Annotated in this window: 35 protein-coding genes and 1 pseudogene; 28 read left to right on the top strand and 8 right to left on the bottom strand. The window is 47.8% G+C overall.

Annotated elements, in window-relative coordinates; translation table 11 throughout:
• From D479_RS03475 to D479_RS03465, 3 genes are all read right to left on the bottom strand, one after another.
• Nucleotides 1-1281: DHA2 family efflux MFS transporter permease subunit (locus D479_RS03475; RefSeq protein ID WP_008633689.1), on the bottom strand; the 1281-nt coding region annotated here is incomplete at its 3' end.
• 386 nt (nt 1282-1667) lie between these two features.
• Nucleotides 1668-2888: a dicarboxylate/amino acid:cation symporter gene (locus D479_RS03470; RefSeq protein WP_008633687.1), complete on the bottom strand. Its 1221-nt coding sequence runs from the start codon at nt 2886-2888 to the stop codon at nt 1668-1670.
• A gap of 183 nt (nt 2889-3071) precedes the next feature.
• The gene (locus tag D479_RS03465; RefSeq protein WP_008633685.1) at nt 3072-4466 is read right to left on the bottom strand and encodes a sodium/glutamate symporter; all 1395 of its coding nucleotides are present in this window, start codon (nt 4464-4466) and stop codon (nt 3072-3074) included.
• A gap of 139 nt (nt 4467-4605) precedes the next feature.
• Between D479_RS03465 and D479_RS03460 the strand changes: the two genes are divergently transcribed.
• The 3 genes from D479_RS03460 (at nt 4606) to D479_RS03455 (ending at nt 7652) form a co-directional block, all read left to right on the top strand.
• The gene (locus tag D479_RS03460; protein ID WP_039870677.1) at nt 4606-6027 is read left to right on the top strand and encodes an NAD(P)H-binding protein; all 1422 of its coding nucleotides are present in this window, start codon (nt 4606-4608) and stop codon (nt 6025-6027) included.
• Between the two features lie 62 nt (nt 6028-6089).
• Entirely contained in the window at nt 6090-6239 is a 150-nt protein-coding gene (locus tag D479_RS20615) for a hypothetical protein (protein WP_008633681.1), read from the top strand.
• 132 nt (nt 6240-6371) lie between these two features.
• A complete protein-coding gene (locus tag D479_RS03455; protein WP_008633675.1) occupies nt 6372-7652 on the top strand; it encodes a globin-coupled sensor protein in 1281 nt (426 codons plus the stop codon).
• Between the two features lie 50 nt (nt 7653-7702).
• On the opposite strand, the gene D479_RS03450 is transcribed toward D479_RS03455, so the two are convergent.
• Genes D479_RS03450 through D479_RS03440 form a run of 3 tightly spaced genes read right to left on the bottom strand, consistent with a single transcriptional unit; the run spans nt 7703 to nt 9288 of the window.
• Entirely contained in the window at nt 7703-8413 is a 711-nt protein-coding gene (locus tag D479_RS03450; protein WP_008633673.1) for a hypothetical protein, read from the bottom strand.
• On the bottom strand, nt 8410-8859 hold the full coding sequence (locus D479_RS03445) for a DUF948 domain-containing protein (RefSeq protein ID WP_008633671.1): 450 nt from the start codon (nt 8857-8859) through the stop codon (nt 8410-8412). Before D479_RS03445 ends, D479_RS03450 begins: the two co-directional genes overlap by 4 nt.
• 15 nt (nt 8860-8874) lie before the next feature.
• On the bottom strand, nt 8875-9288 hold the full coding sequence (locus D479_RS03440) for a DUF948 domain-containing protein (RefSeq protein WP_008633669.1): 414 nt from the start codon (nt 9286-9288) through the stop codon (nt 8875-8877).
• 367 nt (nt 9289-9655) lie between these two features.
• Here D479_RS03440 and glgB point away from each other — a divergent pair, with 367 nt between their 5' ends.
• From glgB to D479_RS03395, 9 genes are all read left to right on the top strand, one after another.
• On the top strand, nt 9656-11575 hold the full coding sequence (gene glgB / locus D479_RS03435; protein WP_008633666.1) for a 1,4-alpha-glucan branching protein GlgB: 1920 nt from the start codon (nt 9656-9658) through the stop codon (nt 11573-11575).
• Nucleotides 11565-12725, top strand: a complete 1161-nt coding sequence (locus D479_RS03430) for a glucose-1-phosphate adenylyltransferase (RefSeq protein WP_008633664.1) — start codon at nt 11565-11567, stop codon at nt 12723-12725. The genes glgB and D479_RS03430 overlap by 11 nt, the downstream gene beginning before the upstream one ends.
• A 12-nt stretch (nt 12726-12737) precedes the next feature.
• Nucleotides 12738-13844: a glucose-1-phosphate adenylyltransferase subunit GlgD gene (gene glgD, locus D479_RS03425; RefSeq protein WP_008633662.1), complete on the top strand. Its 1107-nt coding sequence runs from the start codon at nt 12738-12740 to the stop codon at nt 13842-13844.
• A gap of 125 nt (nt 13845-13969) precedes the next feature.
• A complete protein-coding gene (gene glgA / locus D479_RS03420) occupies nt 13970-15400 on the top strand; it encodes a glycogen synthase GlgA (protein ID WP_008633660.1) in 1431 nt (476 codons plus the stop codon).
• A 30-nt stretch (nt 15401-15430) separates the two neighbouring features.
• Complete coding sequence (locus D479_RS03415; protein ID WP_026577725.1) at nt 15431-17869, top strand: glycogen/starch/alpha-glucan phosphorylase; 2439 nt, start codon at nt 15431-15433, stop codon at nt 17867-17869.
• 20 nt (nt 17870-17889) lie between these two features.
• On the top strand, nt 17890-19809 hold the full coding sequence (locus D479_RS03410) for a glycoside hydrolase family 13 protein (RefSeq protein ID WP_008633655.1): 1920 nt from the start codon (nt 17890-17892) through the stop codon (nt 19807-19809).
• 15 nt (nt 19810-19824) lie between these two features.
• Nucleotides 19825-20199, top strand: a complete 375-nt coding sequence (locus D479_RS03405; RefSeq protein WP_008633653.1) for a PH domain-containing protein — start codon at nt 19825-19827, stop codon at nt 20197-20199.
• Between the two features lie 178 nt (nt 20200-20377).
• Nucleotides 20378-21658: an RNA polymerase factor sigma-54 gene (rpoN, locus tag D479_RS03400; RefSeq protein ID WP_008633652.1), complete on the top strand. Its 1281-nt coding sequence runs from the start codon at nt 20378-20380 to the stop codon at nt 21656-21658.
• 90 nt (nt 21659-21748) lie between these two features.
• Nucleotides 21749-22573: a YihY/virulence factor BrkB family protein gene (locus tag D479_RS03395; RefSeq protein WP_008633649.1), complete on the top strand. Its 825-nt coding sequence runs from the start codon at nt 21749-21751 to the stop codon at nt 22571-22573.
• A gap of 235 nt (nt 22574-22808) precedes the next feature.
• Here the strand turns inward: D479_RS03395 and D479_RS03390 are convergent, their stop codons facing one another.
• A complete protein-coding gene (locus tag D479_RS03390; RefSeq protein WP_008633647.1) occupies nt 22809-23870 on the bottom strand; it encodes a P1 family peptidase in 1062 nt (353 codons plus the stop codon).
• Between the two features lie 309 nt (nt 23871-24179).
• Here D479_RS03390 and gltB point away from each other — a divergent pair, with 309 nt between their 5' ends.
• The 13 genes from gltB to D479_RS03330 all read left to right on the top strand — a co-directional run bounded on the left by gltB (nt 24180) and on the right by D479_RS03330 (nt 42004).
• A complete protein-coding gene (gene gltB / locus D479_RS03385) occupies nt 24180-28802 on the top strand; it encodes a glutamate synthase large subunit (RefSeq protein WP_008633646.1) in 4623 nt (1540 codons plus the stop codon).
• Nucleotides 28803-28821: 19 nt separating this feature from the next.
• Complete coding sequence (locus D479_RS03380; RefSeq protein WP_008633644.1) at nt 28822-30309, top strand: glutamate synthase subunit beta; 1488 nt, start codon at nt 28822-28824, stop codon at nt 30307-30309.
• 199 nt (nt 30310-30508) lie between these two features.
• Nucleotides 30509-32545 carry a catalase gene (locus tag D479_RS03375; RefSeq protein WP_008633642.1) on the top strand — a complete coding sequence of 679 codons (2037 nt, stop codon included), beginning with the start codon at nt 30509-30511 and terminating at the stop codon, nt 32543-32545.
• Between the two features lie 293 nt (nt 32546-32838).
• A complete protein-coding gene (locus D479_RS03370) occupies nt 32839-34188 on the top strand; it encodes a dipeptidase (protein WP_008633640.1) in 1350 nt (449 codons plus the stop codon).
• Between the two features lie 183 nt (nt 34189-34371).
• The gene (locus D479_RS03365) at nt 34372-35559 is read left to right on the top strand and encodes an ATP-grasp domain-containing protein (protein WP_008633639.1); all 1188 of its coding nucleotides are present in this window, start codon (nt 34372-34374) and stop codon (nt 35557-35559) included.
• Between the two features lie 106 nt (nt 35560-35665).
• Nucleotides 35666-37213, top strand: coding sequence for a UDP-N-acetylmuramyl-tripeptide synthetase (gene murE, locus D479_RS03360; protein WP_008633638.1), 1548 nt, complete (start codon nt 35666-35668; stop codon nt 37211-37213).
• Between the two features lie 39 nt (nt 37214-37252).
• Nucleotides 37253-37963: an amino acid racemase gene (locus tag D479_RS03355; protein ID WP_008633637.1), complete on the top strand. Its 711-nt coding sequence runs from the start codon at nt 37253-37255 to the stop codon at nt 37961-37963.
• Between the two features lie 57 nt (nt 37964-38020).
• Nucleotides 38021-38308, top strand: coding sequence for a hypothetical protein (locus tag D479_RS03350; protein ID WP_008633636.1), 288 nt, complete (start codon nt 38021-38023; stop codon nt 38306-38308).
• Nucleotides 38309-38679: 371 nt separating this feature from the next.
• Entirely contained in the window at nt 38680-39573 is an 894-nt protein-coding gene (gene ftsX / locus D479_RS03345; protein ID WP_008633634.1) for a permease-like cell division protein FtsX, read from the top strand.
• Nucleotides 39574-39631: 58 nt separating this feature from the next.
• Nucleotides 39632-39805: a hypothetical protein gene (locus tag D479_RS20990; protein ID WP_241210908.1), complete on the top strand. Its 174-nt coding sequence runs from the start codon at nt 39632-39634 to the stop codon at nt 39803-39805.
• The gene (locus D479_RS03340) at nt 39735-41048 is read left to right on the top strand and encodes a M23 family metallopeptidase (RefSeq protein WP_008633632.1); all 1314 of its coding nucleotides are present in this window, start codon (nt 39735-39737) and stop codon (nt 41046-41048) included. Before D479_RS20990 ends, D479_RS03340 begins: the two co-directional genes overlap by 71 nt.
• A 140-nt stretch (nt 41049-41188) precedes the next feature.
• Nucleotides 41189-41536, top strand: coding sequence for an S-Ena type endospore appendage (locus D479_RS03335; protein WP_008633630.1), 348 nt, complete (start codon nt 41189-41191; stop codon nt 41534-41536).
• Between the two features lie 21 nt (nt 41537-41557).
• Entirely contained in the window at nt 41558-42004 is a 447-nt protein-coding gene (locus D479_RS03330; RefSeq protein ID WP_008633628.1) for a hypothetical protein, read from the top strand.
• On the opposite strand, the gene D479_RS03325 is transcribed toward D479_RS03330, so the two are convergent.
• Nucleotides 41982-42836 (bottom strand): S-Ena type endospore appendage, encoded by an 855-nt coding sequence (locus D479_RS03325; RefSeq protein ID WP_008633625.1) that lies wholly within the window; start codon nt 42834-42836, stop codon nt 41982-41984. The two genes, D479_RS03330 and D479_RS03325, sit on opposite strands and share 23 nt — an antisense overlap.
• A 423-nt stretch (nt 42837-43259) precedes the next feature.
• Here D479_RS03325 and D479_RS03320 point away from each other — a divergent pair, with 423 nt between their 5' ends.
• The 3 genes and pseudogenes from D479_RS03320 to D479_RS03310 form a co-directional block, all read left to right on the top strand.
• Nucleotides 43260-44225, top strand: a complete 966-nt coding sequence (locus D479_RS03320) for a S8 family peptidase (protein WP_008633624.1) — start codon at nt 43260-43262, stop codon at nt 44223-44225.
• 631 nt (nt 44226-44856) lie between these two features.
• Nucleotides 44857-46044 carry a ParM/StbA family protein gene (locus D479_RS03315; RefSeq protein WP_008633622.1) on the top strand — a complete coding sequence of 396 codons (1188 nt, stop codon included), beginning with the start codon at nt 44857-44859 and terminating at the stop codon, nt 46042-46044.
• A 12-nt stretch (nt 46045-46056) separates the two neighbouring features.
• Nucleotides 46057-46250, top strand: a pseudogene (locus D479_RS03310) (hypothetical protein); the annotation flags it as partial.

Here is a 46250-nt window from a genome sequence, read left to right as displayed (position 1 = left end):
CAGACCTTCCGACGGTTCGGCCTGACTCGTCATGACAGATACGAGAAGTGCCGTACCGACGGCCCCGGCCACTTGGCGCATCGTGTTGTTCATCGCTGTACCGTGCGGCATCAAATGTTCCGGCAGCTGGTTGAGTCCTGCCGTTGTGACAGGCATCATGACCATGGCGATACCGAACATACGGAAACAGTTGACGATCGCCAGGTACGTGAACGTTGTTTGCGGCGTAAGATCGGTGAACAGGAACGTGGAGCCGGTAACGAGCACGAGTCCGATGATGGCGAGCCATTTGGCACCGAATTTATCAAAAAGACGTCCCGTGATCGGGTTCATGATCCCCATGAGTACCGCTCCAGGAAGCAGCATCAAACCGGATTCAAAGGCAGTGAATCCGAGCATGTTCTGCATCATGATTGGTAGAATGACGGCACCGCCGATCATGGCGATGAAGGCAATCATTCCGATAGCTGTCGTTAAGGTGAACATTTTGTATTTGAAAATCCGGAATTCCAGAATTGGTTTCTCCAATTTCAGCTGTCTCGTAATGAACAGGAACAGCGTAACCGCTCCGACACCGAGGGAAATCATTACTTCCCCGCTGAAGAAGCTGTTATTACCGGCGACACTGAATCCATACAGAATCCCGCCGAAACCGAAGGTAGATAGGATGATGGAGATCGGGTCCACTTTCGGAAAGGTCTGTTTGGTTACGTTCTTCAATATGAAGTAAGCGACAATAATATCTGCGATGGCGATCGGCAATATGATGAAGAACAGACTTCTCCAAGGGAATTGCTCGACGACCCATCCGGACAATGTCGGACCGATGGCCGGTGCAAAAGCGATGACGAGTCCGAACATTCCCATTGCTGCACCGCGTTTTTCTATAGGGAAAATCAGGAACAGGATGGTCTGCATCAACGGCAGGATGATCCCCGCCCCGGCAGCTTGAAGGACACGTCCGGCCATCAGTAAGGAGAAGTTCGGTGCGATCCCACAAACGAGCGTACCCGCAGCGAACAATCCGACGGCGGTCAGGAATAAACTTCTTGTCGTAAAACGTTCAATTAAAAAGGCGGTGATCGGAATCATAATTCCATTCACCAGCATAAATATCGACTGCAGCCATTGGGCTGTATTGGCGTCCAATTGAAGATCTTCCATGATCTTCGGCAAGGCCGTTGCAAGTAAGGTTTGGTTCAAAATCGCAACGAACGCCCCCGAGATGAGCACGATCATCAAGGGGACGCGATTAATGGACTTTCTTTCTTCGTCTGTCATCTTACCCCTTCTTTCTTTTGGTGCTTAGCTAAATACTTAGGTGACTAACGATTAATGATAGCATATATTCCATTGGAATTGCATTCTTAATGTTTTTTCCCACAAAAATTCCTTAGAATGCTAACCATTCGACTGCAAAAAGAAAAGAAAGCCGCGTAATACAGCTTTCTAATTGAAATTTTCATCGGGTAGAGGAGCGGGCTGCGGGAAATGGGGCGCTTTCCGCGGGGTGGCCGGTGAGCGTCCTCATCGCTGTTGCTCTTCCGGGGTCTCATCTGTGCCACACTTCCCGCAGGAGTCTGCCCTTTTTCCCTCCGCCCTTTACCATAATGATCGCTCTACCGGTTAGTGGCGTTTGCATAGAAAAGCGCTTTTGTTCTTCTATATTACCGGTTTGTTTTCTTCTCTGATTTATTGATAACGGTCGTTCCGACGAGGTCGCCGGTGACGTTAAGGGCGGTTGCCCCCATTCCGACAAAGACATCCACCGCTGTAAGCAGCGCGACAGCTTCCATAGGAAGTCCGACTTGCGAGAAGACGGTTGCGATCATGATGATTCCGGCTCCCGGAACTCCGGCTGTACCGACAGAAGCGAGGGTACCAACAAGGACGACCTGAAGCATATCCGTGAAGCTCAACGGATCATTGATGACGTTCGCTGCAAATACAGCAGATACAGCAATCCGGATGGCTGCTCCGTCCATATTGATCGTTGCCCCGAGCGGAAGGCTGAACCCGTACAGGCTTTTGTTTAAGCCGAGGTTTTTAGCTGCATTCAGTGTCAGCGGCAGCGTCCCGGAGCTTGACTGTGTGACGAAAGCGGTGATCATCGGTGTCCGTGCCTCCCGGAAGAAAGCGGACGGCTTCCGCTTGGTAATCAACAGGATACCGACATAGATCAGCAGCTGGACAAACAGGCCGACATAAAGGACAAGAATGAAATTTCCAAGCGACAGCAGCGTGTCTTTGCCTTCTGTTCCGACAATTTCAGCAACAATCGCGAAGATTCCGACGGGTACGTACTGCAATATTCCCTTCATGACCGTCAGCGTCGCTTCATTCAAGCCTTCAATCACTTGATACGTACTGTCACCGATTTTCTTATAATCGGCGGAGGAACGCAGGAATGCAATCGCGATTCCGAAGACGATGGCCGTAAAGATGATGCCGAGCAGGTTCATCTCCGTGAGGGCCGTCAAAATGTTTTCCGGTACGATATTTAATAGAACACTTGTGAGACCGGGATTATCCGGGACGTCAATGCTTTCGCTCCCATCCAGGCTCGTGCCCGTTCCCGGTTGGAACAAGCCTGCGACGATGATTCCGACGATAATCGCCAGGGCCGAGGTGCCGAGATAGTAGAGGAACACCTTCCCGCCCATTCGACCGAGGTCGTGCGTGTTGGTCTGATTGACACCGACAATTAATGTAAACAGAATTAATGGAACGATGATGAACTTGAGAAGACGGAGCAGTAAATCTCCAAGCGGAGCCAGGACAGATGCCCCATCGCCGAAGATCAGACCGACAAGAATCCCGAGTACAAGTGCGACGGTGATTTTCTTAATCAGAGATGTCTCCATATATCCCTTCCACAGTTTACTCATAAGTAACCTCCTTTATTTACCAATATTTATCATGAATTCTGATCGATTTACTTATGATTACGGACTATAACATATAGCATGCCTGCGCCGGGTGTCAATCGACTTGCTTAGTATGAAACAAAGAGACGCTCGTATGAAAAAAAAACGCCTGCCGGCATGGCAGACGCTGATCTAATAAATCGTTTATCTCATTTTCTGTTTGCCGAAATAGAACAGCCCGGAAATGATTCCGACAGCCATCATGGCTACAGATACGATGAGGGCAGTCCATGGGCCGAACTGCACAATGAATGGAACGGATAATGCTGTGATGAAACCGCCTCCTAAGAATGGTTCAAAGAACAGCTGCTTATATCCGAATGCTTCAAAGGATGGTGATTTGTTGTCGGGGTCGACGATACGCATAAGGAGAAGCCCTGTAGCGGTGACGCCCGTCGATTGTCCGAAGTCGCCTAATCCGCGCTCGAACCAATAATCAGGAATGAAACGTGGGGCAAAGTACAAGAAACAGAACAAGTTCCATATAATCCCCGCTGCAGCTAACAGCAAGAACGGAACCAGATACTCACCGATGACGTCGATGGAAACCGTAGCGATGGCAGTCAGGATGAGAACATCGAGAGACAGCCCTTGAATACGGTTGACCATACGGCGGTCGACTAAATTATATTTATCTTTTTTGCTGAAGAAGATCTGTAGAAGCACACCACCGACCATAGCCATAGGGAACAGTGGAATGAATTCCATGAAGCCTGATCCCAGTGTCACCGCTTCTAATTGAATGAGTAATTCTAAGATTCCCCAACCAATGAATATGGCAAGCATGACAATCGCCATGTGGAAGGATAAAGGTTCGATCGATTCCGGACGGAACGTAAGCTTTCCGTTCGGCTCCAGGTTCTGATATTCCATGAACCCGCGCTTCTGAAGATCGGAGAAATCGTTGATTCCATCAATTACCTTCGTCTTTTTCTTACGGATTCCCCAGTTGATGAGGATGATTCCGAAGATGACACCGGATAAGACGCCGATCGTCGCAAGCCCGATCGCCAAATCGAACGCTTCATCGAAGCCGAATTGTTCGAACGTACCGGCCATACCGGCAGCCGTTCCGTGTCCGCCTTCAAAGGCTACTTCGATCAGGGCTCCTGCCATCGGTGGAATATTGAATACGGGTGTCAGAACAAGCAGCACGAGAAGAAGTCCTACGACATACTGGCCCCAGCCGATCGTCCAGCCAAAAGCTAATTGAGGACCGGCATAATTCCAAATTTGACTCAATTTAGGAAGGGTTGCGCCAAGGAATAAGGCAGCAAACACGACGTTAATCATCAACCCAGGCAGATCCGCCCAGACTTCTGTCACGACCGGCGGCATGACGCCGTAAGAAAGCCAGGAGTCATCCGGCATGAATTTACCTAATACTTGGGGGCCTAACAATAATGCTACAAAACCTCCGATAATCGAAGATGGTAAGAACAAATTTTGTAAAAAAGTCACTTTCACACGGATGATCTTTCCTATCAATAGAAAAAGTCCGATGTAAAGGAGTGCAAAGCCGATTTCATTAGCTGTCAAATTTCATCTCTCCCTTTACGATGGAATATGTAGGTGTCACCTCGGGAATTTTACCATAAAACTCGAAATTCGGCGAATTTTGTCGAGTTATTAGCATATGGTATCCGGGTACATAGGAAATAAAGAAGGAAGTGAAGCCATGACAGAGCCGAGAAAAAAGGTCGTAGTCGCTGGTGCAAGCGGGTATATCGGCCGTAATTTGATGAAAAAATTGGTAAAAAATCATGACATTATCGCATTATCAAGAAATGGGGATGATAAGGAGGACGAGACCCATATTCATTGGAAGTCCTGTGACTTATATTCGTTGATTGATGCGGAAAGAGGACTGGAGGGTGCCGATATTGCTGTCTACCTCGTCCATTCGATGCTTCCCTCAGCGAAGTTGACCCAAGGGTCGTTTGAAGACATGGACGTCATTCTTGCCGATAACTTCGCACAGGCAGCTAAAAAGCAGGGCGTACAGCAAATCATTTACTTAAGCGGGATCGTTCCGGATGATGGGCGTCCTCTGTCCCCTCACTTAAGGAGCCGCCTGGAAGTAGAAGAAATTCTCGGAGCATACGGGACACCGGTCACGACGATCCGGGCAGGGCTTATCGTGGGTCCCTCCGGCTCCTCTTTTCCGATTTTGAAGAATTTGGTGAAGCGGCTGCCGTTTATGGTCTTACCAAGGTGGACGCGGACGAAGACGCAGCCGATTGCTCTCCCGGACGTACTCACTACGCTGGATAAGAGCATTGATAACAGAGAACTGGCAGGGAAGGCTGTCGACGTCGGCGGTCCGGAAGTGATGACTTATGAGGAGATGATGGCAAAACTCGCCGCCGTCATGAACCGCAGCCCGAAGATGATCGATGTTCCTTTTCTAACCATTCAATTGTCCAAGCTGTGGGTGCGTCTTGTGACAGGTTCGCCTAAAGAAATGGTTTACCCATTAATTGAAAGCCTTGTGCATCCGATGATTGTGCAGGAAGAGAACCGCGTGAAAGGACTGAGTGAAGGAAGCATAACGTTTGAAGAAGCGGCGAGGGCTGCTTTAGAGGAAGAAGCACCGAAGAAAAAGGGCCGTCTCAAGCCGAAGTTCTCTCCCATCCAGCAGGATGTGCGGTCTGTGCAGAGGATCCCGCTGCCAACGGGTCACTCTGCAGACTGGATTGCAAAATATTACGTGCGCTGGCTGGAGCGGGTACTCAATCCGTGGGTGAAGACGACGGTTTTTGATGCCAGCCATTGCCGGATCGGTGTCATCTTTAACCGGACGCCCCTGCTTGAACTTACGTATGCCGCTGATCGAAGTACGAGAGACCGGGCGCTTTATTATATTTCCGGCGGCGTTCTGGCCGATGTCGATAAGAATGAGCGGGGCCGGCTTGAATTTCGAAAAATTCCCGGTAAGAATGAAGCGATCGTAGCGATTCATGATTACATGCCGTCGATCCCTTGGTTCTTTTATAAATATACACAGGCCAAAGCCCATCTGCTTGTCATGCACTGCTTCCGCCGTCATTTGGAAAAATGGGATACAACCCCTCCTGTTTCCTTTCGGAGCCATGCATAAATCAGCCGGAATGGACGAAGAATAGGGGTGTAAGACATCATGTTTTACACGAGGTGAAAACCATGGGCAATAAAGAGAAGAAACACAATCGTCAGTTTAAAGAGACGAAGAGCAAAGGTGAGCATCGAAACGGCCGCCTTGCCCAATTCAAGAACCACAGTACGGAGTTCGGTCAAGAGCCGAATGAATATATCGATCGAGGCCGTTACTAATGGCACTTCGATACGGGTCCGCCTATATGGCGGGCCTTTTTGCGTCTTTTCCTTTTTTTATCAAATGGCTTAAAACCGTACTTTCTATGTCGATACATACGTATAGAAGCGTGAGTGAGGGAGGAAAAGGCATTGTTATTTAAGAAGAAGCAGACGCCAACATTACCAATAGAAGAAAAATTCAGTGGAGAGCTCCATCTCGTAGAAGGGACGGATGTGAAGAGGCAGTGTGACATGATCGGGTTGACAGAGCCCGATCTGGCCGTTCTCCAGTCGCTCCAACCTGTTGTTGCCGCTAATATCGGTGCAGTCGTCGATCAATTCTATGCCAACTTACAGAAGGAACCGTCCTTGACCGCCATCATTGAGGAAACCAGCTCCGTCGATCGGTTGAAGCAGACGCTCAGGAGACACATAGAAGAAATGTTTACAGGAATCATCGACGAAGCGTTTTTGGAGAAGAGGCGGACGATCGCTTCTGTTCATTTGAGAATCGGGCTGAAACCGAAGTGGTATATGTGCGCGTTCCAGGATCTCACCCATTCCTTCCTTGATATTTTCTCTCGGGAACTTGGAACCGGTCCTCAGTTTCTGGAAGCACTTCGTGCGGTGACAAAAATCTTGAATCTGGAGCAGCAGTTGGTTTTGGAAATGTTTGAAGAAGAGGCGGCAGGTCTGCGGGAAGTGGAAGTACATAAGCGCATGGAGGCCTATACGAGGATCGACCGGATGTCGGAGGAGGTCGCAGCTGTATCCCAGCAGGCCAGTGCCTCTACCGAACACCTGACAGACCAGACGAAGAACATCGTCGCAGCATCAAGAGAAGGGGTGCGTATTTCTCATGATGTAGAGCGACAATCTTTAGAAGGACAGAACCGCCTGCAGGTCCAGCAATCACAAATGGATGAAATGAAAGGGCAGATCGATTCGATTACAGCCGATATGAACCACCTCCAAGGGACAGCGGAACAGATCAGCAAAATTGTCACCATTGTATCGTCCATAGCCGAGCAGACGAATTTACTGTCCTTAAACGCGTCTATTGAAGCTGCACGGGCGGGGGAACATGGAGCAGGCTTCACAGTTGTTGCCAATGAAGTAAGGAAGCTCTCCGAACAGACGAAAGCATCTGTGGAAGAAGTAGCAGCGCTTATCACGATGACAAGCTCTCAAATCCACAAGGTGTCTGCAAGCGTGACGCAGATGGATGGGGCCGTCCGTCAGAGCACCGAAAGCATGCAGCACATCAACAAATTCTTCACCGGAATTGTTGAGGCAATGGGGGAGAACAAGGCTTTCAGTGACAGCGTAGAAGCAGAGCTTGCTGCGTTTGCGGAAGCAATCCAGGAAATAAATGCAGCGGTAACGGATGTCGCTGCTTCTTCCCAGCGTCTTACACAAGTCACGGAATAATAAAAAAGCGCCGGATCCTACTACGGATCCGGCGCTTTTCGTCTACCTCTTCATCGTTGAGCGTTTACTTCCACGACTTTTTCCTGTTGGACGGAAGGCTCTTCCTTCGACTCTGTCAGCTCTTCTTTCGCTTCCTTCGCCTTACCGCCTACCTCCTGCAGGTCCTCTCCGGCGTCTTTTGCCGTATGGATAATGGCTTCGGACTCTTCTTTAATATCTTTCACTTTTTCAGTAATTTCCTTGCCTTGGTTATTGAAGACTTCCTGAACGGTTGTAATGGCTTCGTTAGCGATGGTCACAACGTTCTGGATGCGGGTTAAGAGGTCATCCTTCTTCGCTTTCGGGTCCTCTTTCACCTCGGAGGCATAGCCTGTTACGGCATTTTTGGTGGATTTCGTTCCCTCCATGATACGCTTTCGTTCTTCGGGGTTTTTAATTAGAACAAATGCTCCCCCGATCACTGCTCCAGTCAGCATGGCCAACGGCAGCTTCCCTCGTTTTTTTGTTTGTGTTGCGTTTCCATTCGTTTGTGTCATCTTAATATCCCCTTTCTGTTTCGTATTTGCGGCAGCTGCCTGTTGCAGCTCCTTCTTTGATTCCTGAAGATACTGGTGTCCAGAAAGACCTGTTTCATATAGCTCTTTCTTCTTTCTGTACCATTTCATCTTCGTGATGGATGGATCTTTGCTTATCGACCGTGCCGTATATCCCGCGAGAACCCCTGAAGCTCCTCCGATTATCCAGTCGCTGTCCTTCTTCATACAGACGTACTCTTGATCTGGGCGGATTTCAGCGCTTTTCGCTTCTGGCTTAAATAATACGTCAAGGCGAGGGCCCCGTAAATGCCGCGCCAGCCTTCCTCGTTAATTTTCTGTTCTCCCTCGTGGGTGCTCGTCTTGATCGTGTGGGTCACATCAACGAGAGAAGAGGTCAATTTACGGGAAGATTCCCCAATGTCCCCCACGATATAGAAGAGTGGGCTGAGGGCACGGATCTTTTCATTCACATCTGCCAGCGTATCGTTGCTTTGATGGAGGACGCCGGTCGTTTCCTTCATGACAGAATCCAACTGCTCCGGCAGCTGATCCACCGTCTTTCTTACGCCTTTGAGGACATTGGCTAAATTATTCAGTGCTTTAATCAGGAAGATTGATACGATGGCAAAGGCGATGCCGATGATCAATACTCCAATTCCTAAGAAATCCATATGAGCTGCCTCCTTTTATTTTGCATTTTTCCGTTTCCATTTCAAATAAAGTTCGATGGCCGCATCGCCCCATTGGAGCGCCTTGACCACCTTTTCATCCTTTTGGTGGGAAGCATGGGCGACACTCTCACTCATGCCCTGCAGGGACTGGTTTACGTTACCGACAGTCGACCCTACATTATTAATGGTGTCGAAAAGTCCGTCTAAGGTTTGTGTTTTCGATTCGATATCGGAAGCGATCGTGTTCGTCTTCTTAAGGAGATGTTCTGATTCTGTGGTAATTCCCTGCATCTGTCCCTCCACTTTCTCTAATGTATGGGAGACGCTGGTCATGGTGCTGGCTGCCGCCTTCAGCGTTTTGACGACATAGATACTGATGAATGCGAATGCGATGGCGATGATTAGTAGGCTGATCCCTGCTAATGACATGACTGTTCACCTCGTTAATTTTGGTTTCTAAAGCTATACCACTATTTTTTTTGTCTGAAACGCATTTGAGAAAACTATACGATGTGTAAAAATATGTAATAAACCGTTTTCTTTTGTAATAAAAAGGGAATCGACATCATATGAAAGCGATTTCCGAAAATTGCGAACCTATTATAAGTGATTTTGGCATTAATTTGGGAAAATTCGACAATATCCGACAAAACTTTTCAGAATATTTTCATTAATTTTAATTGTAAAAGCGTTCGCCAAAATTTATGATGAATATAAGCATATTAAAACGTTCTCAACAGGCCGGTGTAAAACAACGGTATAAGGCTGGTGAAGAACATTCATGAGGAGTGATGATGTGGTTCAGGATACAACTTTAGAGCATGATATCTACTTGTTCCATCAAGGGAATCTCCGGTACAGTTACCGACTGCTCGGTGCTCATCCCGAAACGCGGAATGGAAAGCAGGGCATCCGCTTTGCCGTATGGGCCCCTAATGCTGTCCGTGTAAGCGTCGTCGGTATGTTCAACGACTGGGATGGACGGGAGAACCCGATGGAGAAAGTCAATGATAACGGGATATGGGTGGCGTTCATCCCGAATCTCGATTCAGGGACGATCTATAAATACGAAATCCTGACCGCACACGGACATTTGAGATTGAAGGCTGACCCTTACGCATTTTCCAGCGAACTGCGCCCCGATACCGCTTCCGTCGTCTATCCGCTGGATGGTTATGAGTGGAAAGATCATCAGTGGATGCAAGAACGGAAGGCGAAGAACCCGTATGAATCTCCGATGTCCATCTATGAGCTTCATTTAGGGTCATGGAAGAATATTGAACCGGAAGTCTTCTATAATTTTCGGGAGTATGCAGATATGGTCATTCCGTATGTTAAGGACCTCGGTTACACCCACATCGAATTACTACCTATGACGGAGCACCCGTTCGACCGCTCCTGGGGATATCAGGCGACAGGCTACTACTCCGTCACCTCCCGCTACGGCACCCCGGATGATTTCAAATATTTTGTCGACCGCTGTCACAATTCTGGAATCGGTGTCATATTGGACTGGGTCCCCGGTCACTTCTGCAAGGACGAGCACGGACTGAGACGCTTCGACGGAGAAGCGCTTTATGAGTATGCCGATCCTAAGAAGGCGGAGAAAACCCAATGGGGAACGCTTACGTTCGACTTTGCAAGGAACGAAGTGAAGAGCTTTCTCATTTCAAACGCTGTTTACTGGCTTAAGGAATACCATCTGGACGGGCTCCGTGTCGATGCCGTCGCCAGTATGCTCTACCTCGACTTCGGTAAGGAAGACGGGGAATGGGAGCTGAATGAATACGGCGGAAGAGAAAACCTGGAAGCTGTAACGTTCATCAAACAAATGAATGAATCCGTTTTCGAAGAAATTCCCGATACGCTTATGATGGCTGAGGAATCCACGTCCTGGCCGATGGTTAGCGCTCCGACTTATATCGGAGGCCTCGGGTTCAATTATAAATGGAACATGGGTTGGATGAATGACATGCTCAAGTACATGGAGATGGATCCGATTCATCGGAAGTACCATCACAACCTGATTACCTTCTCGATCCATTATGCATTTTCCGAAAACTTTGTATTACCGATTTCTCATGATGAGGTCGTTCATGGTAAGAAGTCGTTATTAAATAAAATGCCTGGGGACTACTGGCAGAAATTCGCCAATCTGCGTGCTTTTCTCGCCTTTATGTACGCCCATCCAGGGAAGAAACTTTTATTCATGGGAGGTGAATTCGGTCAATTCGATGAATGGAAGGACTTAGAGGACTTGGATTGGGAACTGCTCGATTACGAATCCCACGCCTCCATTTTGGAATACACGAAACAATTGCATCGTTTGTATAAGGACATGCCCGCCCTGTGGGAGTTCGATCACAAACCGGAAGGATTCACATGGATCGATCCCAACAACTACGAGCAGAGCATCGTATCGTTCGTACGCAACAGCCGTACGTCCAATGATCAGCTGGTAGTGGTATGTAACTTCACACCGGAAGTTTATCACGACTACAAAGTAGGGGTCCCGAAAAACGGCTCATACAAAGAAATTTTCTCGAGTGATGCGGAACACTTCGGAGGTTCTGGGCAGACGAACGGACTGCCGCTGGAAACAGTACCTTCTCCATGGCAAGGACAGGATCAACATATTACCATGACGATTCCCCCGCTCGGTGTGAGCTTCTTGAAGAGAACTTCAGTATCCAAGGAGGAAAATCATGAAAAATAAAGAATGCGTTGCGATGCTTTTGGCCGGCGGTCAAGGGACACGACTGAAATCATTAACCAAACAAATTGCGAAACCAGCCGTCTATTTCGGCGGAAAATACCGGATCATTGATTTTCCATTAAGTAACTGCACGAACTCCGGCATCGATACGGTCGGTGTTCTCACACAATACGAACCACTGATCCTGAACGATTATATCGGAATCGGGGACACGTGGGATTTGGACCGTAAATACGGAGGCGTTTCTGTACTCCCGCCTTTCATGCAGGCAGCAGGCGGAGGTTGGTATTCTGGGACAGCGAACGCCATCTACCGTAATTTGAAATTCCTTAACCAATATGATCCGGAACACGTACTGGTGCTTTCCGGTGACCATATCTATAAGATGGATTACAATGCGATGCTCGACCACCACAAGAAGACGGATGCAGATGCGACGATCTCTGTCATCGAAGTCCCTTGGGAAGAAGCGAGCCGCTTCGGGATCATGAATACCGATGATGATGGAAGAATTACCGAGTTTGATGAGAAACCTGAATTTCCGAAGAGCAACCTGGCGTCGATGGGTGTATATATCTTCAAATGGGAAGTATTGAAGCGTTATTTGATCGATGATGCGGAGAAAGAAGATTCCTCCCATGATTTCGGGAAAGATATCATCCCTGCTCTTCTTTATGATTATAAAAAGCTGATGGCATTCCAGTTCGAAGGATACTGGAAGGATGTCGGTACGGTCGATAGTCTGTGGGAAGCGAATATGGATCTGTTGAAGAAGAACCCTGAGCTCGACCTCAACGATCACAGATGGCGCATCTATTCGAAGAACCCGAACCAGCCGCCGCAGTACATTGCACCGAGAGGCTCCGTCCGGAATGCCCTCGTCAATGAAGGCTGCCGGATTTATGGAACGGTTGATACATCGATTATTTTTTACGGTGTGCATGTCGGCGAGTCTTCCGTCGTGAAAGATTCCGTCATCATGCCGGACGTGAAGATCGGCAAGAACGTGAAGATACACCGCGCGATCATCTCCAAAGGCAGCGTCATTGAAGACGGAGCCGTCATCGGCGACCCTTCACCAGACAGTGAAATCACGCTTGTAGCAGATGAAGGCAGCGTTCTTGCGACAAGCTACGCAACGAATAGTTAAAGGGAGGATATTATGGATCGTATTGCAGGAATCATAAACTTAGATCACGAACAAGACATGATGGACGAACTGACTTATTTCCGGTGCGGAGCGGCTGTACCATTCGCCGGCCGTTACCGGATGATCGACTTTACAATTTCGAACATGACCAATTCCAGAATTGAATCCGTGGCTGTGTTCGCGCGTCGTAAGTACCGCTCACTTATGGATCACTTGGAACAAGGAAAAGCATGGGATTTGGACAGGATGCGCGGCGGATTATTCATTTTGCCGCCGGACTGGAATGATCCGACGGACATTTCCCGTGGGGATCTGCAGCATTTCCACAACAATATAGACTTCATCAACCGGACACTTGCAGATTATATCGTCGTTTCCGGTTCCCAGAACATCTGCAACATTGACTTCCAGGATGTCCTCCGTGAACATAAGGAAGCAGGAGCGGATGTAACGGTCGTCTATACGAAGGTAGAAGAGCTTTATCCGGAGTTCCATCGAGCCCACAAGCTGGATCTGGATGCAGACAACCGGGTGACAGCTATTCACAATGATCACAGCAATTCCAATGTGTACATGGATATGTACATCATCGAGAAGCAGTATTTGTATGAGCTGATCGAGAAGTGTATCGCACACGGCTGCTCGAACTTTTTCCTGGACGGGATCAAGTCGAAGATTCCGGACATCCATGTCCATGCGTATGAATATGAAGGAACTCATGCTTTGATCAATTCCGTGGAAAGCTACTACCGCAACAGTTCCAAACTGCTTGATGCAGACGAACATGATGCACTGTTTAAGGAAGAAGCACCTATTTTCACAAAAGTGAAGAATGAAGCGCCTTCCAACTATACGGAAACGTCCAACGTCACCAATACGATGGTCGCAAACGGCTGTGTCATCGAGGGTCATGTGGAAGACAGCATCCTTTTCCGAGGTGTGAAAGTAGGAGAAGGAGCCGTCATTAAAAACTCGATCATCATGCAGCGCTGCGAAATTGAAAGCAATGCTGTTCTCGAGAATGTCATCCTTGATAAAGACTGCAGCATCTCCCGCGGCAAAACGCTGATCGGTGCCCCGGAGAAACCGTTTGTTATCGCCAAGAGAAGGACGATGTAAACGAACGTTATCAAAAATGAATGACTAACATAAGGGACTGTCTGGACGCATCACTCTGGTCAGTCCCTTTCGCGTAAGACGCAAGAGGCGGTCCCCCGCACATTAATTGGAGGAGTGAATAAATAATGAAAGTATTGATGATTGGATCTGAATGCACCCCTTTTATCAAGACAGGAGGATTGGCGGACGTACTCGGTTCTCTGCCGCAGGCATTGAAGGATCAAGGCGCTGATGTACGTGTGGTCCTTCCTAAATACGAGAATATGGCGGACGAGTGGAAGCAGCAAATGACCCACCTTGAGGCGCTTGATGTCCAACTCGGCTGGCGCAATCAATATGCCGGGATCGAGTACCTGGAGTATGAAGGCATCCCTGTATATTTCATAGATAACGAGTATTACTTCAAACGCTCGAACCTTTATGGGTACGGCGATGAAGCCGAACGGTTCGTCTTCTTCAACCGGGCCGTCATGGAATTGGTGTGCCGGATGGACTGGACTCCTGACATTCTTCACTGTCACGATTGGCAGACGGGGTTGATTCCGGTATTCTTACATACCCATTATAAAGAGGTCGAGAAACTTCAAGGTATGAAAACGGTGTTCACCATCCATAATTTAAAGTATCAGGGGGTCTTCGCCCAATCCGTGCTTCACGATTTAATGGACTTTGATGAATCGATGATGAGAGACGATGCTTTCGAATTTTTTGGAGACATCAACTTCATGAAAGGCGCCTTGAACTACGCCGATTTCATCACGACCGTCAGTGAAACTTACGCAAAAGAGATTCAAACACCGTATTATGGGGAAAACCTAGACGGAGTACTCCGAAAGCGCACCGATGAATTAATTGGCATTGTCAACGGAATTGATGACCGAAACTATGATCCTATGAAAGACGAGTCGCTCGCCTTCCCGTATCGCAGCTCCCTGATTAAGAAAGGGCAGAACAAGATGTGGCTGCAGGCAGAACTCGGTTTGCCGGTCCGGAAAGATGTCCCGATGATTGGCATCGTTTCCAGGCTGGTCGAGCAGAAAGGGTTCGATTTAATCGGGCGGGTCATTGATGAACTACTGTATCATGAGGATGTTCAAATCGTTCTGCTCGGTACAGGAGAATATCAATATGAACAGATGCTTCAATGGGCACATGACAGGCACCCAGAGAAAATGTCGACGAACATCCGTTTCTCCGAAGCCTTATCCAGGCAGATTTACGCGGCAAGCGACCTGTTTCTTATGCCGTCCCGCTTCGAGCCGTGCGGAATCGGGCAACTGCTCGCACTTCGCTATGTAACGGCACCAATCGTACGGGAAACAGGTGGACTTGTAGACACCGTCCAGCCATATAATGAGGAGACGGGAGAGGGAAACGGTTTCACGTTTACGAATTACAACGCCCATGACATGCTGTACACCATCCGCAGGGCCCTTGCAATGTATCAAGATGCTGATGCTTGGCAAACGCTTGTGAAGAACATTTGCAAGAGTAAGTTCACTTGGAAAAACTCTGCCCAACAGTACATGGATCTCTATCAATCTATGTTCCGTTAGCAGGGGGGACAGGAGGAAACCGTTATGGTGATGTTCAGTGATAAAGAGGAATTCAAAAAGGAGTTCCAGAGGCGGTTGGAAGGAAACCTGGGGAAATCGATCGATAACGCTACGACGTATGATACGTACCGTGCGCTCAGTGGTCTGCTCCAGGAGAAGATCAATAAGCATTGGCTGAAGACCAATGAAGAGTATAGACAAAGTAAGACAAAGCAGGTCTATTATTTCTCCATGGAATTTCTGATGGGGCGTCTGCTCGGTAATAACCTGTTGAATGAAAAGGTGCTGTCGGTGGTGGAGGAGGGGCTGGCAGACCTGAACCTTTCCCTTTCGGATATAGAAGAGCAGGAGAGCGATGCCGGTCTCGGTAATGGCGGGCTTGGCCGCTTAGCTGCATGTTTCCTCGATTCCCTTGCTTCGCTGGAGTTAGCTGGACATGGGTATGGAATCCGCTATAAATACGGCATGTTCGACCAGCACATCGTCGATGGCAAACAAGTGGAGCTCCCGGATCACTGGCTCCAGGACGGCTTCGTATGGGAAACCCGTCGCCCGGAAGAGGCCGTTACGGTTCGCTTCGGCGGCCGCGTCTCGTCCGAGAAGGATAAAGACGGTGTCCTCCGATTCCACTATACAGATGAAGAACAGATTCTGGCTGTTCCGTATGATGTCCCTGTCGTCGGCTATAGCAATGAAACGGTGAATACGCTGCGGCTGTGGTCTGCGGAGCCCACTGTTTCCGATACGCTTCAGAAAGCGGAGCGGGAAGGGGAATTCGGCCACTTCCTGCATCATAAGCGATCCTTGGAGAGGATATCGGAATTCCTCTATCCCGATGACTCCAATGAGGAAGGCAAGAAGCTGCGGCTGAAGCAGGAATACTTCCTTGTTTCTGCAGGCGTCCAATCCATCATCCGCACGTTCGAAGCGTTGGATCTGCCGTGGTCGGAATTCCCTGAGAAAGCAGCCCTGCATATTAACGATACGCACCCCGCACTCGTCATTCCTGAATTGATGCGGATTCTCATGGATGAGAAAGGCGTAGGCTGGGAGGAGGCATGGGAGATTACTCAATCATCCGTGTCGTACACCAACCACACGACATTGAGCGAAGCTTTGGAATCATGGCCTGTAGGGCTTGTAAGGTCTTTGCTGCCAAGAATTTTTATGATCATAGATGAAATCAATGAGCGTTTCTGTCAGGAGCTCTGGCGGACGTTCCCCGGGGATTTTAACCGGATTGCCGACCTTGCCATCGTGGCGGACGGACAGGTGAAAATGGCCCACTTATCCATTGTAGGCAGCCACAGCGTTAATGGTGTCGCCAAACTGCACACGGATATATTGAAAGAAAGAGAAATGAAACGCTTCTACAATACGTTCCCCGACCGATTCAACAACAAGACGAACGGCATCACCCACCGCCGTTGGTTGATGCATGCCAACCAGAAACTTGCCACCGCTGTAACCGATACGATCGGTGATGGGTGGATAGACAAACCAGGCGAGCTGAAGCGTCTGCTGGATCATAAAGAAGATGCTTCCTTTTTAGATCGGCTTCATGATATCAAACAGGAGAATAAGAAAGATTTCTCCAACTGGGTGAAGGAAACGCAGGGGATCATCGTTGACCCGAATTCCATCTTTGACGTCCACATCAAGCGGCTGCACGGCTACAAACGCCAATTGCTTAACGCACTTCATATTATGCATTTATACAATGAATTAAAGTCCGACCCGACATTGGACATTGTACCGCGCACGTTCTTCTTCGGAGCGAAGGCGGCACCAAGCTATCATTTTGCTAAAAAGGTCATACAATTAATCAATAGAATCGCTGACGTCGTCAATAACGATAAGGCAGTGAATGAATATATTAAGGTCGTTTTCCTTCCGAACTATTCGGTGTCGATTGCAGAGAAGATGATTCCTGCGAGCAACGTAAGTGAACAGATTTCCCTTGCTACGAAGGAAGCCTCCGGAACAGGAAATATGAAGTTCATGATGAACGGGGCTTTGACGGTGGGAACGATGGATGGAGCGAATGTGGAAATCCATGACCTGGTCGGTGATGACAACATCTATATATTCGGATTACGCTCGGACGAAGTATGGGATTATTACCATAACGGTTCCTACTCAGCGAAAGCGATGTATAACCAGGACGAACGGATTCGTAATACCCTTGATGAACTGCTCCATTACAGTCCCTTCTCTAAAGGGGAAAGAGATTTCCAGGAAATCTATGATGCCTTGTTGACGCATAACGATGAATACTTCGTTTTGAAAGACTTTGCCAGTTATCTGCTCGCGCAGAAGAAAGTGAGTCAGGACTATCAGAAAACACGCCTTTGGAACGCGAAGAGTCTGGTGAACATCGCCCAATCCGGAGTTTTCTCCAGTGACAGGACGATTCAGGAATATGCCCGCGATATATGGGGCATCCAACGGGTAACGTCGTTGAAGTGATGTTGGAGGAGGTCGGATCAGTGAAACAAAAAGAGATGTATCATAATAGTTTTGAAGCTTCTTATCGAGAGCCTTTCGGTGCAGCGCCGAGAGGTTCTGCTGTTACTCTGGCGATCGATGTCCACGCAAGATACCAGGCATCCCAGGTCATCCTGCACTATATCCTCGATCGCACCGACGACGAGCACACGAAGAAGATGGATGTTCGGAGCGAAGGTCATCAACAGGCTTCCTACGAAGTGACAATAGAAATGCCGGAAGAACCACAGTTGATCTGGTATTTCTTCGAGGTGGTTCTCGCAGACCAGACGTTGTACTACGGGCGGGAGCGCAGTAATGAAAGTGGAGAAGGAAAGATATACGAGCATATCCCACCGTCTTGGCAAATAACGGTGTACGATCCTGCATACAGGACGCCTAAGTGGTGGAAAAATGCGACGATGTATCAAATCTTCCCGGATCGCTTCTATTGCGAAGGGGAGCTGTCGCTTGAGAAGGCACCGGAAACAAGTCTTGTCCATGCTCACTGGGAAAATGATCCGGTTTATATACGCAACGAACGGGGCGAAGTGATCCGCTGGGATTTTTTCGGGGGAAATCTTGATGGGATTCGTTCCAAGCTTTCGTACATCCAATCCCTCGGTGTGACAGTCATCTATTTGAATCCTGTGTTTGAAGCGGAGAGTAACCACAGGTATGATACAGGCGATTACCATAAGATCGATCCACTGCTTGGAGACAAGGAAGCTTTTGAGACGCTTATTGAAGAGGCTTCGTCTTATGGAATCGAGGTTATGCTTGATGGTGTATTCAGTCATACAGGCAGCAACAGCATTTACTTTAATCGAGAAGGAAAATATGATTCACTGGGAGCGTACCAGTCTAAGGATTCCCCCTATTACAGCTGGTACACGTTCCACCAGTATCCGGATGATTATGATGCCTGGTGGGGAGTCGGCACACTTCCGACGTTGAATAAAGAAAACAAAGACTATCAGAACTTTCTCGTTCACGACGAAGACAGTGTCATCAAAACGTGGCAGCGATCAAATATGAACCATTGGCGCCTGGACGTTGCGGATGAATTAACAGATGATCTGATTCGTCAAATCTACCGCCAGCTCAAGAAAGAAAATGAGTCGAGCGTGCTGCTCGGCGAGGTGTGGGAAGATGCCTCTAACAAAACAGCCTATGGGAAACGGAGAGATTACTTCCTCGGCGGCGTTTTGGACTCCGTCATGAACTACCCCGTCCGTCGCATCATGCTTGATTTCATGAAGGGCGAAATGGACGGCTATAGTGTCTACCGGCGTCTGTTGACGTTATGTGAACACTATCCGAAAGAATATTTCTATGCCGTGATGAACATGCTGTCCAGCCATGATGTCGAGCGTATTAAAACAATGTTGACAGGCTTTCTTCCTGCCTCTTTTCGAGAAGAGGATGCAGAGGGAATGGTGGGGAAACAGATCAAAGCTCTCAGCTTATGGATGTACACCTTCCCGGGCATCCCTTCTCTCTATTACGGAGATGAAGCGGGTCTCACCGGAGGGGCCGATCCGGATAACCGGAAGCCGTATCCATGGGGAAGAGAAGATGAGGACCTGCTTGACTGGTACCGGAACATCGGAAAGTGGAGGCAGGATCACGATGCTCTCCGGACAGGGCACTGGCAGCCGTTCGCCTTGGATAAGGATGTCTTCTGCTTCGAACGCTGGGTAGACAACGGGGTCGATCATTTCGGTGATCAGGCATCGGACGGACGTTTTCTTTACTTGTTCAACCGCAACCATTACGAACAGCGGGAAGTCGATATCCCGATCGAGAAAGGGAAGTGGCAGCACCTGGAAAACAAGAAGCGGATATTCAGCTCAAAGAATAACCGGCTGACGCTTGAATTGGAACCGGGAGAAAGTATGCTGCTGCGAATGATGAAGTAGAAAGGAGCAAGGACCATGGGATTTTTGAATGAACTGCTTGGCAATGCCAGTGAAGTGGACGTAGAGAAGCTGGAAAAGCAGCTGGATGGTATTTTAACAGAGAAGGAAGCGATTCAGAGCGGTTATAAAGTGCTCCGGGACTCCTTCCTTTTCACCGACAAGCGCCTTCTTCTCATAGATAAGCAGGGGATGACAGGTAAGAAGGTCGAATATCATTCCATCCCTTATAAGAGCATCACCCATTTCAGTGTGGAAACAGCAGGAAGCTTCGATATGGATTCCGAATTGAAAATCTGGTTATCCGGATCACACGAACCGATCGTCAAGCTGTTTAAGAAAGACAGCCCGATTGAAGCGGTTCAGAAAACGCTTGCTACTTATGTTCTTTAACAAAATGTTCCACGTGAAACGATAAGCGCCCCCTTTTACGAAGGTGTCCGCTCTTAAAAACAGACAGAAGAAAAGCCGGCCTTGTGCCGGCTTTTCTTATACATAGGAATGGAACTTGAAAGATAGATAGAAACCGTTCATTATTAAATATGAAAGCGTTATCTTAGGGGTGTGAAAGATGAAGCTGGAATTAGCTCAAAAACAGACGACGGGTTTATTCATGACGACAGAGATGAAACAGGCCATCAACCTGCTTCAATATACGACGGCTGAGGTATGGGATTACATATGGGAAGTGGTCGAGAGCAACCCGATGATTGCTTTTGATCCACCGGCTTCCATGTCTTCCATCCTGTCTTCGCGAAACGACGATGCTTATATTGATAGAATAGATCAACTCGCAGCAGATGCCGCGAATTGGCGGGAAGATTTGATCGAACAAATTAGGTGGCTGGAGAGGGAGGAGAAGGAAAAGAAGATTCTTCGCTTTCTTGCTGAAAGTCTTGATGACAAAGGCTTCCTGACTATATCTGAAGAGGAGGCTGCGATGATTCTGGCGGTGGATGTAGAAGCGGTTTCTTCCGCCAGGCGGCAGCTTATGCATATGGAGCCATTCGGAGCCGGCTGCTTCCACTTCCAGGAGTTTCTACTTCTGCAGATAGAAGAAACGTATCCAGAAGATCACCTCCTCTATCAATTGACAGCAGATCACCTGGAGGATCTTGCAGGGAGGAACTGGGAGTTGCTGCAGACAGTTGGCGTTTCGGAAGTGGAGGCGGAAAGAGCTCTTGCCATTCTTCGTGAGCTTCAGCCTCGACCGCTCATTCAGACGAAGGTACAACCTCGTGAGACAGCTCTGCCTGATTTATATGTGGAGAAAAAGGACCACGGACTTCTTTTGCGCGATCCTTACTCTTTCCAAAAACACATTCATTGGGATGGTATACTGAGTAGGATGCATGAAGAGGAGGAAGAGGCGAAGCTGTTTCTTGAAGACTGCTTCCAGCAGGCCCGCTGGTTGATGCGTGGCATTGAACAGCGGCAGCATACATTGATGCGTGTGGCTGGGATAGTGATGAAACATCAGAAAAGGTACTTCAGTGGAGAACCTTTGCAGCCTTTGACGCTGAGGCAGGTTGCCGATCGTATGGGGGTCCATGAATCCACCGTCAGCCGGGCGGTTGCAGGAAAAGTGATACAGACCCCCCTCGGTATGAAACAGCTTAAGTCTTTTTTCGTGAAGGGGTACGAATCGCAGGTTGGAGAAGTATACTCCTCTTTGCAGATCAAAGACATTCTCTGTGATTGGATTAAGGAGGAGAACAGCTCCCGTCCTTTGTCTGATCAACGGCTCGCAGATAAAATGAGAGATACCTTTCACGTAGATATTTCGCGTCGTACGGTTGCTAAATACCGGGACGGGATGGGGATTCCATCCTCTTCCCGGCGAAAGACGTAAGCCTCTCCTCTCTCCCGCATCCTCAGAAGGTTAGTTCTTACAAAAAAAGGGGATAGACAATTACATGTCTGTGGAGGAGGGAGCAGATCGATGAAGAAAGCGAAAAGCTATTTACAAGATCTCATAAAAGAGTTTCAAAAGGATAACATACCGATGCTTGGAGCGGCGCAGGCCTATTACTATTTGCTTGCGATTGTGCCGCTGCTTATTTTACTGCTGTCCATACTGCCTTATATGAATATTGATTCGGAAAGGGTCGTCGATGCGGTGGGCAGCTTCTCGACACCGGAAGCAGCAAACATTTTCCGGGATAACATCATAAACGTAGTGGAGCAGCCCAACGGTGGGCTTCTTACTGTCGGTATTCTCGGTACACTCTGGTCTGCTTCGAGTGGAATCAATGCCTTCATTCAAGCTGCCAACCAGGCGTATAACGTGGAGGAAACAAGGTCCTTTATTAAAGTCCGGCTCCTGTCGGTGGTATTGACTGTCGGCATGATTATTGCCATTGCTGTCGCACTCGTACTGCCGGTTTTCGGTCAGGTCATTCTTGATGCCATCAATCTTCCTGGGGAAACAGCGTTTCTGTTCCAGGTGTTCCGGTGGGTGATCAGTGTCGCTGTCATCGGAGGCGTGCTTATGGCACTGTACCACTTTGCGCCGAATAAGAATATTCCGTTTCATCATATCCTGCCTGGAGCTGTCATTACCGCTGTCCTCTGGCAGCTGATTTCTTTAGGCTTTTCTTTCTACGTGTCCAACTTCGGTAACTATTCCGCAACCTATGGAAGCCTTGGGGGAATCATTGTTCTGATGCTTTGGTTCTTCCTGACCGGTATCATCTTGATGGTCGGAGCAGAAATCAACGTCATCTATCACCGACGAAGAGAAGATGGGAAACAGGAAGCGGCTTAATAGAAAACGAATGAAAGCCCCTGTCCTTAAGAGGATGGGGGCTTTCATTCGTTTTACCACGTCGATACTTGCTGCGACAGCGATTGCGTCCATAAGAATACTAAAGAAATAACGATGATCGTTGAAATTCAGACCGGCTATGAAGACAGCCGGCAAAATAGTTAGTATCCGCCACCTGCGCATAAGGGCATCCCTCCGGTTACTGGAGAAATGTAGCACGGGCATTGTCTCTTTTTCAAGGGTTTTCTCCCTTTGGTACAAGAGATTCTGATAGTAACTCCGTTATAGATCGGCGGATGTTTCCGTCTCGTCCGGTAACGGTTTCTGCACAAAACAGGGATTGCAGGACCGCCTCCTCCGTCGCCTCTGCCACGCCGCGAAAAGCGATATCGATTTCCTCTTCATGAATGGTCGGAATCATGTGAACGGAAGACGGTTTTGCGGGGATGTTGTAAGCAGTTGAGAAACCGAGGGCGATATCACCGCTTCCGTTGCTGATCATCGCTCCTGTTCTAGAAAGGCCGATGACGGAACGTTTGATAATTCTATGCAGCTGTCTGTCGGTAACCGGTAAATCCGTCGCCACCACAATCATGACAGACCCTTTATCCTTCTCCTCCTTCGCTTCTTTCTCCGCGTGCCATTCTTCCCCTGCTGCTCTTCCGTCTATACGAAGATCACGCAGCGTGCCGAAGTTGGTGAGCGTCAACACACCGATGGTATAGTCTTTCGAACCTATCGGCAGTATTCTGGAAGCAGATCCTATCCCGCCTTTGAGCGAATAGCAGACCATCCCTCTCCCCGCGCCCACGGCTCCTTCCCCGAAGTGCTTATCTGCTTTTTCAATGGCTGAATGAATGTGCTCCCGTCGGATCGTCCGCCTGCGGATATCGTTCAGTATCATATCGTTGCATTCCCCGACGACCGCATTGACGGTTCCGGTTTCCCTGCCGATTTCCTCGTTACGTTCCAATGTATAATCAATGACGGCATCGATCGCTGTCCCGACACCGAAAGTATTGGTGAGAATCACAGGCGTCTCAAGCGTCCCCAGTTCTTCTATCTGAATCGATCCGGCTGTCTTGCCGAAGCCGTTGATGACGTGGGATGCCGCCGGTACCTTCTCTTGAAACAAATTCCCTTCGTGGGGGATGATCGCTGTCACTCCTGTCTGCACATCCCCTTCAGCGAGCGTGTGATGCCCGACCTTTACGCCGGGGACGTCTGTGATTGCGTTCCTTTTCCCGGTGGATAGTTTTCCAACTGAAATGCCATACTTCCGAACTTCATGACCCATTATTACACCTCCATCCTTCCTATTCGCAACTTACAGCCTGATTCCTCCTTGTATATTGATTCGTTTTTATGACTTTTTATACAAAATCTTTCTGTATCCGAAACAAAAAGACACGGTTTCTTGAAAAAATTATAAAAAAATACAAAATTGGTTGGTTGCGCTTACATCGTTCGTGTTATTGGATTTTCCTTTTGGTAATCCCTCTTTATTTGTCGGAAAATTGCGTACTTATGTGCTTTAGGTACGTGAAGGGGCCGGATTTTCATGCTATACTAGTAAGAAACTGAAAAGACAGAATTTTTTAATTTTATGCCTGTAACCTACAAGAATAAGTCCGCTAGGGGGAATGAATATGCAAAAAACGGATATCCTGTTCCGCAGGGTTTATATCACCCGGAGAACGAACACGAAGCTTGTGGAATCGGAGTAATTGCTAATATTGATGGAACGAAAAGCCATAGTATCGTCGAGAATGCCATTACGATTCTTTGTAACCTGGAACACCGTGGTGGGCAGTCTGCTGATGTCAGTACCGGAGATGGGGCCGGAATCCTGACACAAATCCCTCATAAATTCTTTGAGAAGCAGTGTGAGAAAGAAGATATTTACCTGCCTGAGTCAGGGAAGTACGGCATCGGGATGATTTTCCTGCCGGATGACCATGACTTGAGAATGGAATGTAAGCAGCGCTTCCAGAAGATTGTGGAAGAAGAAGGACAGGAATTCCTCGGCTGGAGAACGGTGCCGATTAACGATTCCTTCGTGGGTAACGATGCGAAGAAGACAAAGCCTTTCATCCGTCAGGCATTTGTGGCCCCTTCGGCTGGTGTGGAGACACAGATGGATTTTGAACGCCGTTTATATATTATACGAAAACGTGCAGAAGCAGAGATTGCAAGTGTGGAAGGCTACGATGATTTCTATATCTGCAGTTTATCTTCCAACACGATCGTTTATAAAGGAATGCTGATTCCTGAGCAGTTGGACTCCTTCTACATCGATTTGAATCACCCGGATTTCATTACTGCCCTCGCTTTAGTGCATTCCCGCTTTAGTACGAACACTTTCCCGAGTTGGAAACGTTCACACCCGAACCGCTACACCATCCATAATGGAGAATTCAATACAATCCGGGGAAATGTCAACTGGATGAGAGCAAGACAGGAATTACTAAAGTCCGAATATTTCAGTGAAGAAGACTTGAAGAAACTTCTGCCGATCATCGATGCAGAAGGAAGCGACTCGTCGATGTTCGATAATGCATTTGAATTTCTGCACTTGTCCGGACGCTCCCTTGCCCATACGGCAATGATGATGGTGCCGGAGCCTTGGTCCAATGACGATACGATTCAGGAAGATAAGAAGAATTTCTATGAATACCACAGCACATTGATGGAGCCGTGGGACGGACCGGCTGCGCTTGCCTATACAAACGGGAAGCAGATCGGGGCCTGTCTTGACCGTAACGGACTTCGACCAGCGAGGTATTACGTAACCAAAGGCGGAATGATCGTCCTCGGTTCCGAAGTAGGAGCCCTTGATATCTTTGCGGATGACATTTTGTACAAGGACCGCCTCGCACCTGGAAAGATGCTGCTTGTCGATTTGGAAGAAGGGAAGATCATCCCGGATGAAGAGATTAAACTGCAGATTGCTCAGGAGCATCCATATAAAGAATGGATCGAAGAGAATAAATGGAATTTAGAAGACCTTCCGGAGCCGGTCACAGAGCACCCGCCGGTAGAGAATTTGATTGGTCAACAGCTTGCATTTGGATATACGACTGAAGAGCTGAATAAGATTCTGATGCCGATGGTCACAGACAAGAAAGACCCCGTCGGATCAATGGGGTACGACTCCCCGCTTGCCGTGCTTTCGAAAAAGCCGCAAGTACTCTACAGCTATTTCAAACAGCTGTTTGCACAAGTAACCAACCCGCCTATCGATGCGATTCGGGAGAAGCTGATCACGATGGTGGAAACAACGATCGGAGCAGAAGGCAACCTTGTCGATCCTCAGCCGGAAAGCTGCCGCCATATTCGTCTTGCCTCTCCTATTTTGACAAACAGAGAGCTTGAACAGCTTCGTCAACAGGACTTGGAGGGCTTCCGGACTAAGACGTTGTCTGTCTTGTTTGAAGCGAAAGAAGAGGCGATGAAACCGGCTCTTGACCGTTTGTTTGAAGAAGCTGATCAGGCCATTGAAGAAGGAAATGTCCTCCTCATCCTGTCCGATCGTGGTGTGGATGCAAAGTACGCAGCCATTCCAACACTGCTTGCGGTTTCCGGTCTGCATCATCACCTGATCCGTCAAGGGACAAGGACCAAGGTGTCGATCCTCGCAGAGACCGGGGAAGCAAGAGAAGTCCATCACTTCGCGACGCTTCTCGGTTATGGCGCGGAAGGCATCAACCCTTATATCGCTTATGAGTCGCTGCGTGATTTGCAGGAGCGCAATCTTCTTGAGGTCGAATCCCATGAAGCAGCTGTCGATACGTATGTGAAAGCAGCGACCGACGGCATTATTAAAGTACTTTCCAAAATGGGTATTTCCACGATCCAGAGTTATCGCGGTGCTCAAATTTTTGAAGCTGTTGGAATTAAGAAGGAAGTCGTCGATCAATACTTCACACGTACTGCTTCCCGTTTAGGCGGAATCGGCCTTGATATCATCGAGAAAGAAGTATTGATGCGTCATGAAGTTGCTTTCGATGAAAGCCGTGGATCGAATCGTAAGCTTGAAGCCGGTGATGAATTCCAATACCGGGAGAACGGGGAGGATCATCAGTACAATCCTCAGACGATCGCGACCCTTCAGCATGCATGCCGCTCCAATGATTATGACTTGTTCAAATCGTATTCGAAAATGCTGACAGACGAGAACAATAACCTCCAGTCTCTGCGTGGTTTGTTGTCCTTTAAGAAGCGTTACTCCATTCCGGTGGAGGAAGTAGAATCGGTGGAAGATATTTGCAAACGATTCAAGACTGGAGCCATGTCCTTCGGTTCCATCAGTGCTGAGGCGCATGAAGCGCTTGCGGTTGCTATGAACCGGATCGGAGGCAGAAGCAACTCCGGAGAGGGCGGCGAAGATCCGAAGCGTTTTAATCCGGAAGAAAACGGAGATTCCAAACGAAGCGCCATAAAACAGGTCGCCTCCGGACGTTTTGGTGTGAACAGTCACTACCTTGTGAATGCCGATGAAATTCAGATTAAGGTCGCTCAAGGGGCCAAGCCTGGAGAAGGCGGTCACCTTCCAGGCAAGAAAGTATATCCGTGGGTGGCAGAAGTTCGTGGTTCTACACCAGGTGTCGAGCTGATCTCTCCACCACCACACCACGATATCTATTCCATTGAAGACCTGGCTGAGCTTATTTATAACTTGAAGAATGCCAATCCGAAAGCCAGAGTCAGCGTGAAGCTTGTGTCCGCCGTCGGAGTCGGAACAATTGCTGCCGGCGTTGCCAAAGGACGTGCCGATCTCGTATTGATCAGTGGGTATGATGGCGGTACAGGAGCTGCTCCGCGGACAAGTATTAAACATACAGGGCTGCCGTGGGAAATCGGCCTGGCCGAAACCCATCAGACGCTTGTTCTTGATCGTCTGCGTGACCGTATCGTTGTTGAAACAGACGGAAAAATGATGACGGGGCGGGATGTCGTCGTCGCTGCATTACTGGGCGCAGAAGAATACGGATTCTCCACAGCACCGCTTGTCGTGCTTGGCTGTGTCATGATGCGGGTCTGTCATTTGAACACATGCCCGGTTGGCGTGGCAACCCAGGATCCGGAGCTGCGCAGGAAGTTCACCGGGGAAGCGGACCACCTTGAAAACTTCATGCGCTTTATTGCTCAAGAGGCAAGGGAGCTGATGGCAGAGCTTGGCTTCCGTTCCATCAATGAAATGATCGGACGCACAGACGTGCTGGAAGCAAACGAAGCGATCGATCATTGGAAGGCCAAAGGCATCGACCTTTCCGCACTGCTTTACCAGCCGGACGTGCCGGATAACTACGGCCGCTTCGCAACACAGAAGCAGGATCACGGGCTGGAGAAGACGCTTGATGTTCAAGAGCTTATCCCTCTTTGCAGGAAAGCGATAGAAACAGGAGAGCCGGTGGAAGGTACCGGATCCATCCGTAATATACACCGGGTAACCGGGACGATTCTTGGTAGTGAAATCACCCGCCGATATGGTGCAGAAGGACTTCCTGAAGATACGATCAAGCTGACGTTCAAAGGGTCGGCAGGTCAGAGTTTCGGCGCGTTCATTCCGAAGGGTGTAACACTCCGTCTTGTCGGAGATTCCAATGACTACGTAGGAAAAGGTTTATCAGGCGGTAAAATCATCGTCCATCCTTCTCCGAAATCGACGTTTGTTCCGGAGGAAAACACGATCATCGGGAACGTCTCCTTCTATGGAGCCTCAGCCGGGGAAGCTTACATCAACGGTCTTGCCGGTGAACGATTCTGTGTCAGGAACAGTGGAGCCGAAGTCGTCGTCGAAGGTGTCGGTGATCACGGCTGTGAATACATGACCGGAGGAAAAGTCGTTGTTCTTGGAGGGACAGGTCGTAACTTCGCTGCCGGTATGTCCGGCGGGGTCGCTTATGTCCTCGATGAATCACAACAACCTTTTGAAACGAAATGCAACAAAGAATTGGTCCACCTGCATACGCTGGATGATGCGGAAGAAATCCAGGAGCTCTACCAATTGATCGAGAAGCACGTAAGTTATACGAACAGCGGCCTTGGTCAACGGATTCTGGCAGACTGGGATTCTTATGTCGCCAAGTTCGTCAAAGTCATCCCGAGGGATTATTTGACGATGCAGGAGCGGATCAAACGTCTGAAAGCAGAAGGACTCGAGAAATTCGATGCGGAAATGACCGCCTTTGAAGAACGGAATAAGCCAGTGGAGACTGTGAAATAACGGAGAAGGGGGAAATCTGATGGGAAAGTCTACCGGATTCATGGAATATCAACGTCAATCGATACCTGAACGCGATCCTGCAACCAGAACGAAAGATTGGGAAGATTACACGCTTCCCCTTTCGGATGAAGAGGCACAGAAGCAGGGGGCACGCTGCATGGACTGCGGTGTTCCCACCTGTCATTCAGGAATGGAAATTAACGGAGTCACCTCCGGATGCCCGGTGTATCACCTCATTCCGGAGTGGAACGACCTTGTGTATCAAGGGCAGTGGAAAGAAGCGCTGGAAAAAGAACATGAAATGAACAACTTCCCGGAATTCACCGGATTCGCTTGTCCAGCACCTTGTGAAGGCGCATGTGTGCTCGGAATTAACGAGCCTCCTGTGGCCATCCGAAGTGTCGAGCGTTCTATCATCGAGAAAGGATTCCAGGAAGGATGGGTCCAGCCTAATCCACCGGCGACACGGACTGGTAAGCATGTCGCCGTGGTCGGATCCGGCCCAGCCGGACTGGCTGCTGCTGCCCAGCTGAACAAGGCGGGGCACTGGGTGACTGTTTATGAGCGTAACGACCGCATCGGGGGTCTGCTGACTTACGGTATTCCGGAAATGAAGCTTCCTTATTCTGTCGTGGAGCGTCGGGTGAACATTCTGAAGGAAGAAGGAATCCGTTTCCTTACGAACACAGAAGTAGGCAGAAACTATCCTGTTTCCCGGTTGAATGAGGAATATGACAGCGTCATTCTTTGTGGTGGGGCGACGACGCCTAGAAATCTGGAGGTAGAGGGACGCCAGCTTAAGGGTATCCACTATGCCATGGATTTCCTTCATTCCAATACGAAGAGCCTTTTGGACACGGATCATGCCGATGGAAATTATATCAGTGCCGAAGGGAAGAAGGTCATCGTTATCGGTGGCGGGGATACGGGTACAGACTGTATTTCCACATCCCTGCGCCATGATTGCGAAAGTCTCGTCCAATTCGACATTTATGATAAGAAAGGTTCCGCGCGTGATAATGAAGCGAACCCGTGGCCGCAGTATCCGCTCATCCACCGTATCGAATACGGCCAGAAGGAAGCAGAAGCGAAGTTCGGAAAGGATCCGAGAGCTTATGCGGTCATGACGAAGAAATTTGTCGGTGACGAGAATAACCGGGTAAAAGAAGTGCATACGATCGACGTTGCCCTTTCCTATGACGAAAAAGGCAACAAAGTACGTACAGAAATCCCTGGAACAGAGAAAGTTTGGGAAGCGGACCTTGTTCTGCTTGCTATCGGTTTCAGCGGGCCGGAGCAGGACTTGATCGAAAAGCTTGGAATTGAAACGACAGTCCGTTCCAACGTTGCTGCTCAGTATGGAAAGTACACAACGAATGTCGAAGGTGTCTTTGCTGCCGGTGACATGCGCCGCGGACAAAGTTTGATTGTTTGGGCGATTAATGAAGGACGTGAAGCGGCAAGGGAATGTGACCGTCACCTGATGGGTGCTACCCAGCTTCCATAATAAATTCCACAGCGAAACACCTGGACGAACTCCTATTCTAATTAGAGTGGGAAGCCGTCCAGGTGTTTTTGTTTTCCCTTTTTTACCTCCCGCCTTAAATCTATATTTATATAACGTTTATCGTGCGGGGGGCGTGGGTACATATTTGTAATGTTTCTTAGTTACTTAACATTCTAAATATAGTACAAGGAGGATCTCCATGAGCGACAAAAGATCGAAGAAGGATGAACAGTTGGAGCAGTTCCGGGTTGATGATTCAGGGAAGCATCTGACGACGAACCAGGGCTTGAAGGTGTCTGAGGATGAATTTTCTTTAAAAGCAGGTGAGCGTGGTCCTACGTTAATGGAAGATTTTCATTTTCGTGAAAAAATGACGCATTTTGACCACGAGCGTATCCCTGAGCGTATCGTACATGCGCGCGGTTTTTCCGCCCACGGGGAATTTGAACTTTATAAATCATTGAAGGACTATACGAGGGCCGATTTCCTCAATGATCCGGCTAAGAAGACACCTGTCTTCGTGCGCTTCTCCACGGTGGCGGGCTCCAAAGGTTCTGCCGATCTTGCTCGTGACGCCCGTGGTTTTGCTACGAAATTTTACACAGAAGAAGGTAACTACGACCTTGTTGGAAATAACATACCGGTATTCTTCATACAGGATGCCATCAAGTTTCCGGATTTGATCCACGCGGTGAAACCGGAACCCCATAACGGCATGCCGCAGGCGGCTTCCGCCCACGATACTTTCTGGGACTTCATTGCGAATAACCAGGAATCCGCCCATATGGCTATGTGGACGATGTCCGACCGCGCTATTCCGCGCAGCTTCCGGATGATGGAAGGGTTTGGAGTACATACCTTCCGCCTTGTAAACGAAGAAGGAAAATCGCACTTCGTCAAGTTCCACTGGAAGCCTGTGCTTGGGACGCACTCTCTTGTGTGGGATGAAGCACAGAAGGTGATGGGGAAAGACCCTGATTTCCATAGAGGAGATTTATACAATGCCATTGAAAACGGCGATTTCCCGGAATACGAACTGGGCTTACAGATCATTCCGGAAGAGGATGAGTTCCGGTTTGATTTCGACATTCTCGATCCGACGAAGCTTTGGCCGGAAGAAGACGTGCCCGTACAGATTGTCGGTAAGATGACCCTGAACCGTAATGTAGACAATGTCTTTGCGGAAAATGAGCAGGTGGCATTCCACCCTGGGCATGTCGTACCGGGAATCGACTTTACGAACGACCCGTTGCTGCAAGGGCGTTTGTTCTCTTATACGGATACCCAGCTGATCCGCCTTGGAGGACCGAACTTCCATGAGCTTCCGATCAACCGTCCCGTCTGCCCGTTCTTTAATAACCAGCGTGACGGTTACGGCCGCCAGACCATCAATACCGGTCAGGTCAGCTATCATAAGAACTCTTTGGCCAAGAACACGCCAACACCGGCGTCAGAGGAAGAGGGCGGATACAAGCATTATCAGGAGAAAGTAGAAGGCCGTAAAGTTCGGGCGCGGAGTGAAAGCTTTAAAGATCACTTCTCACAAGCGACGTTGTTCTGGAACAGCATGAGCGATCATGAGAAGAAACACTTGATCCAAGCATTCAGCTTTGAACTGGGTAAAGTCGGCAGCGAATCTGTGCGTAAACAGGTCGTCGACATGTTTGCTAACGTCAGTATGGATCTAGCTGAAGGCATTGCCGATAACATTGGTGTGGCAGTCCCGACAGAGGGAGGTTCGGAAGTGACGAAGTCCTCTCCTGCCTTAAGTCAGGCTAATTCTGCCTCCAAGGCGGCAACCAGGAAGGTCGGCGTCCTATTGGCGGCCGGTTTTGATGGAAGCGGTGTGCAGACCGTGCTTGACCACCTTTCTTCCAACGGGGTTGCTGCCGAAATCATCAGCAGTAAACAAGGGAAGCTGAAATCCAGTGAGGGCAACGAAGTTACCGTTGATCATACGTTCCGGACGACAGACCCGGTACTCTATGATGCGGTTTACGTTGTCGGAGGAAAAGACATGGATGAGTCGTTCCGCAAACGTGCGGCTTATTACCTGGAGGAATCCTTCAACCATTACAAGCCGATCGGTGCAACCGGAGCCGGAGCGGATATAGTAGAACAGGGAGGATGGAGCGGTAACAGTGGTGTCGTTACCGCAACGGATTATAAACAGTTCTCCGAAGATTTCACGAAAGCCATTGCTGCGCATCGGCACTGGGATCGAGTTATAGTGTAAGAAGTATGGGGAGAGGGCAGGAATTCCTGTCTTCTTTTCTATCCCTGGGGAGTATAAAGACCGATTTATCGTATAGATTGTTTGCGGACACAGAATATAAGGGTAATGGTATGGCAAATACACCTATTCAGTGAGGTGATCTTATGATCCGGACTATTCTGATGATTATCGGCTTGATTGTCGTAGTCAGCTTTATCATTTCTTTAATTTAATTCATACACGAGGAGACTGTCCGAATACGGGCAGTCTCCTCGTGTATAATGATAGACAAAAGAAGGCGGAGGAGGATGACAATGAAAGAGAGCATAGCTTTACATAAGGAAGAATTTCTGGAGGAGTTGAAGGATTTTTTACGCATACCCAGCATCTCTTCCTCAGAACAGCGCAGGGACGATGTAGCTGAGGCAGCCGCTTGGACGGCCGCGGCACTCAAGAAGGCGGGAATGGAACATGTGGAAGTGGTGGAGACGGAGGGTCACCCGATCGTCTATGCGGACTGGCTGCACGCCGAAGGGAAACCGACGGTTCTCGTTTACGGGCACTATGATGTTCAGCCGGAGGATCCAGTCCACTTATGGGATACTCCACCATTTGATCCTGTCATCCGTGATGGAAAGGTGTTTGCTCGTGGAGCGACCGATGATAAGGGGCAGTTGTTTATTCATATTAAAGCGGTGGACTTGTTGATGCGGGAAAGAGGAGAGCTCCCTGTCAATGTGAAGTTCGTCATCGAAGGGGAGGAGGAAGTGGCGAGTCCGAATCTTCCTGCTTATATAGAGGAGAAAAAGCAGGCCCTCTCCTGCGATGCCGTATTGATCAGCGATACATCCTTTATTGAAGAGGGGCAGCCTGCCATCTGCACTTCTCTGCGCGGAGCACTTGCGCTTGAACTTTCGGTGAAAACAGCTGATTCTGATCTTCATTCCGGAACCTACGGAGGAGCGGTGCCGAACTCGATCCATGCGTTGGTCACGGTGCTTGATTCCCTTCACAATACGGACGGGAGCGTCGCGGTCGATGGTTTTTATGAAGGGGTTCCGGAACCGACAGAAGAGCTCCGTGCGGAAATCGCCTCGATTCCTTTTTCAGAAGAAGCGTTGAGGGAGTCTCTCGGTCTCGATGATTTTTACGGGGAAGACGGCTATACGTTCCAGGAACGGGTCGGCATTCGTCCGACATTGGAAATCAACGGAATCACAGGCGGCTTCCAAGGCGAAGGATTGAAGACAATTATCCCGAAAGAGGCTGCTGCGAAAATCAGCTGTCGTCTCGTCGGCAGCCAGAGTCCGGACGCGGTGTATGACGCTGTCGTCCGGCACGTGGAAACCGTTAAACCAAAAGGAGCAAAAGTGACGCTGCAGCAGTACATTAAGGCGGATCCTGTATCCATCGATTCGGATAATCCGATGATTCAATCGGCGGCCGATGCGTTCGAGGCTGTGTACGGGACTCGCCCGCTGTTTCCTAAAGAAGGGGGCTCGATACCGATTGTTGAAGTATTCGGACGTGTGCTGGACGCTCCTGTGGTGCTGATGGGATTCGGTCTGCCGTCGGAGAACCTCCATGCGCCCAACGAGCATTTCCATATCGAAAATTTCACCAAAGGCATCGAAACCGTCTGTCATTATTTGAACAATTTATGAAGATATATCAAGACAGTCCATCAGGGCTGTCTTTTTTGCATCATGGCGACCCCCTTAACGTTTTTTTACAAGTGCGATTGTGATAAAATAGATATGTTTACGTACTGAAAAAATGAAACGACAACGAATCTATATAAATCAAAGTAAATTTGCGTTACATAAAGGTGAAAAAGGGGATTTTTCATGGCTAACAAAGCAGTTGTATTAGGAGCGAATTATTATATCGGTCTCAGCACGATCCGGTGCCTCGGCGTTCACGGTGTCCACGTTGCTGCCGTCGACTATGCGTGGGAAGGTGCCTATGGACTTGAGTCCAAGTATTGTTCCGAAGCGTTGATCGGTCCACATTATAAAGAGGATCCAGAGGGTCTGGTTGCTTTTTTGATTGATTACGCAAAAAAACAACAGGAAGCGCCGGTGCTGATACCGACAGCAGATCCTTATGTCGAATTCGTCGATGCTTATCTTCCGGAATTAAGGGAACATTTCCTTATTCCCCAAAAAGAGCAGGGATTATATACTAAAATAATGGATAAAGGAACGTTGCATAAACTCGCCTCCGAACACGGAGTGGCGGTACCTGAGACGTTYCATGTCGACGGAGCGGAATACGTAGATAAGGTGGAATCGGATATTGGATACCCTTGTCTCGTCAAACCTGTCGATTCCCCTGCGTTTGTGGCTAAGTTCAGAAGAAAGCTGTTCACCGTTCACACGAGAGAAGAATTGGTGGAGAAAGTGGAAGAATCCAAAGCTGCGGACATTGAGGTCATTGTTCAACGGATTATTCCTGGATTTGATGATCATATGTACACCTTTGACGCCTATCTGGACCAGGATTCGAAGGTTACCCATTGGGTGACTTGTCAGAAACTGCGTCAGTTCCCTGTTAACTACGGTGCTTCCGTCTATACGCAGCAGAAGTATGTCCCGGAGCTGTACGAGCTGGGAAGCAGGTTCCTGGAAGGAATTCAGTACAAGGGCTTTGCGGAAATAGAATTTAAGAAGGATGCGGAAACAGGACGCTATTACCTGATTGAGATTAACGTTCGGATTACGAACTTGAATCATCTGCTGCAGAAAACGGGCATCAATATTCCTTACATCACTTATAAGGAATTGACAGGCGATCCGCTGCCGCCGAAAGCGGTAGAGGAGGATCAGAACATCGTTTTCTGGTATGCCTATGAAGATCTGCTTGCAGTGAGAGAATATATCAAGACGGGTCAGCTCTCACCGAAAAAAGTATTCAAATCGTATTTCCGGCCAAAAGCACACGCCATTTGGGACCCGAAAGATCCGAAACCGGCGTTCGCTTTCGGGAAGAAGCTTGCAGGGCTTGTCGCAGGAAAAGTGACGAAACGAAAATAATGGTTTTTCCGTCAGAATAAAGAGGAACAGCCGTTTATAATAAGAAGGAAGAATCATGACACGTACGGATCATAAGGATAAAACATTGGCAGGAAGGTAGATAAGAATGGCTAAACTAAAAGAATTACTATCATCCATTCACATAGTGGCAGCATGGAATGATCGGGATATGGACGTGCAGGGACTCGCCTACAACTCACGGAATGTAACACCGGGCGATGTATTTGTATGTATCAAGGGATTTAAAACAGATGGGCACGTCTACATTGCTGATGCGCTGGCGAACGGTGCTGCGGCCATCGTTGTAGAAGATTACCAGGAAGGATGGGACGACCTCCCTCAATACCAGGTAACGGACAGCCGCAAAGCACTGGCAGCCTTGAGTGACGCTTTCTATGGTCATCCATCCCGTGCGATGAAAACAATCGGAATAACGGCGACCAACGGAAAGACGTCGACATCGTTTATGACCGATGCCATTTTAGAAGAGCATGGTTGGAAAACAGGATTGATCGGGACGGTGGTTGTCAAATTCGGTGATTATTCGGAACCGACGAAACTGACGACGCCGGAATCGTTGGATCTCCACCATTACTTCGCTCAGATGAGAGACCAGGATGTATCCCATGTAACGATGGAAGTCTCCTCCTCTGCACTTGATTTAAGCAGGGTCGGAAGCGTTGATTTTGACATCGTCTCGCTGAATAACATCAGCCGCGAACATATTGACCTCCACGGTTCTTTTGAAGAGTATTTCAACAGCAAAGCAAGTCTTATCCGCAATGCAGGCGCAGGCAAATGGGCAATCCTTAACCTGGACGATGCTTATTCCGCCTCCCTTATAGAAGAGACGGAAGCAAACGTCCTTACCTTCAGTGTGGAGACAGGAGACGGAGATCTGATTTGTAAAAATCTTGACCTTTCCACAGGCCGTGCGAAGTTCACGGTAGAGATCCGCAAGCCATTTACAGTCGGCGGAAGCAAGTATGGCGGAGAGTCCTTTGACATCGAGCTGTCGACACCGGGGTATCATTCCGTATATAATTCCATGGTTGCGATCGCAGCAGCATTGTTGAACGAAATTCCGATTGAGACGATCCAGAAAGGCTTGAAAGGGTTTGGAGGCGTCGAGCGCCGCTTCGAAATGGTGTTCGAAGACGATTTCAAGATCTTGGACGACCACTTTGCGAACTACGGAAATATTAATGTGACCCTCAGTACGCTGGAACAAATGGATTATGCCGATTTGAAATTGGTCTACGCCATCCGCGGAAGCCGCGGCGTAACTGTAAACCGCGAGAATGCCCAGGCTATCATGGAATGGGCGCCTAAGCTCGGTCTGACGGAACTGATTGCGACCGTCAGTCATTCCCACGTCACAGAGAAAGACGTTGTGACAGAAGAAGAGGTGCGCGTATTTCAGGAGATGATGGACAAAGCGGGTATCCGTGTCCACTTATACAAAGAGTTGGATGATGCTGTCCAACATGCCTTGTCTGAAGTGAAGGAAAACGATGTTGTTCTGTTGGCCGGTTGTCAAGGGATGGATCCGGGAGCGAAGATCGCCCTGGAACAGTTAAACAAAACGAGACCAGAAATGGACGAGGACATATTGTTCAAGCCGCTGAAAAATCGAGTGGCAGGTATTTCATGAAGAACTGCTTGGTTCCGGTCTTTTGTTAGGAGGCATCATATGAATGATAAACTGATCGGTATTCTCGGGGGCATGGGCCCGGAAGCGACAGCCGAATGTTATTTGAAAATCATCCGTGCAACGGACGCTAGTAAAGACCAGGAACATTATCGCGTCATCATAGACAGTAATGCGAAGATTCCTGATCGGACAGAAGCGATATCAGGCAGAGGAGCAAGTCCTGTACCTGAAATGACCCATGCTGCGAAGAATTTGGAAAAATTAGGAGTGGAAGTCGCCGTCATTCCTTGTATGACGGCCCACTATTTCATAGAAGAAGTTCAGAAATCCGTTTCCTTCCCGTTACTGAATGCTTTTCTTGAATTAAAGAAATTCATTCAGGACCATTACCCGAAAGTTACGAAGATCGGCGTATTGGCGACGACGGGGACGTTGGAGAGCGGATTGTTCCAGAAGTATTTCGACCACTTGGAGGTCGTTACGCCTACGCCATTGACACAGAAAAATAAAGTCATGGACGCCATTTATGGAGAGAATGGAATTAAAAGCGGAAATACTGATCATGATCCATTGGATAAGTTGAAGGAAGCATCCATGGAACTTTTGAATAACGGAGCAGAACTGATCATTTCCGGATGTACGGAAATCGGTCTTGTATTGAAGCCGTATCATCTCTCTGTACCGCTGATCGATCCGATGGAAGTCGTGGCCAACGTGGTCGTAAAAGAATCGGTGTACCAAAAGTCATAAAAATCTGCTGCCCTCGATATAGTTAAGAAAACGCTTTTCTTAGAGGGGTGACAGCAGATGCCGGAAAGCACCTTTGATCGTTTTCTCCATGATTCCTTTAGAGAAGGGATCTATTACAGGGAGCTCAGGCTTTCGGATCAGGAACTTGCTGCGCTGAGATCCTGCTATCCGAAAGCCACGGTGAAACGAACGAGTGAAGCGGTGGCCGGACGCAGTAAAGCTTGGTATGAAGTCTGCCTGATTCCTGCCGGAAATTCCCGTGAAACTATGCGTCAGGAAAACGAACGGTTAAAACGGGAATTACTGTTATTAAAACAGCAGAGGACAATCGAAAAGAGCAGGTAAAAGACAGCTGTAACGGCTGTCTTTTTTTGTGGTTTTAATAGGTATTTAAGACTATGGGAGAGGGAGAGAAAACCATGAAATATGTCGAAAGAATATTCAGTCATGTCACTTTTGTGTAACGTTATGAAACACAAATGTAATAATAATTTGTCTGTATTTAGCGAATAACTTTGTTATAATTGGGAAGGTAAACGACGCAACGACACAGATTACATAGAATCGACAACATAGATTTACAAAATGAGTGTTTAGTAGGAAGTGATATAAATTGTTTGATAGACATCACCGCAAAGAGACGACAACTTGTGGCATGACTACCGTTCAAGAATTCAGCGTATGTGAGGAACGAAGCGTTTGGGGTGGCAGACGAAATGAAATTTAGAACGTTCGGACGCCACATGAAAGAAGGCTTCAAGAACCTTGCGAGAAACCGCTGGATGTCGGTGGCATCCGTTTCAGCTGTCACTGTAACATTACTTCTAGTCGGAGTTTTTGCTACATTACTGTTGAACTTGAATGACATCGGTAAGCAGATCGAAGAGGATGTGGAAGTACGCGCATTCATCGAAGTGACTGCGGATGAAGATGCACGAGATGCACTGCAGGAAGAAATTGAAGGAATATCAGAAGTATCTTCGGTTAAATTCCAGTCCAAAGAGCAAGGGCTCGATGAACTCATCGAAAGCCTCGGAGATGAAGGGCAAGTGTTTGAATCCTTGAAGGATGAGAACCCATTGAACGATGTATTCATCGTCAATGCCGAGAACCCTGAAGATACTATTGCCGTCGCAAAAGAAATTGAAACATTCAAGAATATCGATAAAGTAGAGTATGCAGAAGAGACGGTTCAACGTCTGTTCAAAGTAATGGATATCGCCCGCAATGTGGGACTGGCCATCATAGCAGGTCTGTTGTTCACAGCGATGTTCCTGATTGCTAACACGATTCGGATTACAATCGTCGCAAGAAGAAAAGAAATCGAAATCATGAAAATGGTCGGTGCAACGAATTGGTTCATCCGCTGGCCGTTCCTCGTAGAAGGAATTATGATCGGTATATTAGGATCGGTCATCCCAATCCTCCTTGTCATATTCGGATACGATTTCCTTTTCTCAGAAATCAGCACGCGATACCCGACGTTGTTCATAGATCTACTTCCGGTTTACCCATTCGTCCTTCAAGTATCAGCACTGATGCTGCTCATGGGAGTCATCATCGGACTATGGGGAAGCTTCACATCGATCCGCAAGTATTTGAAAGTATAAAAAAACAAGGAAACTACCATTATTACACAGGTAAGGATTCGGGGGAGGAAACAAGAGAGTGAAGTCTAAAGTATTAATTGCCGCTTTGTCGACCGGTCTTATTCTTGCTGAGACTGCCAACCAGCTTCAACACCGTATCAGCCGAAACAAATCAGGAGAAGTTGGAACAGAACCAGCAGCAGCAGTCACAGAAAGAACAGGAAAAGCAACAAACCAAGCAGCAGGTGGATGAACTGAAAGAACGTCAGGACGAGATCAGTTCAGAAATCGCCCGCCTGGATAAACAAATCATGGAAGCGATGGACAAGATCGACGCGAAGGAAAATGAAATTGCCGATACGAAGCAGAACATTGAGCAATTGAAAGAAGAAATCGCAGAACTTGAGAAGCGTATCGCAGAACGTGATGAACTTCTTAAAGATCGTGTGAAGTCCATGCAGCAAAGTGGAGGAGCCGTTGATTACCTGGACGTCCTTATGGGGGCGGAAAGCTTCGGTAACTTCGTGGAACGTGCTATGAGCCTGAATACGATTGCTGAAAAAGATAAAGAACTGCTGGATCAGCACCGTGCTGATAAAGAGGCGGTCGAATCCAAGAAAGCGGAAGTAGAAGACGAACTTGCTTCCCTTGAATCCAACCTTAAAGAGCTGGAGTCACTGAAATCCGGCCTTGATGATAAGAAAGAAGAGAAAAATTCTGTAATGGAAGGCTTATCTGCAGAAGAGAGAGAAGCACTTTCAGAGATTACAGCAATTGAAGACGAGCAGGCAGAGCTTGCAGCTCAGGAAAATGCGATCAAGCAGGAAATTGAGCGTCAGCGTAAGGAAGAAGAAGCCAGAAAGAAAGCTGCTGCAGAGAAAGCCGCTGCAGAGAAAGCAGCACGCGAGAAAGCTGCATCTGAAAAAGCAGCAGCCGAGAAGGCAGCTGCAAAAGAATCAGAGGCTAAAGCTACCGCAGCAGCTGCGTCAAGCTCCAGCAGCTCTTCTGAGTCTTCAAACAGTTCAAGCAGCTCCAGCAGCAAATCAGAATCAAGTGCTTCCAGCAACACGACGTCCAGTGGATCCATGTTCATCTGGCCGGCACATGCTACGATCACGTCTGAATATGGTATGCGATTCCACCCGATCCACAACACAAGCCGTCTGCACTCCGGTATTGATATCGCCGGACCTGGAACGATTCCGATTCATGCAGCAGCTTCCGGTACTGTCTATTCCGCTGGATATTCTTCAGGACTGGGTAACAACGTGAAAATTACCCACCATATTAATGGTCAGACATACACAACGGTGTATGGCCACATGAGAAGTACTCCAGCTGTTTCCGCTGGTCAAACCGTATCCCAAGGTCAGTTCCTTGGAAATATGGGCAGCACAGGTGATTCTACAGGGCAGCACCTCCATTTCGAGATTCACGAAGGATCGTACAATGGTGCTCGTTCAAACTCTGTAAACCCACGTAAATATTTACCATAATAGAATATACAATACGACGCACCGGCCTGAGAGCCGGTGCGTTTTTTTTATTGCCCGGGGAATGACGCTGGACAATCGGCTATACTGTTTTCTCTTTCGTGCATAGGATGAAATAACTAAGGGGAGAAGGGGGGTTTAGTATGGCTTTATTAGGCGGCTGCAGTGATATGTCTGTCAGCAGTGTTAATGATGCCGTGTGTTTTACCATTACCTTGGAGGACACGACTGCGGGAACGCCTGTGGAAGTGTGGGAGGACAGTACGGGTTTTGCTATTAATGGAACGATTATGATTGAGAACAACGGAATTACGGAAACATCACCTACGGCATCTCTGCTGGTGAACGATACAGAAGTGACTGGATTTACAGTAGCACCGGGAGAAAGCAGGGCAATTACACTGGATAATCTGAACTCCATTGGAATCAGCGGTGCTGGCACAGGATCTTCTGCAGTAAAAGTTTCTTTTTCTTTAAATTATAAATTCTGAACATAGGAAAGGTAGAGGGAGATGGCACAAATTCCGTTCTGTAATAGTGAATCCGATCCTGTCGGAGGAGACTCGATGTATGCTTCTAACACGTCAGGAACCAGCCTGCTCGTCATTGCAGGGGGCACGAATGTACCGCTCCCGAATAATCAGGTATTAGGAGGATTCACAGCCACGCCGAACAATCAGGTATTCACGGTGCCTGTTTCGGGGAGGTACTATGTGTCCTACCAGTTAAATACGACAGTCGGGCTGCTGGCGGGCACGAGGATTCTTCGGAATGGTACGGCTGTACCTGGATCCATTCTCTCTCCATCCCTTTCAACATCCAGCTATAATAATGATCTTATTGTGAATTTGAACGCTGGTGATACGATCAGAGTTCAGTTTTTTGGTCTGCTTGCTACGGTTGTTCTGGTCGGAGGAGGGGCAACGGGGGCTGCGCTTACTGTGATTCGCTTGGCTTAATATAGGGGTGTTTCAGAGAGCCTCGTATGGCGATGGTGTGGATTTTTGTTGACTTTAGTGTAAGATCTACCTGGATTTCATGAGAAATTTTCAAACAGCGCCTCTGATCTATGCATGCAGATGTAGAATGCAGCTGAATGTCGTGGATTGTGTAGGAAATTTCTGCTCCGTCAGGGGTATGGAGATGAACGTTTTTCTCATAATGGATTGGTAGAACCTCCACCAGGCACTGTTCCTCTGTTATTGTATCTGTCCGGATAACGGCGAGGAAGCCTTTAATAACCACAGAAAACCGTTGGGGGATTGTTGATGAGGGATCTCTCCGATTGGTTTTTACATAGACATGTAAGGGGGAGTAATCTGCATTATTTGAAGCATCAGGAGCAGACGTGAAAAAGCTTGATACTTTATACCTGTCGGAAGAATGATATGCCTTCTTAAGGATCACCTCTACTGTACCTATATACCCGGTAATGGTGCAGGATTCAGGAACCTTTAAAGCAATAGAGGTGATGTTTTGTACCGTGATGGAGAACGGCTGCTCTGCCTCGATGGAGAAAGACTCTTTCCCGTTCAAGACTAGTTTCATCGGTCCTCTCATTTTATGGACCTGATTAACATTAATGGTAACCGCATAGGAATGCTTGGAGTAATGTTCCCACAGAGGGAAGTAATACTTGTTTTTACATGCTCTTTCGATGTTAAAAATGAGCTTTTCTACAGGATATGATTCTATCTGGAAAAGAGGAATGTTGTGGTTTTTATAAAATGTCTCGTTTAAGGTAACCCAGTCATATAGAACAGGGACTCGAATGCAGTGATCCTGATTCATGGACAATAGGCCGCCTCCTTTTCGAGCTCCTTTACTATATGTTCCCATCAGGGAGTTTGTGTCCTAATGTGCCTTTTGTAGATAGCTTGGACGGTTTCCCGTTTCGGCAGGCGTGGGGGGTAATGGAAGCAACGTGTGATAAGTTCTCATGACATAAAGGGCAGACCCATTGAGAGGAGGAGGATCGATAAGATGGTCTTTGACAAGTCGTGCAGATCTTTTTCAACATTTCCTTCACCCTTTCTGTTCTTTATGAAGAACGTTTCATTAAGATTATAACGCATATTTATTCAAATGGGTAGATGGTTCTGTTTTCTTGTTTACACACATGCCTCGTTCACTCTGGATAAGTGATGATGGTATAATTATGGAAGAGATTCCCTTCATGACTGAACTCCAAACCATAAGCAGGAGGAGATACCCATGAACCAAATGAAACTGATTCCATATCGCACAGAAACTGTTTTAGAGTCCATTTCAGAGGTTCCTTCAGGAATAAAAATGGTAGAAGCAGAGGAGTTGTGGGAACGGACAGATCAAGGTGCAGGCAGTGTCGTAGCTGTTATTGACACAGGCTGTCAGATGGATCACCCGGATTTGGAGGGGCAGATCATCGATGGCTATAATTTCACGGATGACTTTAATGGAAGTATAGAAGATTATAATGATAATAACGGACACGGCACCCATGTTGCCGGTACCATCGCAGCTTTAGAGAATGGAAATGGAGTAGTAGGGGTGGCGCCAAAAGCAAAACTACTTATTTTAAAGGTCCTTTCCGGTGATGGGAGTGGCAGTTATGAGTGGATTGTTAATGCTATTCGCTATGCGATCGACTGGGAAGGGCCTTCCGGAGAGAAGGCAAGAGTCATTTCCATGTCCCTTGGCGGTCCTCAAGATACTGAAGAACTCCATCAGGCTGTAAAAGATGCCGTAGACAGTGGAATATCGATCGTATGTGCCGCTGGAAATGACGGAGACGGCAGGGAAGATACACAGGAATTCAGCTATCCCGGCGCTTATAATGAAGTCATACAGGTGGGAGCCGTCAATGATTCCAAGGGAATCGCGGAATTTACCAATATGAATGATCAAATAGACTTGGTTGCTCCCGGTGTTGATGTCCTGTCCACTTACACGGAAGGGAAGTATGCCAAGCTCTCCGGCACTTCCATGGCTACTCCTCATGTCTCAGGAGGGATAGCGCTGTTAATCCCTTTGGTGGAAAAACAGTTTCAGCGCTCTATGTCAGAGTCGGAGATCTTTTCACAGCTGATCAAGCGAACGACCCCTCTCGGCTTTAGTAAAGTTGCGGAAGGAAACGGGCTGATGACACTTGCTCTCACAGATAAATTGGAAGAAATTTTTCGTGTTCATACAGAAAAATAAACGGATTACCCTATTGTTTAATGGGACATCTATACTTGTAAAAGAGGCATACAGTCGTATGCCTCTTTTACGTTTGTTGATATCGGGTCACTTACGTTCTTCGTGTTCTTCTACTCTCTTTCAGTTCGGTCCCGTGCATATGGTGCTTATTAAGGCGCTCCCATTCATGTATAGGAACCTCCCATCTCCCTCCTCCTATGCTTCAAATAGGATGATTTTATCTTAAGAGATAATTTCATTTAGAAAATCGACGTGGTTTTTGTTCATCCCCCTTTTTCACACCCTCCTACTTTCCTCACATCAGCCCGGGTTCTGGAAAATCGCAGTAGTACTAAGCCCATCTTTTTGTGTAAGATATTGTATGTTTACGTAAAATGCACACAAGAACACATTAATGTAAACATGTGTACAGAAAGAAAACAATACGTATTCAAATATGTGTGCAAGAAAACAAAAGTGTACACATCCTTATATATCAACGTGCGTGCGAAAAAGTACACTTGTAAACATATTTGTACACATGCACACATGAATGAATACTCAAAAAGGCGCATTGACTATTAGTAGCGTGTTTAATAGATTAAGAGTAAGCTAGACAAAATTTAGTAATAGAAAAGGAGAGCTGTATAATATGACAAATTCAAGAATCGCAGCTGTTGATGTAGGTAACGATGCTGTAAAAGCAAACTTTGGAAAACTAGAATCTTCTTTATATATCCCGAACGTCATTGCAAGAGATCTGGAGGACCGACCTGTAATCGGTATTGAAGATTTGGATGATAAAGAACCACTTGATAACCTACATATCCGCGTGCACTCCCCTGCTCTGAGGGAAAACAACGCAATTTACCGTGTAGGTAATCTGGCTACAAAAACAACCAACTCTACTGAACTCGATCCTGGCAGTTATAAGTCAGAGGAAGATCAGACGCTGGTCATGCTTTTTGCTGCATTAGCTATGGATGCTGTATCCGGTAAAAACGCTCAATCCAGCAAAAATAACGTATTAGAGGCGAACTACACGCTGGGTACAGGACTTCCACTTAGAGAAGTGAAAGAAGGAAAAGACGTTGGGTACCGTTCGCAGCTGCTTGGATCTGTTCACCAGGTCGAGTTCCTTGTAACGCCTAAATATCAAGGAATCAAAGTTAATTTGAAATTTGATGAAGTTAAAGTATATCCAGAAGGATTCGCAGCTTATGTGAACCTGGTAATGGATAATGATTTGACGATTATTAATAAAGAACTTGTGGACAAACAGATTTTGATTCAGGATATTGGTGGTCTGTCCACAGATATCGCTGTGATCCGTAACCGCAATGTGGATGATGACAAAGCACAAGGATTCAACCTGGGTGTTTCTGAATCATTAGAAATGATTCGTGATGAAATCCTGACGAAACACGGTGTGGAATTGGACAGCCGCCGCGATGTCGTTGATATCATCACCCGTAAGAATGACCGTCACCATATCATGGTCCGCGGAAGCCGTACGAATGTTCATGACATTACCGACCGCATCCTTCTTGAACTTGCGAAGAAACAATACCGTTATTTGAGAAATGTATGGCAGAAAAACTCCCAGACAGAGATCTGCTACTTTGTCGGTGGCGGTTCTGCTGTTTTGAAAGATTACATCAAGACACTGAACAACAAACTGGACGGTTTCAACATCGAGTTCTTTGAGGACGAGCAGGAAAGCATTTGGATGATGGCAAACGCTTATTACAAGCTGATTTCTGATTTCATCCGCAAAAACAATAAAGAGTTCTCCAAAGATAACAAGAAGCAAGAACAAAAATCAGGATCCGCTAAATAATAGGAGGATTCTATGAGTTCTTCCAGGAAAAGTGTGGAGAGGGGACAATCGATCACGTTTCGTGTCCCCTCGGACACACCTGATCATATATTGAAGCAGTTAACCCGTTTAAAAGAAGAAGAGCGAAGGAACTTTTCAAGCAGAATTGCTCAGTTTGTCATGGACGGGGTCAGTGAGACACTGTCGAAAGATAAGGAAATGGTGAC

The organism is Halobacillus sp. BAB-2008, assembly GCF_000328325.1.
GTDB lineage: Bacteria > Bacillota > Bacilli > Bacillales > Halobacillaceae > Halobacillus.
The sequence above is the reverse complement of the archived record's forward strand: the minus strand, read 5'-3'. Positions and strand labels throughout refer to the sequence as shown.

What these genes read in the sequence shown, in the direction of transcription:
- D479_RS03470 (WP_008633687.1), bottom strand. Translation starts at nt 2,888, where the DNA reads ATGAGTAAACTGTGGAAGGGATATATGGAGACATCTCTGATTAAGAAA.
- D479_RS03460 (WP_039870677.1), top strand. Translation starts at nt 4,606, where the DNA reads ATGACAGAGCCGAGAAAAAAGGTCGTAGTCGCTGGTGCAAGCGGGTAT.
- D479_RS20615 (WP_008633681.1), top strand. Translation starts at nt 6,090, where the DNA reads ATGGGCAATAAAGAGAAGAAACACAATCGTCAGTTTAAAGAGACGAAG.
- D479_RS03450 (WP_008633673.1), bottom strand. Translation starts at nt 8,413, where the DNA reads ATGAAGAAGGACAGCGACTGGATAATCGGAGGAGCTTCAGGGGTTCTC.
- D479_RS03445 (WP_008633671.1), bottom strand. Translation starts at nt 8,859, where the DNA reads ATGGATTTCTTAGGAATTGGAGTATTGATCATCGGCATCGCCTTTGCC.
- D479_RS03440 (WP_008633669.1), bottom strand. Translation starts at nt 9,288, where the DNA reads ATGTCATTAGCAGGGATCAGCCTACTAATCATCGCCATCGCATTCGCA.
- D479_RS03430 (WP_008633664.1), top strand. Translation starts at nt 11,565, where the DNA reads ATGAAAAATAAAGAATGCGTTGCGATGCTTTTGGCCGGCGGTCAAGGG.
- glgD (WP_008633662.1), top strand. Translation starts at nt 12,738, where the DNA reads ATGGATCGTATTGCAGGAATCATAAACTTAGATCACGAACAAGACATG.
- glgA (WP_008633660.1), top strand. Translation starts at nt 13,970, where the DNA reads ATGAAAGTATTGATGATTGGATCTGAATGCACCCCTTTTATCAAGACA.
- D479_RS03415 (WP_026577725.1), top strand. Translation starts at nt 15,431, where the DNA reads ATGTTCAGTGATAAAGAGGAATTCAAAAAGGAGTTCCAGAGGCGGTTG.
- D479_RS03405 (WP_008633653.1), top strand. Translation starts at nt 19,825, where the DNA reads ATGGGATTTTTGAATGAACTGCTTGGCAATGCCAGTGAAGTGGACGTA.
- rpoN (WP_008633652.1), top strand. Translation starts at nt 20,378, where the DNA reads ATGAAGCTGGAATTAGCTCAAAAACAGACGACGGGTTTATTCATGACG.
- D479_RS03395 (WP_008633649.1), top strand. Translation starts at nt 21,749, where the DNA reads ATGAAGAAAGCGAAAAGCTATTTACAAGATCTCATAAAAGAGTTTCAA.
- D479_RS03390 (WP_008633647.1), bottom strand. Translation starts at nt 23,870, where the DNA reads ATGGGTCATGAAGTTCGGAAGTATGGCATTTCAGTTGGAAAACTATCC.
- gltB (WP_008633646.1), top strand. Translation starts at nt 24,180, where the DNA reads ATGCCTGTAACCTACAAGAATAAGTCCGCTAGGGGGAATGAATATGCA.
- D479_RS03380 (WP_008633644.1), top strand. Translation starts at nt 28,822, where the DNA reads ATGGGAAAGTCTACCGGATTCATGGAATATCAACGTCAATCGATACCT.
- D479_RS03375 (WP_008633642.1), top strand. Translation starts at nt 30,509, where the DNA reads ATGAGCGACAAAAGATCGAAGAAGGATGAACAGTTGGAGCAGTTCCGG.
- D479_RS03370 (WP_008633640.1), top strand. Translation starts at nt 32,839, where the DNA reads ATGAAAGAGAGCATAGCTTTACATAAGGAAGAATTTCTGGAGGAGTTG.
- murE (WP_008633638.1), top strand. Translation starts at nt 35,666, where the DNA reads ATGGCTAAACTAAAAGAATTACTATCATCCATTCACATAGTGGCAGCA.
- D479_RS03355 (WP_008633637.1), top strand. Translation starts at nt 37,253, where the DNA reads ATGAATGATAAACTGATCGGTATTCTCGGGGGCATGGGCCCGGAAGCG.
- D479_RS03350 (WP_008633636.1), top strand. Translation starts at nt 38,021, where the DNA reads ATGCCGGAAAGCACCTTTGATCGTTTTCTCCATGATTCCTTTAGAGAA.
- ftsX (WP_008633634.1), top strand. Translation starts at nt 38,680, where the DNA reads ATGAAATTTAGAACGTTCGGACGCCACATGAAAGAAGGCTTCAAGAAC.
- D479_RS03335 (WP_008633630.1), top strand. Translation starts at nt 41,189, where the DNA reads ATGGCTTTATTAGGCGGCTGCAGTGATATGTCTGTCAGCAGTGTTAAT.
- D479_RS03330 (WP_008633628.1), top strand. Translation starts at nt 41,558, where the DNA reads ATGGCACAAATTCCGTTCTGTAATAGTGAATCCGATCCTGTCGGAGGA.
- D479_RS03325 (WP_008633625.1), bottom strand. Translation starts at nt 42,836, where the DNA reads ATGAATCAGGATCACTGCATTCGAGTCCCTGTTCTATATGACTGGGTT.
- D479_RS03320 (WP_008633624.1), top strand. Translation starts at nt 43,260, where the DNA reads ATGAACCAAATGAAACTGATTCCATATCGCACAGAAACTGTTTTAGAG.
- D479_RS03315 (WP_008633622.1), top strand. Translation starts at nt 44,857, where the DNA reads ATGACAAATTCAAGAATCGCAGCTGTTGATGTAGGTAACGATGCTGTA.